The sequence below is a fragment of the Cyanobium gracile UHCC 0281 genome (assembly GCF_034931305.1).
Lineage (GTDB): Bacteria > Cyanobacteriota > Cyanobacteriia > PCC-6307 > Cyanobiaceae > Cyanobium > Cyanobium gracile_A.
The window spans coordinates 1-40,544 of sequence record NZ_JAYGHY010000023.1; the positions used below are offsets into that span (position 1 = coordinate 1).

The 40,544-nt window shown below is 68.2% G+C and carries 48 protein-coding genes and 2 tRNA genes; 40 read left to right on the top strand and 10 right to left on the bottom strand.

The features are described 5' to 3' along the window. The 3 genes from VB739_RS08600 to VB739_RS08610 form a co-directional block, all read right to left on the bottom strand. Nucleotides 1-661: LdpA C-terminal domain-containing domain (locus tag VB739_RS08600; RefSeq protein WP_416233314.1), on the bottom strand; the 661-nt coding region annotated here is incomplete at its 3' end. 53 nt (nucleotides 662-714) lie between these two features. Next, complete coding sequence (locus tag VB739_RS08605) at nucleotides 715-1,965, bottom strand: sodium:proton antiporter (protein WP_323356686.1); 1,251 nt, start codon at nucleotides 1,963-1,965, stop codon at nucleotides 715-717. Between the two features lie 48 nt (nucleotides 1,966-2,013). After that, nucleotides 2,014-2,475: an NAD(P)H-quinone oxidoreductase subunit N gene (locus tag VB739_RS08610; protein ID WP_323356713.1), complete on the bottom strand. Its 462-nt coding sequence runs from the start codon at nucleotides 2,473-2,475 to the stop codon at nucleotides 2,014-2,016. Between the two features lie 414 nt (nucleotides 2,476-2,889). Here VB739_RS08610 and rplC point away from each other — a divergent pair, with 414 nt between their 5' ends. The 30 genes from rplC (at nucleotide 2,890) to prfA (ending at nucleotide 19,615) form a co-directional block, all read left to right on the top strand. After that, nucleotides 2,890-3,537, top strand: coding sequence for a 50S ribosomal protein L3 (rplC, locus tag VB739_RS08615; RefSeq protein WP_323356687.1), 648 nt, complete (start codon nucleotides 2,890-2,892; stop codon nucleotides 3,535-3,537). A gap of 11 nt (nucleotides 3,538-3,548) precedes the next feature. Next, nucleotides 3,549-4,184 carry a 50S ribosomal protein L4 gene (rplD, locus tag VB739_RS08620; RefSeq protein WP_323356688.1) on the top strand — a complete coding sequence of 212 codons (636 nt, stop codon included), beginning with the start codon at nucleotides 3,549-3,551 and terminating at the stop codon, nucleotides 4,182-4,184. Continuing rightward, entirely contained in the window at nucleotides 4,177-4,479 is a 303-nt protein-coding gene (locus VB739_RS08625; RefSeq protein WP_094586023.1) for a 50S ribosomal protein L23, read from the top strand. The genes rplD and VB739_RS08625 overlap by 8 nt, the downstream gene beginning before the upstream one ends. Before the next feature lie 15 nt (nucleotides 4,480-4,494). Then, entirely contained in the window at nucleotides 4,495-5,358 is an 864-nt protein-coding gene (gene rplB, locus VB739_RS08630; protein WP_323356689.1) for a 50S ribosomal protein L2, read from the top strand. Nucleotides 5,359-5,393: 35 nt separating this feature from the next. Further along, complete coding sequence (rpsS, locus tag VB739_RS08635; RefSeq protein ID WP_015109404.1) at nucleotides 5,394-5,669, top strand: 30S ribosomal protein S19; 276 nt, start codon at nucleotides 5,394-5,396, stop codon at nucleotides 5,667-5,669. Between the two features lie 4 nt (nucleotides 5,670-5,673). Beyond that, the gene (gene rplV, locus VB739_RS08640; protein WP_259723514.1) at nucleotides 5,674-6,033 is read left to right on the top strand and encodes a 50S ribosomal protein L22; all 360 of its coding nucleotides are present in this window, start codon (nucleotides 5,674-5,676) and stop codon (nucleotides 6,031-6,033) included. Between the two features lie 19 nt (nucleotides 6,034-6,052). Then, a complete protein-coding gene (rpsC, locus tag VB739_RS08645; protein ID WP_015109406.1) occupies nucleotides 6,053-6,781 on the top strand; it encodes a 30S ribosomal protein S3 in 729 nt (242 codons plus the stop codon). 16 nt (nucleotides 6,782-6,797) lie between these two features. Then, the gene (gene rplP, locus VB739_RS08650) at nucleotides 6,798-7,256 is read left to right on the top strand and encodes a 50S ribosomal protein L16 (RefSeq protein WP_323356690.1); all 459 of its coding nucleotides are present in this window, start codon (nucleotides 6,798-6,800) and stop codon (nucleotides 7,254-7,256) included. Nucleotides 7,257-7,258: 2 nt separating this feature from the next. After that, nucleotides 7,259-7,471 carry a 50S ribosomal protein L29 gene (rpmC, locus tag VB739_RS08655; RefSeq protein WP_254965012.1) on the top strand — a complete coding sequence of 71 codons (213 nt, stop codon included), beginning with the start codon at nucleotides 7,259-7,261 and terminating at the stop codon, nucleotides 7,469-7,471. 17 nt (nucleotides 7,472-7,488) lie between these two features. Beyond that, nucleotides 7,489-7,740, top strand: a complete 252-nt coding sequence (rpsQ, locus tag VB739_RS08660; RefSeq protein WP_015109409.1) for a 30S ribosomal protein S17 — start codon at nucleotides 7,489-7,491, stop codon at nucleotides 7,738-7,740. Nucleotides 7,741-7,750: 10 nt separating this feature from the next. After that, nucleotides 7,751-8,116 (top strand): 50S ribosomal protein L14, encoded by a 366-nt coding sequence (gene rplN, locus VB739_RS08665; RefSeq protein WP_323356691.1) that lies wholly within the window; start codon nucleotides 7,751-7,753, stop codon nucleotides 8,114-8,116. A 1-nt stretch (nucleotide 8,117) separates the two neighbouring features. Beyond that, complete coding sequence (rplX, locus tag VB739_RS08670; RefSeq protein WP_323356692.1) at nucleotides 8,118-8,474, top strand: 50S ribosomal protein L24; 357 nt, start codon at nucleotides 8,118-8,120, stop codon at nucleotides 8,472-8,474. Between the two features lie 110 nt (nucleotides 8,475-8,584). Then, on the top strand, nucleotides 8,585-9,124 hold the full coding sequence (rplE, locus tag VB739_RS08675; protein WP_015109412.1) for a 50S ribosomal protein L5: 540 nt from the start codon (nucleotides 8,585-8,587) through the stop codon (nucleotides 9,122-9,124). Nucleotides 9,125-9,144: 20 nt separating this feature from the next. Continuing rightward, on the top strand, nucleotides 9,145-9,546 hold the full coding sequence (gene rpsH, locus VB739_RS08680; RefSeq protein ID WP_216910427.1) for a 30S ribosomal protein S8: 402 nt from the start codon (nucleotides 9,145-9,147) through the stop codon (nucleotides 9,544-9,546). 16 nt (nucleotides 9,547-9,562) lie between these two features. Further along, complete coding sequence (rplF, locus tag VB739_RS08685; protein ID WP_323356693.1) at nucleotides 9,563-10,102, top strand: 50S ribosomal protein L6; 540 nt, start codon at nucleotides 9,563-9,565, stop codon at nucleotides 10,100-10,102. 32 nt (nucleotides 10,103-10,134) lie between these two features. After that, nucleotides 10,135-10,500 (top strand): 50S ribosomal protein L18, encoded by a 366-nt coding sequence (gene rplR / locus VB739_RS08690; RefSeq protein ID WP_323356694.1) that lies wholly within the window; start codon nucleotides 10,135-10,137, stop codon nucleotides 10,498-10,500. 14 nt (nucleotides 10,501-10,514) lie between these two features. Further along, nucleotides 10,515-11,183, top strand: coding sequence for a 30S ribosomal protein S5 (gene rpsE / locus VB739_RS08695; protein ID WP_323356695.1), 669 nt, complete (start codon nucleotides 10,515-10,517; stop codon nucleotides 11,181-11,183). 8 nt (nucleotides 11,184-11,191) lie between these two features. After that, nucleotides 11,192-11,647 carry a 50S ribosomal protein L15 gene (gene rplO / locus VB739_RS08700; RefSeq protein WP_216910421.1) on the top strand — a complete coding sequence of 152 codons (456 nt, stop codon included), beginning with the start codon at nucleotides 11,192-11,194 and terminating at the stop codon, nucleotides 11,645-11,647. Between the two features lie 108 nt (nucleotides 11,648-11,755). After that, nucleotides 11,756-13,075, top strand: a complete 1,320-nt coding sequence (secY, locus tag VB739_RS08705) for a preprotein translocase subunit SecY (RefSeq protein ID WP_323356696.1) — start codon at nucleotides 11,756-11,758, stop codon at nucleotides 13,073-13,075. Between the two features lie 25 nt (nucleotides 13,076-13,100). Further along, on the top strand, nucleotides 13,101-13,652 hold the full coding sequence (locus tag VB739_RS08710) for an adenylate kinase (protein WP_323356697.1): 552 nt from the start codon (nucleotides 13,101-13,103) through the stop codon (nucleotides 13,650-13,652). 43 nt (nucleotides 13,653-13,695) lie between these two features. Then, nucleotides 13,696-13,809, top strand: coding sequence for a 50S ribosomal protein L36 (rpmJ, locus tag VB739_RS08715; RefSeq protein WP_006173336.1), 114 nt, complete (start codon nucleotides 13,696-13,698; stop codon nucleotides 13,807-13,809). Nucleotides 13,810-13,875: 66 nt separating this feature from the next. Next, nucleotides 13,876-14,241 carry a 30S ribosomal protein S13 gene (rpsM, locus tag VB739_RS08720; protein WP_094586010.1) on the top strand — a complete coding sequence of 122 codons (366 nt, stop codon included), beginning with the start codon at nucleotides 13,876-13,878 and terminating at the stop codon, nucleotides 14,239-14,241. 171 nt (nucleotides 14,242-14,412) lie between these two features. Then, nucleotides 14,413-14,805: a 30S ribosomal protein S11 gene (rpsK, locus tag VB739_RS08725; RefSeq protein ID WP_094586009.1), complete on the top strand. Its 393-nt coding sequence runs from the start codon at nucleotides 14,413-14,415 to the stop codon at nucleotides 14,803-14,805. 82 nt (nucleotides 14,806-14,887) lie between these two features. Further along, nucleotides 14,888-15,826 (top strand): DNA-directed RNA polymerase subunit alpha, encoded by a 939-nt coding sequence (locus tag VB739_RS08730; RefSeq protein ID WP_216910418.1) that lies wholly within the window; start codon nucleotides 14,888-14,890, stop codon nucleotides 15,824-15,826. A 46-nt stretch (nucleotides 15,827-15,872) separates the two neighbouring features. Next, on the top strand, nucleotides 15,873-16,223 hold the full coding sequence (gene rplQ, locus VB739_RS08735; RefSeq protein ID WP_015109423.1) for a 50S ribosomal protein L17: 351 nt from the start codon (nucleotides 15,873-15,875) through the stop codon (nucleotides 16,221-16,223). Then, a complete protein-coding gene (gene truA, locus VB739_RS08740; RefSeq protein WP_323356714.1) occupies nucleotides 16,220-17,065 on the top strand; it encodes a tRNA pseudouridine(38-40) synthase TruA in 846 nt (281 codons plus the stop codon). The genes rplQ and truA overlap by 4 nt, the downstream gene beginning before the upstream one ends. A gap of 148 nt (nucleotides 17,066-17,213) precedes the next feature. Further along, nucleotides 17,214-17,666 carry a 50S ribosomal protein L13 gene (rplM, locus tag VB739_RS08745; RefSeq protein ID WP_216910414.1) on the top strand — a complete coding sequence of 151 codons (453 nt, stop codon included), beginning with the start codon at nucleotides 17,214-17,216 and terminating at the stop codon, nucleotides 17,664-17,666. Beyond that, entirely contained in the window at nucleotides 17,663-18,070 is a 408-nt protein-coding gene (gene rpsI, locus VB739_RS08750) for a 30S ribosomal protein S9 (protein ID WP_015109426.1), read from the top strand. The genes rplM and rpsI overlap by 4 nt, the downstream gene beginning before the upstream one ends. Before the next feature lie 8 nt (nucleotides 18,071-18,078). Then, entirely contained in the window at nucleotides 18,079-18,378 is a 300-nt protein-coding gene (gene rpmE / locus VB739_RS08755; RefSeq protein ID WP_323356698.1) for a 50S ribosomal protein L31, read from the top strand. 121 nt (nucleotides 18,379-18,499) lie between these two features. Further along, nucleotides 18,500-19,615, top strand: coding sequence for a peptide chain release factor 1 (gene prfA, locus VB739_RS08760; RefSeq protein ID WP_323356699.1), 1,116 nt, complete (start codon nucleotides 18,500-18,502; stop codon nucleotides 19,613-19,615). A gap of 28 nt (nucleotides 19,616-19,643) precedes the next feature. On the opposite strand, the gene VB739_RS08765 is transcribed toward prfA, so the two are convergent. Then, nucleotides 19,644-20,144 carry an HNH endonuclease gene (locus tag VB739_RS08765; protein WP_323356700.1) on the bottom strand — a complete coding sequence of 167 codons (501 nt, stop codon included), beginning with the start codon at nucleotides 20,142-20,144 and terminating at the stop codon, nucleotides 19,644-19,646. 74 nt (nucleotides 20,145-20,218) lie between these two features. On the opposite strand from VB739_RS08765, the gene alr reads away from it, so the two are divergent. Both alr and VB739_RS08775 read left to right on the top strand, forming a co-directional pair. After that, complete coding sequence (alr, locus tag VB739_RS08770) at nucleotides 20,219-21,424, top strand: alanine racemase (protein ID WP_323356701.1); 1,206 nt, start codon at nucleotides 20,219-20,221, stop codon at nucleotides 21,422-21,424. Nucleotides 21,425-21,442: 18 nt separating this feature from the next. Further along, nucleotides 21,443-21,531: transfer RNA gene (locus VB739_RS08775), tRNA-Ser, on the top strand. Nucleotides 21,532-21,568: 37 nt separating this feature from the next. Here the strand turns inward: VB739_RS08775 and VB739_RS08780 are convergent. Both VB739_RS08780 and VB739_RS08785 read right to left on the bottom strand, forming a co-directional pair. Next, complete coding sequence (locus VB739_RS08780) at nucleotides 21,569-22,225, bottom strand: GAP family protein (protein WP_323356702.1); 657 nt, start codon at nucleotides 22,223-22,225, stop codon at nucleotides 21,569-21,571. A gap of 35 nt (nucleotides 22,226-22,260) precedes the next feature. After that, nucleotides 22,261-23,181: a serine hydrolase gene (locus VB739_RS08785; RefSeq protein WP_323356703.1), complete on the bottom strand. Its 921-nt coding sequence runs from the start codon at nucleotides 23,179-23,181 to the stop codon at nucleotides 22,261-22,263. An 18-nt stretch (nucleotides 23,182-23,199) separates the two neighbouring features. Here VB739_RS08785 and VB739_RS08790 point away from each other — a divergent pair, with 18 nt between their 5' ends. The 4 genes from VB739_RS08790 (at nucleotide 23,200) to VB739_RS08805 (ending at nucleotide 25,691) form a co-directional block, all read left to right on the top strand. Then, nucleotides 23,200-23,916: a C40 family peptidase gene (locus VB739_RS08790; protein WP_323356704.1), complete on the top strand. Its 717-nt coding sequence runs from the start codon at nucleotides 23,200-23,202 to the stop codon at nucleotides 23,914-23,916. Between the two features lie 55 nt (nucleotides 23,917-23,971). After that, entirely contained in the window at nucleotides 23,972-24,937 is a 966-nt protein-coding gene (locus VB739_RS08795; RefSeq protein ID WP_323356705.1) for a glycosyltransferase family 2 protein, read from the top strand. An 83-nt stretch (nucleotides 24,938-25,020) separates the two neighbouring features. Then, on the top strand, nucleotides 25,021-25,137 hold the full coding sequence (locus VB739_RS08800; RefSeq protein WP_015109434.1) for a photosystem I reaction center subunit VIII: 117 nt from the start codon (nucleotides 25,021-25,023) through the stop codon (nucleotides 25,135-25,137). A 62-nt stretch (nucleotides 25,138-25,199) separates the two neighbouring features. After that, nucleotides 25,200-25,691 carry a photosystem I reaction center subunit XI gene (locus VB739_RS08805; protein WP_323356706.1) on the top strand — a complete coding sequence of 164 codons (492 nt, stop codon included), beginning with the start codon at nucleotides 25,200-25,202 and terminating at the stop codon, nucleotides 25,689-25,691. Between the two features lie 475 nt (nucleotides 25,692-26,166). Here the strand turns inward: VB739_RS08805 and psaB are convergent, their stop codons facing one another. Together psaB and psaA are read right to left on the bottom strand one after the other, a co-directional pair. Then, a complete protein-coding gene (psaB, locus tag VB739_RS08810) occupies nucleotides 26,167-28,395 on the bottom strand; it encodes a photosystem I core protein PsaB (protein ID WP_323356707.1) in 2,229 nt (742 codons plus the stop codon). 20 nt (nucleotides 28,396-28,415) lie between these two features. Continuing rightward, nucleotides 28,416-30,719, bottom strand: coding sequence for a photosystem I core protein PsaA (psaA, locus tag VB739_RS08815; protein ID WP_323356708.1), 2,304 nt, complete (start codon nucleotides 30,717-30,719; stop codon nucleotides 28,416-28,418). A gap of 500 nt (nucleotides 30,720-31,219) precedes the next feature. Between psaA and VB739_RS08820 the strand changes: the two genes are divergently transcribed. Both VB739_RS08820 and cobJ read left to right on the top strand, forming a co-directional pair. Continuing rightward, nucleotides 31,220-32,362 carry a hypothetical protein gene (locus tag VB739_RS08820; RefSeq protein ID WP_323356709.1) on the top strand — a complete coding sequence of 381 codons (1,143 nt, stop codon included), beginning with the start codon at nucleotides 31,220-31,222 and terminating at the stop codon, nucleotides 32,360-32,362. 53 nt (nucleotides 32,363-32,415) lie between these two features. Next, nucleotides 32,416-34,137, top strand: coding sequence for a precorrin-3B C(17)-methyltransferase (cobJ, locus tag VB739_RS08825; RefSeq protein ID WP_323356715.1), 1,722 nt, complete (start codon nucleotides 32,416-32,418; stop codon nucleotides 34,135-34,137). A gap of 18 nt (nucleotides 34,138-34,155) precedes the next feature. On the opposite strand, the gene VB739_RS08830 is transcribed toward cobJ, so the two are convergent. Then, nucleotides 34,156-34,229, bottom strand: a tRNA-Pro gene (locus VB739_RS08830). Nucleotides 34,230-34,292: 63 nt separating this feature from the next. Between VB739_RS08830 and lipA the strand changes: the two genes are divergently transcribed. Beyond that, the gene (gene lipA, locus VB739_RS08835; protein ID WP_323356710.1) at nucleotides 34,293-35,195 is read left to right on the top strand and encodes a lipoyl synthase; all 903 of its coding nucleotides are present in this window, start codon (nucleotides 34,293-34,295) and stop codon (nucleotides 35,193-35,195) included. Between the two features lie 57 nt (nucleotides 35,196-35,252). Further along, complete coding sequence (locus VB739_RS08840; RefSeq protein ID WP_323356711.1) at nucleotides 35,253-35,594, top strand: hypothetical protein; 342 nt, start codon at nucleotides 35,253-35,255, stop codon at nucleotides 35,592-35,594. Nucleotides 35,595-35,614: 20 nt separating this feature from the next. On the opposite strand, the gene gltB is transcribed toward VB739_RS08840, so the two are convergent. Further along, nucleotides 35,615-40,219, bottom strand: coding sequence for a glutamate synthase large subunit (gene gltB / locus VB739_RS08845; protein ID WP_323356712.1), 4,605 nt, complete (start codon nucleotides 40,217-40,219; stop codon nucleotides 35,615-35,617). Nucleotides 40,220-40,544 lie beyond the last annotated feature (325 nt).

The following is a 40,544-nucleotide window of genomic DNA, read 5'->3' on the forward strand; positions in this document are numbered from 1 at the left end:
AACCGGCCCCGCGCAGCAGGCGGAACCGCTGCCACAGCTCCGCCGCCAGCCCTTCGGCCGTGGCGCCCCCCTCCAGACCGGCACTCACCGCCACCCGGCGCAGGGCCACGCCGCTGGCGGCCAGCTGCCGCACCCGTTCGGCGAAGGCCTCCAGGCGTCCGGGCCGGGTGTGCAACTCCACCGCGTCCGGGGCCAGCTGAGCCAGCAGGGCCGCCACGGCGTCCGGCTCCAGCACCTGGCTGCGCTCCTCGATCAGCCCCAGGGGGCAGGCAGGCAGGCAGCGGCCGCAGCCGTAGCAGCGCTGCTCCAGCACCCCCCGCGCGTCGATGGCCAGGGCGGGGCAGACCCGCTCGCAGGGCCTCGGACAGGACGGCGGACAACGCTGCGGATCGAACCAGGCCTTGCGGAAATGGGGGTCGAGACCATCGCTGAGGCTGACCATCAGCCAGGGGCGCGCTGCGCCATGGGACTCCGCCCAGGCCAGGCCGCGCCGGGTGGCGGCCACCACGGCCGGATCGGCCGCCACATCGATGCAGTGCACCCCGGCCAGGGCATGAATGCCGGCCAGATCCTCGATCGCGGCCAGATCCTGGTTGCTGGCCCCGCCGATCAGCTTCACCCAGCAGCCGCGGGCCAGGGCCTGCTCCGGGTCCCGGGCCATGGCCGCCATGGGGTGCGCAACGGGGTGGGCCGATCCTGCCACCAGCAGGGAGCTCAGCCGGCCTGGGGCAGCTCCGGCGTCGCCTCGGGCTGGGCGAGCCCCAGGCGGCTCACCAGCCAGGGGGCCGTGAACCCCTGCAGGCCCACGGTCATCAGGATCGTCAGGAACACCAGCCCCTTGAGGGCGCCGCCGCCGGGCACCTCGGCCCGGTCGAGTTCAAGGGCGAAGAGGCTCACCACCGCCGCAGTGACGATGCCGCGAGGAGCGATCCAGCTGAGCAGCGCCTTCTCCTTCCAGTCGAGGCTGGGCAGCCCCAGGCCCGTGAGCTGGATCAGCGGCCAGCGCACCAGCATCAGGGCCACGACGCAACCCACGCCACCCAGGCCCAGCGGACTCAGTTCCGCCCAGGAGACATCGGCCGCCAGCAGGGGGAACAGCACGGTGATGGCCAGCATGGCCAGCTGGCGGATCAGCTCATCGAGCTGGGTGGCGGCCGCATCGAGGCGCAGCCCCACCACCACCCCGGCACTCACGGCGGCCGGCAGGCCCGATTGCGGCAGCAGCGCCTCACAGCCGCTGAACATCAGGAAGAGCACCCCCAGGGTCAGTTGCAACTCGAGGCCATTGGGCGCGGTCTGCCCCTCCCCGCCCCTGGCCGCCGCCACGGTGCCCAGGCGGCGCAGGGCCTCCGAGAGCAGCAGGCCGGCCAGGGCGCCGAGGGCCACCCCGCCCCCCAGGCGCAGAAGCAGCCGGGTGGCCACCTCCTGCCAGCCGCCCAGGTCGCCCAGGGTCACCTGGAGCAGCACCAGGCCGAGGACGGCGCTGATCGGTTCGAGGATCAGCCCTTCGGCCTCCAGCAACTGGCCCAGCTTCGGGGCCAGCCGCAGCTGGCGCACCATCGGCGTCACCACCGTGGGGCCGGTGGCCAGGGCAATCGCGCCATAAACCAGCGACAGCGACCAGGGCAGACCCGCCAGGGCATGGGCCAGCAGGGCAGCCACGGGCAGCCCCAGCACCAGGCGCACCAGCACCAGCTGCAGCACAGAACGCTGCAGGTCGCGGCCGGCCAGGCGCAGGTTGAGCCCGCCATCGAAGAGCACCAGGCTCACCAGCAGGCCCACCAACGGCTCCAGGCCGGCGCCGAGGTTCTCGGGATGGACGATGTCGAAGCCGGCATGGCCCGCCAGCAGGCCTATCCCGAGCAGCAGCACCACCGCGGGCTGGCCGGAGACCCAGGCCGTCGCCTGGGCGAGGGAGCCGGCGAAGAAGGCCGAACCCCAGATCAGTGCCAGCCGCTCACTCAACGCCCATGGAGTCCGCGGGACCGGCCCAGGCTATGGGGTGGACCCGGCTCAGGCAGGAACGAGCTGTTCCAGGGGCTGCCAGCGCAGGGCGCGGGCGCCGCCCATCTCCACCACCAGCTTCAGCCGCGGTTCGCGGCGGCAGAGGTCGCACAGGGCGGCGAGCTCAGAGCTGCTGAGCACCTGGCCCTCCAGCAGCCACAGCAGCACCGGCCCGTCGCCGGCCAGCTGGGGGCCCAGCAGGGGCATCACCCGTTGCACCTCGCCCACGGCCGCCGCCCGACCGACGCAGTGGTGGCCCAGGTGGGGCGGACGGATGCCATGCAGTTGAAGGAGATAGGCCTCCGGATCCCCGAGCCCGCGGGCGGAGGTGAGGTGGGCCCGGTAGCCGGCCGCCCGCAGCCGCCGCAGCAGGCGCGTTTCGGCGCCGCCCTCCAGGGGAACGAACAGGGCGAGGGCACCGCAGCGCTCCAACTCGGTGCGGAAACCACGGCCGGTCATCAGCAGAGGCATCGGGAGCGGCAGACGAATCGCCGGCTGAGTCTGGCAGCCGGTGAGGGGCCCGGGGGTGGTGGTGCACACCATGGGGTACTGTTGATTCTTGTGCTGATGATCTGTGCCCGTCCGCTAGCCGGGCCTCCAGAGAACAGCACGGGGTCCGTCAGTGGTGACGAACCCTTCCTGGCCCGTACGACTCCTGCAACGCATCGTCGTTGCCGTGACCGTCGGGATACTGCCCGAGGCCTCACCGCTTCCGGCAAGTCCCAGCCCGCTGATTCGCCTCGCTAGCCCCTGACCCTCGGGTCAATCTGCGATTCCACGAATTCAGCCCCCCGCCGCCCAGCGGGTCCTCCACGGATTTCGGGCCTTGGCCCTCAATCCATGGCGGCACGCCGCGGCCGTCCAGCTGGTGTTGTTCTCCCTCCCATGTCCATCGGCATTCTCGGGAAGAAGCTGGGTATGTCCCAGTTCTTCGACGAAGAAGGCAAATCCATTCCGGTCACCTTGATCGAAGCGGGTCCCTGCCGCATCACCCAACTCAAGAGCGAAGCCACCGACGGTTACACCGCGGTGCAGCTCGGCTTCGGCGAAACCCGCGAGAAGCTCGTCAACAAGCCCGCCAAGGGCCACCTGGCCAAATCCGGCGAGGCGCCCCTGCGGCACCTCAAGGAGTACCGGCTGGAGGCCATCGACGGTCTCGAACTGGGGGCCCCCGTCACCGTCGGTGACTTCAGCCCCGGCCAGAAGGTTGACGTCAGCGGCGACACGATCGGTCGCGGCTTCTCAGGCTTGCAGAAGCGCCACGGCTTCAGCCGCGGCCCCATGAGCCACGGCTCCAAGAACCACCGCGAGCCAGGCTCCATCGGTGCCGGCACCACCCCCGGTCGGGTGTATCCGGGCAAGCGGATGGCCGGCCGTTACGGCGGCAAGCAGATCACCACCCGCGGACTCACCATCCTCAAGGTGGATGCGGAACGCAATCTGCTCGTCGTGAAGGGCTCGGTTCCCGGCAAGCCCGGCGCCCTGCTCGACATCCGCCCGGCCCGGCGGGTGGGCTTCCCCGCAGCGAACTGAGGAGAACACCCATGACTGACTGTGTGATCCGCGACTGGCAAGGCAAGGAGAGCGGCAAGGCTCCCCTCGACCTCAAGGTCGCCAAGGAAACATCCGCCAACGGCCTGCTGCACAGGGCCGTGGTGCGCCAGCTGGCCCATGCCCGTCAGGGCACCGCCAGCACCCTCACCCGGGCCGAAGTGGCCGGTGGCGGCCGCAAGCCCTACAAGCAGAAAGGCACCGGCCGGGCCCGCCAGGGCTCGATCCGCACCCCCCTGCGGCCCGGCGGTGGCGTGATCTTCGGACCCAAGCCGCGCAGCTATGAGGTGGCGATGAACCGCAAGGAGCGTCGCCTGGCCCTGCGCACCGCCCTGATGAGCCGCGTCGCGGACATCACCGTGGTGAAGGGCTTCGGGGCCGGGCTCGACACCCCCAAAACCAAGGAGATCACCGCCGCCCTGTCCCGCTTCGGCATCGAGGCCGGCGACAAGGTGCTGCTGATCCTCGATGGCGCTTCCGAGGCGGTGACCCGCTCGGTGCGCAACCTCGAAAAGGTGAAGCTGATCGCCGCTGATCAGCTCAACGTGTTCGATCTGCTCCATGCCAACAAGCTGGTGCTCAGCGAAGAGGCACTGGCGAAGATTCAGGAGGTCTACGGCGATGTCTGAGCGTTTTGCAGGCCGGCTGGCGGATGTGATCCGTCGCCCGCTGATCACCGAGAAGGCCACCCGGGCCATCGAGATCAACCAGTACACCTTCGAGGTGGACCATCGGGCCGCCAAGCCCGACATCAAGGCGGCCGTCGAGCATCTGTTCGACGTCAAGGTCGTCGGCGTCAGCACCATGAATCCCCCCCGCCGCTCCCGTCGGGTGGGTCGCTTCGCCGGCAAACGCGCCCAGGTGAAGAAAGCGGTGGTGCGCCTTGCCGAAGGCAACGCCATCCAGTTGTTCCCTGAGTCCTGAGGGATCTGAAACGTCATGGCAATCCGTAAGTACAGACCCAACACTCCCGGCACCCGCACGCTGGTCGTCACCGACTTCAGCGACATCACGGGCAAGAACCGGGAACGGGGCCTGGTGGTGTCCAAGCACCGCCACAAGGGCCGCAACAACCGCGGCGTGATCACCTGCCGCCACCGCGGCGGTGGCCACAAGCGCCTCTACCGCATCGTCGACTTCCGTCGCGATAAGCACGGGGTGAGCGCCAAAGTGGCCGCGATCCACTACGACCCGCACCGCAACGCCCGTCTGGCGCTGCTCTATTACACCGACGGCGAGAAGCGCTACATCCTGGCTCCCGCCAACGTGGCCGTGGGCCAGAGCGTCATCTCTGGTCCGGATGCCCCGATTGAGAACGGCAACGCCCTTCCCCTTTCGGCCATCCCCCTGGGTTCGAGCGTGCACAACGTCGAGCTCTACGCCGGTCGCGGCGGCCAGATGGTGCGCACCGCCGGGGCCAGCGCCCAGGTGATGGCCAAGGAAGGCGACTACGTCGCCCTCAAGCTGCCCTCCACCGAGGTGCGGCTGGTGCGCCGGGAGTGCTACGCCACCCTCGGTGAGGTGGGCAACGCCGAACAGCGCAACACCAGCCTGGGCAAGGCCGGCCGCAAGCGCTGGCTGGGCCGCCGTCCGCAAGTGCGCGGCAGCGTGATGAACCCCTGCGACCACCCCCACGGGGGCGGCGAAGGCCGGGCACCGATCGGCCGCTCCGGTCCTGTCACGCCCTGGGGCAAACCTGCCCTGGGCCTCAAGACCCGCAAACGCAACAAGCCGAGCAACCGGTTCGTGCTGCGGAAACGACGCCGCACCTCCAAACGGAGCCGTGGCGGACGCGACTCCTGATGACCCACACCGCTCTGCTGTTCGCCTGATCCGCCATGGGACGCTCACTCAAAAAAGGCCCGTTCGTCGCCGACCACCTGCTTCGCAAGGTCGAGAAGCAGAACGCTGCCGACGACAAGACCGTGATCAAGACCTGGTCACGGGCCTCCACCATCCTGCCGATGATGATCGGCCACACGATTGCCGTTCACAACGGCAAGGCCCACGTGCCCGTCTACGTGACGGAGCAGATGGTGGGCCACAAGCTGGGCGAATTCGCCCCAACCCGCACATTCCGCGGTCACATCAAAGACAAGAAGGGAGGCCGCTGATCCGATGGCAACCACCACACCCGACACCCAGGCCCTGGCACACGGCCGCTTCATCCGCGGTTCCGTGTCGAAGGTTCGCCGGGTTCTCGATCAGATCCGGGGTCGCACCTACCGCGACGCCCTGATCATGCTCGAGTTCATGCCCTACCGCTCCACCGGCCCGATCACCAAGGTGCTCCGCTCCGCGGTCGCCAATGCCGAGCACAACCTCGGCCTCGATCCGGCGACCCTGGTCATCAGCCAGGCCACCGCCGACATGGGACCCTCCCTGAAGCGGTTCCGGCCCCGAGCCCAGGGCCGCGCCTTCGCCATCAAGAAACAGACCTGCCACATCAGCATTGCTGTGGCAGCGCCCACCGCCTGACCCCCGAGGACACCGCCCGATGGGACACAAGATCCATCCAACCGGCCTGCGCCTGGGGATCACCCAGGATCACCGCTCCCGCTGGTACGCCCCAAGCAAGACCTATCCCGTCCTCCTTCAGGAGGACGACCGGATCCGGTCGTTCATCAACAAGAAGTACGCCGCCGCCGGCATCAGCGACGTGCTGATCGCCCGTAAGGCCGACCAGCTCGAAGTGGAACTCAAGACCGCCCGTCCGGGCGTTCTCGTGGGCCGCCAGGGCAGTGGCATCGAGGAGCTGCGCACAGGCATCCAGAAGACCCTCGGCGACGCCCACCGTCAGGTGCGCATCAACGTGGTCGAGGTGGAGCGGGTCGACGCCGACGCCTTTCTGCTGGCCGAGTACATCGCCCAGCAGCTGGAGAAGCGGGTGGCCTTCCGGCGCGTCATGCGCATGGCGGTGCAACGCGCCCAACGGGCCGGTGTGCTGGGTCTGAAGCTCCAGGTGAGCGGCCGCCTCAACGGCGCCGAAATCGCCCGGACGGAGTGGACCCGCGAGGGTCGCGTGCCCCTGCACACGCTCCGCGCCGACATCGACTACGCCACCAAGGTGGCCACCACCACCTATGGGGTCCTGGGCATCAAGGTCTGGGTGTTCAAAGGGGAGGTGCTTCCCGGTCAGCAAGACCAGCTGCCCGTGGGTGGAGCACCGAAACGCCGCGCCAACCGCCGGCCGCAACAGTTCGAAGACCGCTCCAACGAGGAGTGATCAGGAGGCCTGAACCATGCTGAGTCCAAAACGCGTCAAGTTCCGAAAACAGCAGCGAGGCCGCATGCGCGGCACCGCCACGCGCGGCAACACGATCGCCTTCGGCGATTTCGCCCTGCAGGCCCAGGAGTGCGGGTGGATCACCTCCCGTCAGATCGAGGCCAGCCGCCGTGCCATGACCCGCTACGTCAAGCGGGGGGGCAAGATCTGGATCCGGATCTTCCCCGACAAACCCGTCACCATGCGGCCTGCCGAAACCCGCATGGGTTCCGGTAAGGGCAACCCGGAATTCTGGGTGGCCGTGATCAAGCCGGGCCGCATTCTCTTCGAGATGGGTGGCCCCGAGATCACGCCCGAAATCGCCAAGGAAGCCATGCGTCTGGCCCAGTACAAACTGCCGGTCAAGACGAAGTTCCTCGCCCTGGCCGATCAGGTGGCAGCCGCCCCCGAACCCGCCCTCGCCGTCGAGTCCTGACCATGGCCCGTCCCACCATCACCGATGTGCGTTCGCTCAGCGACGCCCAGATCGGCGAACAGATCGACGGCGTCCGCCGCGAACTGTTCGACCTCCGCTTCCAGCAGGCCACCCGCCGTCTGGAGCACCCGCACCGCTTCAAGGAGGCCCGCATCAAGCTGGCCCACCTGCTGACGGTGCAGGAGGAGCGTCAACGCTCCACCGTCGCCTCCTGATTCCCCCCTCGATCCCCATGGCACTCAAGGAAAGGGTCGGCACCGTCGTCAGCGACAAGATGGACAAAACGGTGGTGGTGGCGGTGGAAAACCGCTTCCCTCACCCCATCTATCAGAAGACCGTCCGCCGCACCACCCGCTACAAAGCCCACGACGAAGCCAACAGCTGCCGCGTGGGTGACCGGGTCCGCATCACCGAGACCCGTCCCCTCAGCCGCACCAAACGTTGGGCCGTGGCCGAAGTTCTCTCCACCACCAGCGCCGGCTGAGGAACCCCCCATGATTCAGCAGGAAACCTTCCTCAACGTCGCTGACAACAGCGGCGCCAAGCGCATCCAGTGCATCCGGGTGCTCGGCACCAACCGTCGCTACGCCCACGTGGGTGATGTGATCGTCGCCGCCGTCAAGGACGCGATGCCCAACATGGGCGTCAAGAAATCGGATGTGGTCAAGGCCGTGGTGGTGCGCACCCGGGCCACGCTGCGCCGCGACACCGGCAACGCCATCCGCTTCGACGACAACGCCGCCGTGATCCTCGGGAGCGACAACAACCCCAAGGGCACCCGCGTCTTCGGCCCGGTCGCCCGGGAGCTGCGCGAGCGCAACTTCACCAAGATCGTGTCCCTCGCCCCGGAGGTGATCTGACATGGCCGCCGCAACCCCCAAAGCCAGGCCCGTCCAGCGCATCAAGATGCGCATCCGCAAAGGTGACACCGTCCAGGTGATCGCCGGCAAGGACCGGGGCAAGACCGGCGAGGTGCTGCGCACCCTGCCCAACGAGAACCGTGTCGTGGTGCAGGGCATCAACCTGCGCACCCGCCACGTCAAACCCACCCAGGAAGGCGAGACGGGCCGCATCGTCACCGAGGAAGCGTCCCTGCACGCCTCCAACGTGATGCTGTACTCCACCGCCAACAAGGTCGCCAGCCGGGTGGAGATCGTCGTCCAGGACGACGGCAGCAAGAAGCGCCGCCTCAAGAAGACCGGGGAGGTGCTCGACTGACCGCCCCCCACCGCGTCACACCCCGCGACGCCCCCCCCGCTCCGCTTCCCTGCTCCCCTCCCCCGTCCGCCTTCTGACCACGTCCAGAAGCGCCCCCCCATCCCCCCGTCATGTCACTCAAACAGCGCTACCGGGAGACGATCCAGCCCAAGCTGCTGAAGGATCTCAACCTCTCCAACGTCCACGAGGTTCCCAAGGTGGTCAAGGTCACCGTCAACCGGGGCCTCGGTGAAGCCGCCCAGAACGCCAAGGCCCTCGAGGCCTCGATCACCGAACTGGCGACCATCACCGGTCAGAAGGTGGTGGTGACCCGCGCCAAAAAGGCCATCGCCGGCTTCAAGATCCGCCAGGGCATGCCGATCGGCGTGGCCGTCACCCTGCGGGGCGAGCGGATGTATGCCTTCCTGGAGCGTCTCATCCACCTGGCGCTGCCACGCATCCGCGACTTCCGCGGCGTCAGCCCCAAGAGCTTCGACGGCCGGGGCAACTACACCCTGGGGATCCGGGAGCAGATCATCTTCCCCGAGATCTCCTTCGACAAGATCGATGCCATCCGGGGGATGGACGTCACGATCGTGACCAACGCCCGTAACGACGAAGAGGGCCGGGCCCTCCTCCGCGAAATGGGAATGCCGTTCCGCAATACCTGAGCCCCCTCCCGGACACGACCATGGCCAACCACGACCCGATCTCAGACATGCTCACTCGCCTTCGCAACGCGAGTGAAAAGCGCCACGAGCGCACCAGGATTCCCGCCTCACGGCTTTCCCGCAGCATCGCCAACGTGCTGCAGCAGGAAGGCTTCATCGCCGCCATCGCCGAAGAAGGCGAAGGCGTGCAGCGCCAGCTGGTGCTTGAGCTGAAATACAGCGGCAAACACCGCCAGCCCACCATCCGCTCCGTGCAGCGGGTGAGCAAGCCCGGCCTGCGCATCTACAAGAACACCCGCCAGCTGCCCAAAGTGCTGGGCGGCCTCGGCGTGGCGATCATCTCCACCTCCCGGGGTGTGATGAGCGACCGTGATGCCCGCAAGCAGGGCGTCGGCGGCGAAGTGCTCTGCTACGTCTACTGATCCCAGGAGTTGTTCCATGTCTCGTATCGGTAAAGCCCCGATCCCCATTCCCGACAAGGTCACCGTCAGCCTCAATGGCCTGGCGGTCACCGTGAAGGGTCCCAAAGGGGAACTCAGCCGCGTTCTCCCGGAGGGCGTCAGCGTCAGCCAGGACGGCGGCATGGTGGTGGTGAGCCCCACCAGCACCCACCGTCGCTCCCGTGAGCGCCACGGCCTCAGCCGCACCCTCGTCGCCAACATGGTGGAAGGGGTCAGCCAGGGCTTCACCCGCAAGCTCGAGATCGTCGGCGTCGGCTACCGCGCCCAGGTCCAGGGGCGCAAGCTCGTGGTCAGCGCCGGCTACAGCCACCCTGTGGAGATGGTTCCCCCTGAAGGGGTCACCTTCTCGGTCGAGAACAACACCTCGGTCTTCGTCTCCGGCCCCGACAAGGAGCTGGTGGGCAACGAGGCGGCCAAGATCCGCGGCATTCGTCCCCCCGAGCCCTACAAGGGCAAGGGCATCAAGTACGAAGGTGAGCGGATTCTGCGCAAGGCCGGCAAGACCGGCAAGAAATGAGGTCTGCTCGAGCGTCATCCGTCTGATCCCCCATGTCTACCCTCTCCCGCAAACAGCAGACCCAGAAGCGTCACCGCCGCCTGCGTCGTCTGCTCTCCGGCACCGCCGCCCGTCCCAGGCTGGCCGTGTTCCGCTCCAACAATCACATCTACGCCCAGGTCATCGACGACGACGCCCAGAGCACCCTCTGCGCCGCGTCCACCCTCGACAAGGACCTGCGCACCAGCGTCCAGGCCAGCGCCACCTGTGACGCTTCCGTCGCGGTGGGCCAGCTCGTCGCCCAGCGCGCCCTCGCCAAGGGCATCCAGCAGGTGGTCTTCGATCGCGGCGGCAACCTGTACCACGGCAGGGTCAAGGCCCTTGCTGACGCCGCCCGGGAAGCGGGCCTTCAGTTCTGATCCCTGCTCTCACCATGACCGAAACCAACGACCAGATCCAGACCGGCGCCGTGCCTGCGGCCTCCGACATCCCCGCCGCTGCTGAAGGCCAGCAGGAGCAGCGCCGGGGCGGCGGCGGCGGCGGTGGCCGTGGCGATGCCAAGGGCGACCGCCGGGGCGGCGGCGGCCGCGGCCGTGACAACCGTCGCGGCCAGGAACGTGATTCCGAATGGCAGGAGCGGGTGGTGCAGATCCGCCGTGTCTCCAAGACCGTCAAGGGCGGCAAGAAGATGAGCTTCCGGGCCATCGTCGTTGTCGGTAACGAGCGCGGCCAGGTGGGCGTGGGTGTCGGCAAAGCCGGCGATGTCATCGGCGCTGTCCGCAAGGGCGTGGCCGACGGCAAGAAGCATCTGGTCAAGGTGCCCCTCACCCGCACCAGCTCGATCCCCACCCTCAGCAACGGCCGCGACGGTGCCGCCAGCGTGCTGATCCGGCCGGCTGCCCCCGGTACCGGGGTGATCGCGGGCGGTTCGATCCGCACCGTGCTCGAACTGGCCGGCATCAAGAACGTGCTGGCGAAGCGGCTGGGCTCCAAGACCCCGCTCAACAACGCCCGCGCCGCCATGCAGGCCCTCGAAGGCCTGCGCACCCACAAGGAGACCGCCAAGGAGCGGGGCATCTCCCTCGAGCAGATTTACTCCTGAGGCCCGCCATGACGTCCTTCTCACTCAACAACCTCCAGCCCCAGAAGGGGTCCCGCAAGCGCAAGCTGCGCAAGGGTCGCGGCATCGCCGCCGGCCAGGGCGCCAGCTGCGGCTTCGGCATGCGCGGCCAGAAGTCCCGCTCCGGCAGCCCCACCCGCCCCGGCTTCGAGGGTGGCCAGATGCCCCTCTACCGCCGGATCCCGAAGCTCAAGCACTTCCCGGTCATCAACCCCACCCACTACACCGTGATCAACGTGTCACGGCTGGGTGAGCTGAAGGCGGGCAGCACCGTCAGCCTCGACTCCCTGGAGCAGGCGGGCCTGGTCACCAGCCCCCGCTACCCGCTCAAGGTGCTCGGCAACGGCGAACTCACGGTGAAACTGACGGTCCAGGCCGCCGCCTTCACCGCTTCCGCCCGCGCCAAGATCGAAGCCGCCGGCGGCAGCTGCGAGATCATCGACTGAGCCCGGGCCGTTGCCCTGCCTCCAGCCCGGAGCCGTCTGCCCGTAGCCTTGTGCTGCGGCAGGCGGCTCCGGTCGTATCGACCCGTTCCCCCCACTCCCGTCATCACCATGCTCCTCAGCAGGGGGCGCAATCCGAGCGCCGCTGAAATCCTCGTCCAGCTGGTCCAGTCGAAGGGCCTGAGGGATCGGGTGCTCACCACCCTGGGCCTGCTGCTGCTGGTGCGACTCGGCATCTACATCCCGGTGCCCGGCATCGACCGGGTCGCCTTCCAGGACTTCATCCGCCAGGGGGGCCAGCTGATCGGCTTCCTGGACATCTTCACCGGCGGCGGCCTGTCCACCCTGGGCGTGTTCGCCCTGGGCATCCTGCCCTTCATCAATGCCTCGATCATCATCCAGCTGATGACGGCGGCCCTGCCCCAGCTCGAGGAGCTGCAGAAGAACGAAGGCGAGGCCGGCCGGCGCAAGCTGGCCCAGATCACCCGCTACGTGGCCCTGGGCTGGGGCATCCTGCAAAGCATCGTCTTTGCCCTGATCCTGCGCCAGTACGCCCTGCCGGGCCTGCCTGACTGGCTGTTCGTCGTCCAGACGAGCCTGGCCCTGGTCACCGGTTCGATGGTGGTGATGTGGATCAGTGAAGTGATCACCGAACGGGGCATCGGCCAGGGGGCCTCCCTGGTGATCTTCATCAACATCGTGGCCACCCTGCCCAAGGCCCTGGGCTCCACCATTCAGCTGGCCCAGAGCGGTGACCGGGCCACGGTGGGTGGCATCGTCGTGCTGGTGCTCGTCTTCCTGGTGACGATCGTGGGGATCATCTTCCTGCAGGAAGGGAGCCGCCGCATCCCGATCGTGAGCGCCAAGCGCCAGGTGGGCGGCGCCAGCACCCTGGCGTCCCGCCAGAGCTACCTGCCCCTGAAGCTCAACGCCGGCGGCGTGATGCCGATCATCTTCGCCTCGGCGGTGGTCTTCCTGCCACTCACCATCGCCAACCTCACCAAGAGCCCCTGGCTGATCCGGGTGGCGGGCTACCTCAACCCCACCAGCAGCACCCCCTGGGTCTATGCCGTGGTCTATTTCGCCCTGATCTGCGGCTTCGCCTTCTTCTACGCCTCCCTGACCGTCAACCCGGTGGACATCGCCACCAACCTGAAGCGCTCCGGCGTCGCCATCCCCGGCGTGCGTCCCGGCTCTGCTACTGCCGACTACCTCTCGGGGGTGTCCAACCGGCTCACCCTGCTGGGGGGCCTGTTCCTGGGCGCCATCGCGATCATTCCCTCGGCCGTGGAAGGTGCCACCCAGGTGCGCACTTTCCAGGGCCTGGGGGCCACTTCCCTGCTGATCCTGGTGGGCGTGGCCATTGACACCGCCAAGCAGGTGCAGACCTACGTGATCTCCCAGCGCTACGAAGGGCTGGTCCGGCAGTAGGCCCCTTTCCCCCGTCTTCTCTCCCATGAAACAGCGACTCCTCTTCCTTGGCCCCCCCGGCGCCGGCAAGGGCACCCAGGCCGAACTCCTGGCCGAACGCCACCAGCTGCTGCATCTCTCCACCGGCGAGCTGTTGCGGGCGGAGGTCAAGGCCGGCAGCGCCCTGGGCCAGGAGGCGGAAGCGGTGATGGCCCGCGGCGAGCTGGTCAGCGATGCCCTGGTGCTGGCGATCGTGCGCCACCGTCTGGAAAGCCACCAGGGGGGCTGGCTGCTGGATGGGTTCCCCCGCAACCTGGCCCAGGCCGAGGCCCTCGACGGCCTGCTGGCCGAGCTTGACCAGCGCATCGAACGGGTGCTGCTGCTGGAGCTGGAGGACGGGGTGCTGATCCAGCGCCTGCTCTCCCGCGGCCGGGCCGACGACAACGAAGCGGTGATCCGCAACCGCCTGGTGGTGTACCAGGAGCAGACCGCCCCCCTGATCGACCACTACCGCAACCTGGGCCTGCTCCACAGCGTGGAGGCCTCCGGCACGGTGGCGGAGATCGGAGAAAGGGTCGTCGCCGCCCTTGTTGACTGATGTGATAAGGTAGCTGTTTGCAAATTCGGAGAGCACAACGCCCATGAAGGTGCGTGCCTCAGTCAAGAAAATGTGCGACAAATGCCGGGTGATCCGTCGCCACGGCAGGGTCATGGTGATCTGCACCAACCCGAAGCACAAGCAGCGTCAGGGTTGACCCCCCACGCTTTCACGGCGGCCGCCTTCGGCCGCCACCCCCATTGCCCTCTGATCGTTTCCTGACGTGGCTCGGATCGCCGGTGTCGATATCCCTCGTGACAAGAGGGTTGAGATCTCACTCACTTACGTGTACGGGATCGGGCTCACCAGGGCCCGCAAGATTCTCGCCAAATCGGGGGTCAGCCCCGACATCCGGGTGAAGGACCTCAGTGATGGCGACGTGCAGAAGCTGCGCGGCGCCGCCGATTCCTTCGTCCTCGAGGGCGACCTGCGCCGTGAAGAGGGCATGGCCCTCAAGCGCCTGCAGGACATCGGCTGCCTGCGGGGTCGCCGCCATCGCATGGGCCTGCCCGTGCGCGGTCAGCGCACCCGCACCAACGCCCGCACCCGCCGCGGCGCCCGCAAGACCGTGGCCGGCAAGAAGAAGTGAGGTCCGGGCCTCCGGGCCCGTTCCCCATTCCTTGCCTGCCCCATTCCCCGGCCGGTGGCCCCTCGCGGCAGCCACCGGGCCCCAGTCCCGCCGCCCTCCTCTCCCGGAGGTCGTCACCGGGGCTTCCCCCCAGTCCTTTGATCACCTCCCTGCTCCAGCAGGGCCACCGCCATGGCCAAACCAGCCAAGAAGACAGGCCCCAAGAAGGCCAAGCGCAATGTGCCCAACGGGGTCGCGCACATCCAGAGCACCTTCAACAACACGATCGTCTCCATCACCGATACCGCCGGTGAAGTGGTGAGCTGGTCGTCGGCCGGCGCCAGCGGCTTCAAGGGAGCCCGCAAGGGCACCCCCTTCGCCGCCCAGACCGCCGCCGAAGCGGCCGCCCGCCGGGCCCTCGAGCAGGGCATGCGCCAGATCGAAGTGCTGGTGCGCGGTCCCGGCTCCGGACGCGAAACCGCCATCCGGGCCCTGCAGGTGGCCGGTCTCGAGATCACCCTGATCCGCGACGTCACCCCCCTGCCCCATAACGGTTGCCGCCGGGCCAAGCGCCGCCGGGTCTGAGCCGTACGGACTCCTCCGGCCTCTCAGCCGACACCCCAGGGCCGCTGTTGCGGCCACCTTCCCTTTCTCACCTCCTCAGACCGTGTTGCACTACCAGATCGATCGGGTCGAGCACCAGGTCGCCGACGACCGTTCCCAGACGGGCGTCTTCCTGATCGGCCCCCTGGATCGGGGCCAGGCGACCACCCTCGGCAACGCCCTGCGGCGCGTGTTGATCGGTGGTCTCGAAGGAAGCGCCATCACGGCGGTGCGTCTCTCCGGGGTCAACCACGAATACGCCACGGTGCCCGGTGTGCGCGAGGACGTGCTCGACATCCTGCTCAACTGCAAGTCGGTTCCCGTCAACAGCCGCAGCCGTGATCTCGAGATCGGCCGCCTGATGGTCAACGGCCCGGCCCGGGTCACCGCTTCGGATCTTCAGTTCTCCCCCCAGGTGCAGGTCATCGACGGCGATCGGGAGATCGCCACCGTGGCCGAGGGCCACAGCCTGGAGATGGAGGTCCATGTGGAGCGCGGCATCGGCTACCGGCCGGTGGATCGCCACAACGAGGACACCGCCGCCATCGACCTGCTCCAGATCGACGCGGTCTTCATGCCTGTCCGTCGGGTCAACTACACCGTCGATGAAACCGCGGTCGGCGAAGGAGGCTCGGCCCACGAGCGCCTGCGCATCGAGATCGAGACCAACGGCAGCGTCACCCCTGACGACGCCATGGCCCAGGCGGCCAACCAGCTGATGGAGCTGTTCCAGCCCCTGGCCACCCTCACCATGACCGAGGAGCCCGGCCTGGAACCCGAGCCTTCGGCCGAGGCCCAGATCCCCCTGGAGGAGCTGAACCTCTCCGTCCGCGCCTACAACTGCCTGAAGCGCGCCCAGGTCAACTCCGTCTCCGACCTCATGGGCTTCAGCTACGAAGACCTCCTGGAGATCAAGAACTTCGGATCCAAGTCCGCCGACGAGGTGATCGAGGCCCTCGAGAGGATCGGCATCTCCCTGCCCCAGAGCCGCACCAGCGGCTGAAAGGCGGTTACCCCTTCCCCGTTACGCCACCCGCCCCGTCCCCACCATGCGACACCAGTGCCGAGTCCCCCTGCTGGGACGCCCCGCCGACCAACGCAAAGCCATGCTGCGTGGTCTGACCACCCAGCTCATCCGTGAAGGCCGCGTCACCACCACCAAGGCCAGGGCCAAGGCCCTGCGTGACGAAGCCGAGCGCATGATCACCCTGGCCAAGGACGGCACCCTCGCCGCCCGCCGCCGCGCCATCGGCTACATCTACGACAAGCAGCTCGTTCACGCCCTGTTCGACAAGGCCCAGGACCGCTACGGCGATCGCCAGGGTGGCTACACCCGCATCATCCGTACGGTGCGCCGCCGTGGCGACAACGCCGAGATGGCCATCATCGAGCTGGTCTGAAAAGGATCGCCCTTTCGCTGCAGTACGAGGGCTCCTCGTTCCACGGCTGGCAGCGTCAGGCCAGCCACAGCAGCGTTCAGGAAACCCTGGAAGGGGCGATCGCTGCGCTCGATCCGCACCGGCCCGCCCAGACGGTGGCCGCGGGTCGCACCGACAGCGGCGTCCATGCCGCGGCCCAGGTGGTGCATTTCGATGCCTCTGGCCCCATCCCTGTGTCCCGTTGGGCGAAAGCCCTCAACGGCCGCCTGCCGCCCACGATCCGGGTGAGGGCCGCCGCCGAGGTCGCCTCCGACTGGCACGCCTGCTTCACCGCCACCTACCGGCGCTACCGCTACACGATCTTCAACGGCCGCACCCCCAACCTGTTCCTGGCCCCCTGGAGCTGGCATCGCTACCAGTGGCGCCTCGACGAGGCCCGCATGGCCCGCTGTCTGGAGGCTCTGCAGGGGGAACACGACTTCTCCGCCTTCCAGCGGGCGGGCAGCCGCCGCGCCCATGCCCGCACCACCGTTCAGGAGGTGCACATCGATCGCCAGGGAGATCTGCTGGTCGCCGAAGTGCAGGCCAGCGGCTTTCTATACGGAATGGTGCGCCTGCTGATGGGCCAGCTGGTGGCCGTGGGGGAGGGCCGCCTTGAGGCCGAGGAGTTCCTGCACCGCTGGCGCAGCGGCGCCCGCCATGCGGTCAAGGAGGCCGCCCCACCCCAGGGCCTTTGCCTGCTGCGGGTGGGCTACCCGACGGACATCTTCCCTGAGGCCGCCTGGTATGATTGTCAACCGCGATTTCTGTTGGAATCGCGCGATCCTCCCGCCGATCCGTTCATCGGCGTTCCGATCGGTTGAGCAGCTCTGCAGGGTGCCCCGTCCGGTGGTCCCACACAGAAAGCGTCTCGCCGAAATTCGCCGGATCCGGCGACACGGTAGGGTCGAATCTCCCTGTCCCGACCCATCCGGCTGCGATGGGCTCACCCCAAACCGGCCCGCCGGCGCGATGAACAAGACAACCCCACCCTCCATCGATTCGCTTGAGCGCCAGTGGTACCTGGTTGACGCAGCGGACCAGACCCTCGGCCGTCTCGCCAGTGAAGTGGCCCAGGTGCTGCGCGGCAAGAACAAGCCCACCTTCACGCCTCACCTCGACACCGGTGATTTCGTGGTGGTCATCAACGCCGACAAGGTGCGCGTCAGCGGCAACAAGGCCACCCAGAAGATTTACCGGCGCCATTCCGGCCGTCCCGGCGGCATGAAGACCGAAACCTTCGAGCATCTCCAGGCCCGTCTGCCGGAGCGCATCATCGAGAAGGCGATCAAGGGCATGCTTCCCCACAACGCCCTTGGCCGCCAGCTGTTCCGCAAGCTGAAGGTCTACAAGGGCGCCGAGCATCCCCACGCCGCCCAGCAGCCCCAGCCCCTCGCCCTCGATCCCGCCACCGCCGCCCAATGACCAGCACCTCCAACCGCGTCGTCTACTGGGGCACCGGCCGTCGCAAGACCGCCGTCGCCCGTGTGCGGGTCGTCCCCGGCAGCGGCAGCGTCACCATCAATGGCCGCCCCGGCGACAACTACCTCAACTACAACCCCGTCTACCTGGCGGCAGTGAAGGCCCCTCTGCAGACGCTCGGCCTGGAAGCCCAGTACGACCTGCTGGTCAACGTGCGCGGCGGTGGCCTCACCGGCCAGGCTGATGCCATCAAGCAGGGCGCGGCCCGCGCCCTCTGCGATCTGTCGCCTGACAACCGCAAGCCGCTCAAGATTGAAGGCCACCTGAGCCGCGACCCCCGGGCCAAGGAGCGCCGCAAGTACGGCCTCAAGAAAGCCCGCAAAGCTCCCCAGTTCTCCAAGCGCTGATTTCCGTCATGCCGAAAGCCGACATTCATCCCACCTGGTATCCGGACGCCAAGGTGATCTGCAACGGGGAGGTGGTCATGACCACCGGCTCCACCCATCCCGAACTCACCGTCGACGTGTGGAGCGGCAACCACCCCTTCTACACGGGCACCCAGAAGATCCTCGACACCGAAGGCCGGGTGGATCGCTTCATGCGCAAGTACGGCATGGGCAGCACCGATTCCGCCTCGGGTGCCAAGAAGGCCGCCAAGCCTGCCGAGGCGCCCGCCGCCGTCGACGCCGAGACCCCGGCAGCCACCGAAGCCTGACTCCGTCAGCCTGAGATCCTCAGACTCACACCGGCCGCCCGAATCGGACAGCTGATTCGGCCCGGTTGTTCCCCGGCCGGGTGCCTCCAGCACCCGGCTTTTTCCGTTTTGGGTGCCGCCCATGGATTCCGAGCTGCTGCAATCCCGGCTGGACACCGCCTGCCGCACCTTCCAGACCCTGGAGCGCCAGCTGGCCGACCCGGCGGTGGCCTCCGATCCGGCCCGCCTGCAGGCGATCGCCCGGGAGCGGGCGCGGTTGGAGCCCCTGGTCAACGATTACCAACGCCTGCGCAAGCTGGAGCAGGAGCGCGACGAGGCCCGCTCCCTGCTGAAGGCCCACCGTGATGATCCCGCCGCCGAGGAGCTGGTGACCATGGCCGCCGAGGAGCTGATCAGCCTGGAGGTCCTGATCACCGCCCTCAACGAACGGCTCACCCTCAGCCTGTTGCCCTCGGATCCCCGCGACGAGCGCAGCGTCATGCTGGAGATCCGTGCCGGTGCCGGCGGCGACGAGGCCAGCCTCTGGGCGGGCGACCTGGCCCGCATGTACGAACGCTATGCCCAGAGCCAGGGCTGGCAGGTTCAGCCCGTCAGCGCTTCAGAGGCCGACCTGGGCGGCTACAAGGAACTGATCCTCGCCATCCGCGGCGATGGGGTCTACAGCCAGCTGAAGTTCGAGGCGGGCGTGCACCGCGTGCAACGGGTCCCGGCCACCGAATCCCAGGGCCGGGTGCACACCTCCACCGCCACCGTGGCGGTGATGCCCGAGGCCGATCCGGTGGAGGTGCAGATCGATCCAGGGGATCTGGACATCAGCACGGCCCGCTCGGGCGGCGCCGGCGGCCAGAACGTCAACAAGGTGGAAACAGCTGTCGACCTGCTGCACAAACCCACCGGCATCCGGGTGTTCTGCACCCAGGAGCGCTCCCAGATGCAGAACCGGGAGCGGGCGATGGAGATCCTGCGGGCCAAGCTCTACGAGCGCCAGCTGGCGGAAGCGAATGCCGAGGAGCGCTCCGTGCGCCGTGCCCAGGTGGGCAGCGGCGACCGCAGCGAGAAGATCCGCACCTACAACGCCAAGGACAACCGGGTGACCGACCATCGGCTGGGACGCAACTTCTCCCTCGAGCCCGTGCTGGCCGGCCAGATCGAGGACCTGATCGGCGCCTGCATTGCCGAGGAGCAGCGCCAGGGTCTTGAGGCGCTTGCCCTCGAGGCCACCGGCACCGGTGGATGAGCCTCGGTGGATGAGCGCGGGGGGCGGATCAGGCGCCGATGACGTACTTGGCCCACTCCTGATGCTGGCCGGAGCGAATGCGCCGGTTGGCCTCGAAGCTCAGGCTGCCCAGGGGCCGGCGGGGCTCCCGGGCCAGGGGCATGCCCGCCTCCCTCGGTGTGCGGTTGCCCTTGCGCACGTTGCAGGGCAGGCAGGCGGTGGTGACGTTCTCCCAGACGTCGGTGCCGCCCCGGCTGCGGGGCACGACGTGGTCGATGGAGAGCGGCTCGCCACTGAAGCCGCAGTACTGGCAGGCGTGGCCATCGCGGTGGAAGACGTTGCGGCGCGTGAGCGGGAGCGGCTTGTAGGGCACCCGCACGAACTGACGCAGCCGGATCACCGTGGGCAGGAAATGGTCGGGGCGAATCGTCTTTTCAGGGTCGTGCTCCAACCCTTCGGCTTTCCCCTTGAGCAGCATCACCATGGCCCGGCGCCAGGTGGTGATGTTCAGCGGTTCGTAGGACGCATTCAGAACGAGTACGTGGCCCATTCCAGTCCGCTGGATACGCGGCATGCTAACGGGATTCCCATGAATTCCATGGTCCACCCCCTGCACCGGCGTCCATGACCAGCGCCTCGCTCGCCCCCACCAGCGCGACGGAGGAGACCCGGCAGTCGCGGCAGCGAGCCTGGGTGGAGGTGAATACCGCGGCCATCCAGGCCAACGTTCGCGCCCTGCAACGCCACATCGGACCGGCGACCCAGCTGATGGCCGTGGTCAAGGCCGACGCCTACGGCCACGGAGCCCTGCCGGTGGCCCGGGCCGTCCTGGAGGCGGGGGCGGCCTGTTTCGGCGTCGCCACCCTGGCGGAAGGGGTGCAGCTGCGTCGCGCCGGCATCTCCTCCCCGGTGCTGGTGCTGGGCAACCTCACCCAGCCGGAGGAGCTGCGCAGCTGCCTGCGCTGGCAGCTGATGCCGACGCTCAGCAGCATGCGGGAGGCCCTGCTCTGCCAGAACCTGGCCAGCGGCAGCGGCCGCACGATGGCCGTCCAGCTCAAGCTGGACACCGGCATGGCCCGCCTCGGCGCCGACTGGCAGGAAGGCCCCAGGCTGGTGGCGGCCCTGCGGGGCATGGAAGCCCTCGACCTGGCGGGGATCTATTCCCATCTGGCCTGCGCCGATGCCGCCCCGGAGGAAGACGACGGCCTCAGCGACCTGCAGCAACGGCGCTTCGAGAGCGTCCTCTCCAGCCTGAACGAACAGGGGCTGACGGCCGGCTGCCGGCACCTTGCCAACTCCGCCGGCACCCTGCGGGGGCACCGGCAGCATTTCGACCTGGTCCGGGTCGGCCTGGCCCTCTACGGCCAGCCGCCGGCGCCCCACCTGGCCGGCGTGGTGTCCCTGCGGCCAGCCCTGCAGATCCACGCCCGCGTCACCCTGCTGCGCCAAGTGGGGGCGGGGGTCGGCGTCAGCTACGGCCACCGCTTCCGCACCAGCCGGCCCAGCCTCCTGGCGGTGGTGTCGATCGGTTACGCCGACGGGGTGCCCCGCCAGCTCTCCAACCGCATGGACGTGCTCTTCGACGGCCGGCGCCTGCCCCAGGTGGGCGCCATCACCATGGACCAGCTGGTGATTGACGCCACCGAGGCCCCCCGGATCGAAGTGGGCAGCCTGGTCACCCTGCTGGGCGACCAGGGGGGGGAAAGCATCAGCCCCCTCGACTGGAGCGAGCGCTGCGGCACGATCCCCTGGGAGATCCTCTGCGGCTTCAAGCACCGCCTGCCGCGCCTGGCCGTGCCCCCGGAGTCCGAGGCCGCGACCGAGCCCTGATAAGCTCTCGTGGCCACTGGAGAGGTGGCTGAGTGGTTGAAAGCGGCTCCCTGCTAAGGAGTTACAGAGGGCAACTTCTGTCGAGGGTTCGAATCCCTCCCTCTCCGTTTCAGGCCCTTCCAGGGCCGTCCACGCCAGGTCCGCTCAGAGCCTGGCGAGGCCGCTCCGGCCGAGATAGGCCGCGAACACAAAGCAGAGGCCCGAATTGATCTGGCCCTGGTGGGCCAGGGTCCAGTGGCAGAGCCATTGGAGACGCGCCCGCCCCCAGGCCCCCGTGAGCACGAGCAACACGGGGGGCAGCAGGGAGGGCGCCAGGGTGATCAGGCTCACCAGCACCACGAGGGCCGCCAGGGGGCCGGTCGCCAGGTCGGAACGGGCCAGGTCCTGCAGGGCCGGCAGGTAGAGCACCAGGGACGTGAGGTTCCCCGCCATCAGGGCCACTCCCAGGGTGAAGGAGCGGGCCAGGGAGGCCCCGGCGGGGGCGGGAGCAGGGGACAGCGTGCCGCCATCGCGGTGCAGCGACCGGAAGCCGATGGCGAGCAGCACGGCCGCCAGGACCAGATGGACACCGGCGGACACCGGATCGGCGCCGGCCGCGGGGCGGTCCGGCAGGGATCCCCCCGACCCCAGTCCCACCGCCGCCCAGCCAGCCACCACCAGGGCATTGCCGGCGGCATAGGCCCAGCTCAGCTTCACGCCGGATCCCGGGGTGGTGAGGGTGCGCAACTGTCCCACCAGCAGCAACGGGCTCACCGCCGCCCCGAGGGCGAGCGGCAACACGTCGAACGGCGGGGCGGTCAAGGGGGCCTGAGCGCGAGGGCCGATCGTAGGCAGGCTCAGGCGTCCAGCAGGGCGGCGGCAATGGCCGGCAGCAGGGTGGCATCGGCGGCCCGGGCCCGTCCCTCACTGAACACCACCAGCAGCATCGGGGCCTTGCCCTCCACCTCCACGTAGGCGGCGTCATGGCGGGCCTGGCTCATCCAGCCGGCCTTGCTCCACAGCCGGGCCCCATCGGGCAGGCCGGCCCCGAGGAAGCCATCCACCTGGTTCTCGGGATCGGCGGCCCGCTCCTGGGGATCCAGCGAGCGTCGCAGCAGCGCCATCATGCGGCGGCAGGCCGGCGGGGACACCGCGGCTCCGGCCATCACTGCGTGCAGCAGGCGAGCCGTGAAATCGGTGCTGAGGCGGTTGCGGTTCTCCAGCTGGGAGCCGTAGAAGTCCCGCTCCCGGCCATAGGGGCCCTCCGCCCAGGTTTTCTGGCAGGCGTTCACCCCTACCACCTCGCTCCAGCCGAGGCGCGCCAGCCAGTCGTTGACCACCTGGCGCTGGCGGCACCAGGCCGCTGCCCGTCCGGGGGGCAGGGACGGGCCGCTGGTGGTGCCGGTGAGCAGATCCACCACCAGGCTGGTGGCGTCGTTGCCGGAGTCGCGCACCATGTCGGCCAGGGCCCGGCGCAGCTCCGGCCCCTCCTCGATCAGCTGGCGTTGCAGCCAGGCTTCGGCGGCCACCAGATACACCAGCTTCACCACGCTGGCGGGGTAACGCGGCCTCTCCCCCTCCCAACCGGCACCGGTCACGGCCTGGCCCCAGAAGGCCTCCTGGCCCAGGCCCTCGGCGGCGCCCACCAGGGAAGCCCCGTAACGGAGCCAGGTGATCGAAAGCTGCTCCCCCAGCCCCGGGCGCCCCTCCGCCTCCAGATGGCCAATGAGCTGGCGCAGGGTCTGGCCCATGGCCTGATCCGGGCTGTAGAACGCCATCAGCGACGGCACCTTGCGATGGCGACCTTAGGCACCCTGCCGGCGCCGGGCCGTACCTGGACCCTGAGCCGGCCGCTGCCGGCCTACAGCCGGTCGCAGGGCCCGGGCCTGGCCACCGAGATCCAGGCGGGCCGGCATCTGCGGGTGCTCGACAGCGCCGAGACCCGCCTGCGGGTGCGGCTGCACGAGGACGGCTACCCCTGCTGGGTGGAGGCGCTCGCCCTCGAGAGCCACGGCCACCCCGCCCCGCCGCCGCCGCTGCCCCGCCTCGACCGCGCCAGGATCGCCGCCCGCCTGGAGGCGGTGCTCGCCTTCGCCGAGGCTGCCCGTCACCAACCCAACCGCTACCTCTGGGGGGGCACCCTGGGCCCCGATTTCGACTGCTCGGGGCTGGTGCAGACCGCCTTCGCCCAGGCCGGCATCTGGCTGCCCCGGGATGCCTATCTGCAGGAGCGCTTCTGCCGTCCGGTGGCGGTGGCCAGCGGCGTCACCAGCCTGCTGCTGCCGGGGGATCTGCTCTTCTTCGGCACCCCGCGGCGCTGCACCCACGTGGCCCTGCACCTGGGCGGCGGCCGCTACCTGCACAGCTCCGGTCGCCAGCACGGCCGTGACGGCATCGGCATCGACGACCTCAATCCCCGCAACCGGGATCCGGTGGCCTGCCATTACCGGGCCGAACTGCGGGGCGCGGGGCGGGTGATGCACAGCCACGACGGCAGTCCCCTGCCTCCCTGAGCACAGGGGCCCGGGACCCGGGGCGGGTACCGTGCAGCCTGAGCTGGGAGGGGCCATGGCGGAGACCGCCAGCCTGTCGGTGGTGGTGCCCCTCTACAACGAGGAGGCCAGCGTGCCCCTGCTGGTGGAGAAGCTGCTGGCGTCCCTGAGGCCCCTGGGCCGGCCATTCGAGCTGGTGCTGGTGGATGACGGATCCAAGGACGGTACCCAGGCCGTGCTGCGGCACCTGGCCGGCCAGGTGCCGGAACTGGTGGCCGTGTTGTTGCGGCGTAACTACGGGCAGACGGCCGCCATGGCGGCCGGCTTCGATGCCAGCGGCGGTGGGGTGATCGTCACCCTCGACGGCGACCTCCAGAACGATCCCGCCGACATCCCGCTGCTGCTGGCCCGGCTGGAGCAGGACGACCTCGACCTGGTGAGCGGTTGGCGGCAGCAGCGCCAGGACGGGGCCCTCAACCGGCTGCTGCCCTCCCTGGTGGCCAACCGTCTGATCGCCCGGGTCACCGGGGTGCAGCTGCACGACTACGGCTGCTCCCTGAAGGCGTACCGGCGGGAGGTGGTCAGCGACATGAACCTGTACGGGGAACTGCACCGCTTCCTGCCGGCCCTGGCCTTCATCGAGGGCGCCCGTATCGGCGAGGTGAGGGTGTCCCACCAGGCCCGTCTCTACGGGCGCAGCAACTACGGCATCGACCGCACCTTCCGGGTGTTGATGGACCTGCTGACGGTGTGGTTCATGAAGCGGTTCCTGACGCGGCCGATGCATGTGTTCGGCTTCGCCGGCCTGCTGGCCCTGGGGGCGGGCCTGGCCATCGCCTTATGGCTGGTGGGCGAGAAGCTGCTGCTGGGGGCCGACATCGGCAACCGTCCCCTGTTGCTGATGGCCGTGCTGGCGATCCTCAGCGGGGTGCAGCTGTTCAGTTTCGGGTTGCTGGCGGAACTGCAGATGCGCACCTACCACGAGAGCCAGGGCCGACCGATCTACCGGGTGCGGGCCACGCTGCGCGGCAGCGCCGGCTGAACTTTTATGTCGCCCCCCGCTCCCCTGAGAAGCCAGACAGGAAGGGGTCCTTACAGTACCGGCGGTTCCTATTGGCCCAAGCCATGACTGGTGAATTTGCCGTTGCCTGGATGCCGTCCGTGATGGTTCCCCTGGTGGGAATCCTCGGCGCAGCGGTGGCCATGGCCCTGCTGTTCAACGTGATCGAGGCGACCGACTGACGACCGGCCCAGGCCGCAGCGTCACTCGCCTCCCCTTCCGACGACCCCCTGATCCGCCCCCCATGACCGTGACCCCCGTCGCCGACCCAACCGTCGGCAATCTGGCCACCCCCGTTAACAGCAGCTATTTCACCAAGGCCTTTCTGAACGCCCTGCCGGCGTATCGGCCCTCCCTCTCCCCCAACCGTCGTGGTCTTGAGGTGGGCATGGCCCACGGCTACTTCCTCTACGGGCCCTTCGCCTACACCGGCCCCCTGCGTGCCACCGAGTTCGCCAGCACCGCCGGCCTGCTCGCCGCCATCGGCCTGGTGTCGATCCTGACCATCTGTCTGTCGATTTACGGCACCGCCGGCAGCGGCCCCAGCGTCCAGCCCGCTGACGCCACCATCGACAACCCTCCCGCCGACCTGTTCACCAAAGCCGGCTGGGCGGAATTCGCCAGCGGCTTCTGGTTGGGTGGCTGCGGTGGCGCCGCCTTCGCCTGGTTCCTCTGCAGCACCGCCATCCAATCGCCGCTGGCCAACATCGCCGGTGGCGTCTGGAGCGTCGGCTGATCCAGCCCTGCCCCACCGGATGCCTTCAAAACCCTGCCTCGGCAGGGTTTTTTATTGGCCCTGAAGTGGAGAGTTCAGGCTCTTCGGAGAGTCATTCCGACTGAATGTCGCCTCTGGAGCCAGCGCCACGACTGGAAGAATGACCGGCACGCGGACGTGGCTGATGCCGCAATCGACGTGAGGCGGATTCCATTGTCAACGGCCTGAGAACCATGCCGAACTGCATAGGCGGTTGAGCACGCAGAACTTGTTGGAGAGCGTGATTTGCAACCACAACGACCATGCCGGTGGTCCCAGAGAGCTGCTTGGATGCAGCAACCAACCCCCATCAACCGACCGCACCAGTGACCTGAATCATCGGACCTGATCCATCAACGACAAGCCAAGACAAGAAAAAACCCCCGGTGGTCACCGGGGGTATGGAGGTCCCTCGAAGATTCGAGAAGGGGCAAAGAACAGGTCCGGGAGCCGAGGCTCAGCCGAACTTGCCTGACGTGGACGCGATCAGGAAGGCCGCGTACGTAAGGATGTAGCCGATCGTGAAGTGGGCGAGACCCACCACACGGGCCTGAACGATCGAGAGAGCGACGGGCTTGTCGCGCCAGCCCACCAGGTTGGCGAGGGGCGTGCGCTGATGCGCCCAGACGATGGTTTCGATCAGCTCCTGCCAGTAACCCCGCCAGGAGATCAGGAACATGAAGCCGGTGGCCCACACCAGGTGACCGAAGAGGAACATCCAGGCCCAGACGGCCAGGTTGTTGGATCCCATCGGGTTGTACCCGTTGATCAGCTGGGAGCTGTTGAGCCACAGATAGTCCCGGAACCAGCCCATGAGATAGGTGCTGGATTCGTTGAACTGGGCCACGTTGCCCTGCCAGATGGCGAGGTGCTTCCAGTGCCAGTAGAAGGTGACCCAACCCACGGTGTTCAGGGCCCAGAAGACGGCCAGATAGAAGGCGTCCCAGGCCGAGATGTCGCAGGTGCCGCCACGGCCGGGGCCGTCGCAGGGGAAGGAGTAGCCGAAGTCCTTCTTGTCGGGCATCAGCTTGGAACCCCGGGCATCCAGGGCCCCCTTCACCAGGATCAGGGTGGTGGTGTGCAGACCCAGGGCGATGGCGTGGTGGACCAGGAAGTCACCAGGGCCGATCTGCAGGAACAGGGAGTTGTTGCCTGCATTGATGGCATCCAGCCAACCCGGCAGCCAGACGGCGCCGTTGTTGGGCCACGCCGTCGAGGCGATGCTGTCCGAGTTGGCCAGCAGGATATCCATGCCGTAGAGGGCTTTGCCGCTCGAGGCCTGGACGAACTGGGCGAACACCGGCTCGATCAGGATCTGCTTCTCGGGGGTGCCGAAGGCGACCACCACGTCGTTGTGGACGTAGAGACCCAGGGTGTGGAAGCCGAGAAACAGGGAGACCCAGCTGAGATGGCTGATGATGGCTTCCTTGTGCTCGAGCATCCGGGCAAGAACGTTGTCCTTGTTGGCTTCCGGGTCGTAGTCGCGGATGAAGAAGATCGCACCGTGGGCGAAGGCCCCGCACATCAGGAAGATGGCGATGTACTGGTGGTGGGTGTAGAGGGCCGCCTGGGTGGTGTAGTCCTTGGCGATGAACGCATAGGACGGCAGCGCGTACATGTGCTGCGCCACCAGGCTGGTCACAACTCCCAAGGCCGCCAGGGCCAGGCCCAGCTGGAAGTGCAGGGAGTTGTTGACGGTGTCGTAGAGGCCCTTGTGGCCTGCGCCCAGGGCTCCACCAAAGGGAGTGCCCTTCGGCGGGTTGTGGGCTTCGAGGATCTCGCGGATCGAGTGGCCGATACCGAAGTTGGTCCGGTACATGTGGCCGGCGATCACGAAGATGCAGCCGATGGCCAGGTGGTGGTGGGCGATGTCCGTGAGCCACAGCGCTTCGGTCTGGGGGTGGAAACCACCCAGGAAGGTGAGGATCGCGGTGCCTGCTCCATCCGAGGTACCGAACACCTGATTGGCGGTGTCGGGGTTCTGGGCATAGACGCCCCAGTTGCCGGTGAAGAACGGAGCCAGACCGGCGGGGTGAGGCGAGACCGAGAGGAAGTTGTCCCACCCGACGTGCTGTCCCCTGGATTCGGGGATGGCGACGTGGACCAGGTGACCGGTCCAGGCGATGGAACTGAAGCCGAACAGCACAGCCAGGTGATGGTTGAGCCGCGATTCAGCGTTCTTGAACCAGGCCAGGGAAGGCAGGAACTTGGGCTGGAGATGGAGCCAGCCGGCGAACAGGGCCCATGCCGACAGGATCAGCATGAAGATGGAACCCTGATAGAGCTCCATGTTGGTCGTCATGCCGATCGTGTACCACCAGTGGTACAGACCGGAATAGGCGATGTTCACCGGGGAGGAAGCGCCCGCCTGGGTGAAGGCGTCAATGGCGCCCTGCCCGAAGTGGGGATCCCAGATCGCATGAGCGATGGGACGTACATGCAGCGGATCGGCGACCCACTGCTCGAAGTTGCCCTGCCAGGCGATATGGAACAGGTTTCCCGAAACCCAGAGGCCGATGATCGCCAGGTGACCGAAGTGGGTGGAGAACAGCTTTTGGTAAAGCCGCTCCTCCGTCATTCCGTCATGGCTCTCGAAGTCGTGAGCCGTGGCGATGCCGTACCAGATACGGCGGGTTGTCGGGTCCTGTGCCAGACCCCGGCTGAACGAAGGAAATTTCGTTGCCATTGGGAAAGGTCAGGTGGAGGTCAGCCGACCGCGATGAGTCGGGACAGGAAGAAGGCCCAGGTTGTCGCGATACCGCCCAGCAGATAGTGGGCGACACCGACGGCACGGCCTTGGGTGATGGAAAGCGCCCGCGGTTGGATGGCGGGAGCCACCTTCAGCTTGTTGTGAGCCCAGACGATGGACTCGATCAGTTCCTGCCAGTAGCCGCGGCCACTGAAGAGGAACATGAGGCTGAAGGCCCAGACGAAGTGGGCACCCAGGAACATCAGACCGTAGGCACTGGAGGACGAGCCGTAGCTGTTCAGCACCTGAGCGGCCTGGGCCCACAGGAAGTCCCGGAGCCAACCATTGATGGTGATGGCGCCTTGGGCGAAGTTGCCGTTGGTGATGTGCTGGACGGTGCCGTCGGCATTGACGGTGCCCCACACGTCGCTCTGCATCTTCCAGCTGAAGTGGAAGATGACGATCGACAGGGAGTTGTACATCCAGAACAGGCCGAGGAACACGTGGTCCCAGGCCGACACCTGACAGGTACCGCCACGGCCGGGGCCGTCGCAGGGGAAGCGGAAGCCCAGGTTCGCCTTGTCGGGGACGAGGCGGGAGCTGCGCGCATACAACACACCCTTCAGAAGGATCAGCACGGTGACGTGGATCGTGAAGGCATGGATGTGGTGGACCATGAAGTCGGCCGTTCCCAGGGGGATCGGCGCGGCGGCCACCTTGCCGCCAACGGCCACGATGGTGCCGTTGAACACTTCGCTCACACCGGCCAGCGCGTTGGGAGCGGTGGTGCCGGCGGCAGCGGCGTGCAGACCCTGGATCCATTGCGCGAAGACGGGCTTCAGCTGGATCGCGGTGTCACTAAACATGTCCTGGGGACGTCCCAGGGCACTCATGGTGTCGTTGTGGATGTAGAGGCCGAAGCTGTGGAAGCCCAGGAAAATGCACACCCAGTTGAGGTGGCTGATCAGGGCGTCACGGGCTTTCAGCACCCGATCCAGCACGTTGTCGATGTTCTTGGCCGGGTCATAGTCGCGGATGAGTGCGATGGCCGAGTGGGCACCGGCTCCGACGATGAAGAAGCCGCCGATCCACATGTGGTGAGTGAACAGCGACAGCTGGGTCGGGTAGTCGATACCGATGTAGGGATACGGCGGCATCGCATACATGTGGTGCGCCACGATGATCGTGAGCGAACCCAAGAGTGCGAGGTTCAGACCCAGCTGGGCGTGCCAGGAGGTGGTCAGGAATTCGTAGAGCCCATCGTGACCTTTGGGCGCGGGGAACAGCAGGGGATCGCCCTTCTGGCCCTCGAGAATTTCCTTGATGCTGTGGCCGATGCCCCAGTTGGTGCGATACATGTGGCCAGCCACGATGAACAGCACCGCGATCGCCAGATGGTGATGGGCGATGTCGGTCATCCAGAGGCTGCCGGTCACAGGATTCAGACCACCCTTGAAGGTGAGGAAATCGCTGTAGGCGGCCCAGTTGCCGGTGAAGAAGGCGGAGATCCCCGCGCCGAAGCCGGGGAACAACTGGGTCAGCAGATCCTGGTTGAGAAACTCGTGGGGGAGCGGGATGTCGGCCACCGAAGCGATGGTCTTGCCGTTCAACACCAGCGGGCTGCCGGCGTCGATGGCATCCATCAACTGGGTGGTGGGCAGCGACACGTGCAGCAGGTGGCCTGTCCAGGACAGGGACCCGAGCCCGAGCAGGCCGGCCAGGTGGTGGTTGAGCATGGACTCAACGTTCTGGAACCATTCCAGCTTCGGCGCTGCCTTGTGGTAGTGGAAGACACCGGCGTTGAGCATCAGGCCGGCCATCACCAGGGCACCGATGGCGGTGCACAGGAGCTGGAACTCACTGGTGAAACCCCAGGCTCTCCACACGTGGAAGAGGCCGGAGGTGATCTGGATGCCGTGGAAGCCGGCACCCACATCGCCATTGAGAATTTCCTGGCCGAAGATCGGCCAGACCACCTGGGCACTGGGTTTGACGTGCAGGGGGTCGGCCAGCCAGCCGGTGTAGTTGGAGAAGCGGGCTCCGTGATAGAAGGCGCCGCTCAACCAGATGAAAATGACGGCCAGATGGCCGAAGTGAGCGCTGAAGATCTTCCGGGAGACCTCTTCAAGATCGCTCGTGTGGCTGTCGAAATCGTGAGCGTTGGCGTGGAGGTTCCAAACCCAGGTGGTGGTTTTGGGACCTTTGGCGAGGGAGCGATCGAAGTGCCCGGGCTTGCCGAGAACATCGAAGTCGACAGGAACGGGGTTCCGGTCAACCATGTCCTTCGCCGTTTTCCCACGCTCTGGTGGGCTGATGGTCATCGAGACGTTCCTCGAGGGACGGGGTCGAGGTGGAGGTCCACCCCTTCGACGGACGCCGGAGACAGGTCATGCGACCGTCCCGGCCCCATCGGTGGGCCCCATGACCGGGAAGACCCGACCATGGGCACCAGTCGTGAGGTGAGGGAAATCCCTTGCCACGACTGGGGCTTTGGGCCCCGAAAGGGGACCGCTGGCGGAAGTATAGGGGTCGAAAACAAGGCGAATCGGCCGCCAGTTACAAAGGTTTAATCCCAGCGGTTCCAAGGCTGCGACAGCGGTCTGACCGCATGTTGTCAACAACGTAACAATCAGAAAATCCGTGGGTTTTTATAACCGCTTGCTGCATTGTTCGGCCATTTCGACAGCTGATCTGCCCCGTTCGGGCCCCGAAGCAGAATGGCGCCACGGTTGAGGCAGCCCGCGTGAGCGACAGGGGTCAGAGGCAAGGAAACGCAGGGCGAGGGGCCGGGAGGTCCTGTCTCTGGGCCGGCCTGCTGACGATGGTTCTGCTGCTGGCGCTGAGCGTGGCACCGCCGGCCGCCCTGGCGTTCAACCTGCCGGGCCGCCGCACGCCGGCTACGGACACCACTCCCCTGGCGGTGGGGCGTTCCAGCCAGCAGGAGGTGGCGCCACCCCTGGCGGTGCAGCAGCTGCAGGAGGCCCTGGACGGGCGGCGGCCCCGGCTGGAGATCCTCTCCCCCGCCGACGGTGCCCTGCTGCCGGCCGGTCCCTGGACCCTGCGGTTGAAGGTGGAGGACTGGCCCCTGGTGGACGCCGGCCGCCTCGGCCTCGGCCCGCACGTGGTGGTGCAGCTGGATGGGGATCCCCCCCTGCCGCTCACAGACACCAGCACCACCATGCGGCCTCTGGAGCCGGGCAGCCATCGGCTCACCGTCTATGCCGCCAGGCCCTGGGGCGAGGCGGTGAAGGGCCCCGGGGCCCAGCGCCAGATCCGGCTTCACAGGGTCGCGGCCAACCCCTTGAGCCAACCTGCCCCTGGCAGTCCCCAGCTGATCGCCGTCAGCCCCCGGGGGACGGCGTCCGGCACGCCCCTGCTGCTCGACTGGCTGTTGTTGGACGCCCCCCTGCAGAACCTGCGCAGCGGTGACGCCAGCTGGCGGCTGCGCGTCAGCCTCAACGGCGACAGCGTCCTGCTGGATCAACAGACGCCCCTGTGGCTGGAGGGCTGGCGCAGCGGCAGCAATGCGATTCAGCTCGACCTGCTCGATGGGCTCGGCGAGCCGCTCAACCCACCGTTCAACAGCCTGGTATCGGAAGTGATCCTGGAGGCCGGCGCCGAAGCCCCCCGCTGGCAAGGGGGCCGACTGCAGCCCGCTGAGCTGGCCATCCTGCTGGGCGAGGCCCCACCGCCTGCCGCGCCGGATCCGGAGCCGGAGACCGAGCCCATGCCCGAACCAGAGCCAGAACCAGAGACGACGCAGGAATCAGCCCCCGACGTGGAGACCGAGGCCCTGACCGATGCTGGGCAAGATGCCGCAACCGGGCTGGGAACCGAGGTCCAGACGGAGGGCGAGAACCCGGCCGAGATCGAGACTGCGCCTGCGGACCGTCCCAACCCATCGGTGCCCTCAGCCAGTGCTGAGCTGGCCGAGCCCCCCCTGGATGGGAGCGTGGAGCCGTGACCGTCAGCCAACGCGCCATCATCGGCCTCGGCTTCGGGCCGACGGCCACACCGATGCTGCAACAGCTCACCCAGGCCGGCCTGCTGCAGACCGTGCGCGGCCCGGAGGATGCGGCGGCGGCCGTCTGGCTGGCGGAGCACTGGGGGACCGCCGAAGCGGTGGTGGCTGTCGGGGCCTGCGGCTTGGTGACCCGGCTGATCGCCCCCCTGATTGCTGACAAAGACAGCGATCCGGCCGTGCTGGTGGTGGATCCCCAGGGCCGTTTCGTCGTGCCGCTGCTGGGGGGCCATGCCGCCGGTGGCGATCGGCTCAGCCAGGCGATCGCCGCCCTGATCGGCGGCGAGGCCGTGCTCACCGGCGCCAGCGCCGCCCGAGGCCGGCTGCCCCTGGATGCCTTCGGCCAGGCCTGGGGATGGCGCCGGGGCGAGGGCGACTGGCGCGGCCTGATGGTGGGGGCGGCCCGCGGCGACCAGATCAGCCTGCGGCAGGAGAGCGGCAATACCCTCTGGCAGTCGCTGGAGGCCGCCGGCAGCGCAGAGGCGGCCGGCCCGGCGGCTCTGGTGATCAGCCCCCACGGTGGCGACGGCTGCCGCTGGCATCCCCCCGGCCTGTGGCTGGGCGTCGGCTGCGAGCGGAACACGAGCCTGGCGGTGCTGGAACGCCTCGTGGCAGAGGGGCTGGCGCAGCAGGGGCTGGCCCCCGAGGCCGTGGCCGGCCTGGCCAGCATCGATCGCAAGGGGGATGAGCCGGCTCTGCTGGCCCTGGCAGAGCAGCGGGGCTGGCCCCTGCGCCTCTACGACGCCCCCACCCTGGCGGGGGTGACCGTCCCCCATCCCTCCGAGGCGGTGGCCAGGGAGATGGGCACGCCGAGCGTGGCCGAGGCCGCCGCCCTCCAGGCGGCGGCCCAGGCGGGGGGGCCGGCCCGCCTGCTGGTGGAGAAGCGGATCGGACGCGCCGGGGCCGGGGAGCGGGGTGCCGCCACCCTGGCGGTGGCCCTGGCCGGACGCCAATGGGCGCCGCAGCGGGGAAGTCTGCAGTTGGTGGGAAGTGGTCCGGGTGCGATCGCCCTGCTCAGTGGCGAAGCCCGCCAGGCGTTGGCCACCACGACGGTGTGGGTGGGCTACGGGCTCTACCTCGACCTGCTTGAACCGCTCAGGCGACCCGACCAGCTGCGCCGCGAGGGCCGCCTGACCGAAGAGACGGCCCGTTGCGCCGAGGCCCTCGACCTGGCCCGACAGGGCCTCGACGTGGCGCTGATCTCCTCAGGAGACAGCGGCATCTACGGCATGGCAGGACTGGCCCTGGAGCTCTGGCTGCAGCTTCCGGTCCTCGACCGCCCCGCCTTCACGGTGCACCCGGGACTGTCGGCCCTGCAGCTGGCCGCCGCCCGGGCCGGCGCGCCGCTGATGCACGATTTCTGCACGATCAGCCTCAGCGACCGCCTCACCCCCTGGGAGGTGATCGAACGGAGGTTGAAGGGCGCCGCCAGCGGCGATTTCGTGGTGGCCCTCTACAACCCCCGTTCCCTGGGCAGGCCCTGGCAGCTGGGCCGGGCCATCGAACTGCTGGGCGAGGGCCGACCGGCCACCACGCCGGTGCTGCTGGCCCGTCAGCTGGGGCGGGCCGAAGAGACGCTCAGCCTGCACACCCTGGGTTCTCTGCCCCAGGACCAGGTGGACATGCTCACCCTGGTCCTGATCGGCAACAGCTCCACCCGTGTCCAGGACGGCCGCATGGTCACCCCCCGGGGCTACCCGGGGGCGGCTCTGGCCTGAGGGGAGGCGTCAAAAAAATCGGGATGACAGGATTCGAACCTGCGGCCCCTTCGTCCCGAACGAAGTGCGCTACCAAGCTGCGCCACATCCCGATAGCGAGACTTTAAGGGATGGAGCGCAGCGACAGCCCTGCCTACAGTCCGCCCAGCCCAGCGATGCCCGTGACCATCAGCGACCCCCGGCCCGCCCCGGCCAAGCCCCCCTGGTTGCGGGTCAAGGCGCCGCAGCGGGAGCGGATCGGGGCGGTGGCGGACCTGCTGGTCGACCTCAAGCTCAACACGGTCTGCCAGGAGGCCAGCTGCCCGAACATCGGCGAGTGCTTCGCCGGCGGCACCGCCACCTTCCTGATCATGGGGCCGGGCTGCACCCGGGCCTGTCCCTACTGCGACATCGACTTCGACCGCAGCGTGCGGTCGCTGGATCCCACCGAGCCCGAGCGACTGGGGGAAGCGGTGCGGCGCCTGGGCCTGAGCCATGTGGTGATCACCTCGGTCAACCGGGACGACCTGGCCGATGGCGGCGCCAGCCAGTTCGTCGCCTGCATCGAGGCCGTGCGCCGCAACGCGCCCCTGACCACGATCGAGGTGCTGCTGCCGGATCTCTGCGGCACCTGGGAGGCTCTGGCGGTGGTGATGGCGGCGGCACCGGAGGTGCTCAACCACAACATCGAAACCGTGCCCCGGCTCTACCGGCAGGTGCGGCCCCAGGGGGTGTACGAACGCTCGCTGGAGCTGCTGCGCCGGGTGCGGGACGGCTGGCCGCGCACTTACACCAAATCAGGGTTGATGGTGGGCCTGGGGGAAAACGATGCCGAGGTGCAGGGGGTGATGGCCGATCTGCGCGCCCACGCCGTCGACATCGTCACGATCGGCCAGTACCTCTCCCCCGGTCCCAAACACCTGCCGGTGCAGCGCTTCGTCTCCCCTGACGTGTTCGAAGACTTCCGCCGCCATGGCGAAACCGACCTCGGCTTCCTGCAGGTGGTGAGCAGTCCGCTCACCAGAAGCAGCTACCACGCCGGCGAGGTACGGCGCCTGATGCGCGAGCACCCCCGCTGATCAGAACAGAACCGGACACGATGCAGGATTGGGACGTCGCAGCCCCCTGGTCCGGTCATGAGCAAACTCGCCTCCCTCGGCCTGCTGATGGGCCTGCTCGCACCAGGGGAGCCTGCCCTGGCCGTGCCGCACGTCTATTCGGATGTGGTGCTGGGGGTGAACGACCTGATGGCCTGCGTGGACAACGCCAAGAGGGTGGCCAGCAAGAACGGCTTCAGCGACGATGTCCAGGTGCTCGGCACCGGTGAGAACCGCTCCGTGTACGCCGACCACACCAGCCTTCCGATGGCCCTCTCGATCAGCTGCAGCACAAAGCTGAGTGCCGCGTCGATCGCCGTCGCCGGCATGAACAACGACGACACCTTCGCCGCGTTCAAGAAGGTCTACGACGACTTCTGAGCCTGACCTGCAGGCCCGACTCAGGCCGCCACCGCTTGCCGTTGGGCCAGACCCACGGCGGCCTTCTCGCTGGGGGGCACCAGCACCTGGAAGCGCCCCTTCCAGGTGGGCCAGTCGGCCAGGATCGCCGCCGCCCTGGTGCTGCCGGTGGCCTGCAGGTGGTCCTCCAGCAGGGGCCGCAGCAGCGCTTCCTGCTCGGGGGTGGTGAGGGGCACCAGCTCCACCGACTCCGGATTGAGGCGGGCCGCCAGGCCACCGCTCTCATCGAGCAGGAAGGCCACGCCGCCGGTCATGCCGGCGGCCACGTTGCGGCCGGTGCCGCCCAGGACCACCACCACGCCGCCTGTCATGTACTCGCAGCAGTGGTCGCCAACCCCCTCCACCACGGTGCGTGCACCGCTGTTGCGCACGGCAAAGCGTTCACCGGCCCGGCCGAGGGCGAACAGCTCGCCGCCCGTGGCGCCGTACAGACAGGTGTTGCCGAGGATCACCTGGTCACCGGGATCGGTGACACCGGCCGGAGGCACCACCGTGATGCGGCCGCCGTTGATGCCTTTGCCCACGTAATCGTTGGCCTCCCCCACCAGGCGCAGGTCCATGCCCTGGAGCACGAAGGCACCGAAGCTCTGCCCGGCCGCGCCGTGGAAGGTGAGGGCCAGGCCCCCCTGGAACCCGGTGTTGCCGTGCAGGGCAGCAATCTCGCCGCTCAGGCGGGCGCCCACGCTGCGGTCGGTGTTGACGATCGGCAGCTGACGCACCACATGGCCGTGGGCGTCGATCGCCGCGCGCACCTCCGGATCGGCGAGCAAGGCATCCTCAAGCACCGGGCCGTTGTCGTGGGCGACGTCGTCGTGGCGCAGCCAGGAGCGGTCGGCGGCCGCAGGAATCGGATCGAGCAGGCAGGAGAGATCCAGGGCACCGGTCTTGGTGAGGTGGACGTCGCGATGCGCCAGCAGATCGGTGCGGCCAATCAGGTCCTCAAGGCGAGCCACGCCGAGCACGCTGAGCAGCTGGCGCACTTCCTCGGCCACGAAGACGAAGAAATTGACGACGTGCTCAGGCAGGCCGGTGAAGCGCTTGCGCAGGGCTTCCTTCTGGGTGGCGACCCCCACCGGGCAATTGTTGGTGTGGCAGACGCGGGCCATGATGCAGCCCTCGGCGATCATGGCCACGGAGCCGAAGCCGTACTCCTCGGCCCCCAGCAGGGCGGCGATCAGCACGTCCCAGCCGCTCTTGAGACCCCCATCGGCCCGCAGCAGCACCCGGTCCCGCAGGCCGTTCTCCAGCAGGCTGCGGTGCACTTCCGTCAGACCCAGCTCCCAGGGGCTGCCGGCATGCTTGATCGAACTCAGCGGCGAGGCTCCGGTGCCACCGTCGTGGCCGGAGATCTGGATCACGTCGGCGTTGGCCTTGGCCACCCCGGCGGCGATCGTGCCGATGCCGATCTCGGCCACCAGCTTCACCGAGACCCGGGCGGCGGGATTCACCTGGTGCAGGTCGTGGATCAGCTGGGCCAGATCCTCGATCGAATAGATGTCGTGGTGGGGCGGCGGTGAGATCAGCGCCACGCCCGGCTTGCTGTTGCGCAGCCAGGCGATGTAGGCGTCCACCTTGGGGCCAGGCAGCTGCCCGCCTTCGCCGGGCTTGGCGCCCTGGGCCACCTTGATCTCCAGCTGGCGGCCGCTGCGCAGGTAGGCCGGGGTGACGCCGAAACGCCCTGAGGCGATCTGCTTGATGGCGGAGCAGGCGCTGTCGCCGTTCTGCAGTCCGCGCAAGCTGGGGAGGGTGGGCGAATGGCCCTCGCCGTCGACGTCGTGGAGGGGGTGGTAGCGGGCCGGATCCTCGCCGCCTTCGCCGCAGTTGCTCTTGCCGCCGATGCGGTTCATCGCCACCGCCAGTACCTCGTGGGCCTCCCGGGAGAGGGCCCCCAGGCTCATGCCACCGGTGCAGAAGCGGCTGCAGATGCTCTCGACACTCTCCACCTGCTCGATCGGCAGAGGCACCGCAGCCGGCCTGAGCTCGAGCAGGTCCCGCAGGGCCGTCACCGGCCGGTTTTCCAGCAGGGTGCGGTAGGTGGAGAAATGGTCGTAGCCGGGGCCCGCCGCCACAGCGGCGTGCAGGGCCTTGGACATGTCCGGATTGTTGAGGTGGAACTCCCCACCGGTGCGGTACTGCACAAAGCCCATGAACTCCAGCTTGGTGCGGTGCAGCTCCGGGTAGGCCTTGGCATGGAACGCCAGGGTCTCGCTGGCCAGGTCGTGCAGGCTGAGGCCGGCCACCCGGCTGGTGGTGCCGGTGAAGGCCAGATCGATGAGATCGGCGCCGATGCCGATGGCCTCGAAGATCTGGGCGCCGTGGTAGCTGGCGAGCAGGGAGATGCCGATCTTGGAGAGGATCTTGCGCAACCCCTCCTCGAGGGCCTTGCGCACATTGGCCTGGGCCTTATCGGCGTCGAGGGGAGGCAGTTTGCCCCGTTCGATCATCGACTGGGTGCGGGGGTGGGCCAGCCAGTGGCGGGTGGTCTCCCAGGTGAGCCACGGGCAGACGGCACTGGCGCCATAGCCGATCAGGCAGGCCAGGTGGTGGGTGCTCCAGCACTGGGCGGTGTCCACCACCAGGGAGCACTGCAGGCGCAGGCCGAGCCGCAGCAGGTGGTGGTGCACAGCGCCAACCCCCAGCAAGGGAGGAATGGCCGTGGTGCCGGCGGTGATGCCGCCGCCTGTGCGGTCGGAGAGCACCAGGATCTGGGTACCGCTGCGCACAGCCGCCTCCGCCTCGAAGCAGAGACGGTGCAGGGCCTGCTCCAGTCCGTCGGGGCCGCTGGCCAGCGACAGGAGCGTGGAGAGGGTCGTGAGCCCGAGGCCGAAGGAGCCGAGGTCCTGCAGTTCGGCTTCGTTGAGCACCGGGGACGTGAGGTGCAGCACGGCGGCGCCGGAGGCGTCCGGCCGCAGGGCTGAACCGCGCCGGCCGAGGTGCATCTCCAGGCTCATGACCAGCTTCTCGCGCAGCGGGTCGATGGGGGGGTTGGTGACCTGGGCGAAGCGCTGCTTGAAGTAGTCGTAGAGGAGGTGGGGCTTCGAGGAGAGCACCGCTAGGGGGATGTCATCCCCCATGCAATAGGTGGGTTCCTTGCCCTGGCCGGCCATGTCCTCGATCACCAGATCCAGGTCCTCGGCCGTGAAGCCATGGGCGGTCTGCTGCTGCAGGAGCTCCAGGTCGCCCAGGGAGTGTTGCGTCTGCCAGACGCCGGGGGGGAGGCTGCGGCGATGGTCGAGCAGCCAGCCGGCGTAGGGCAGCCGCGCCGCGGTCTCCTCTTTCACATCCCAGTTGCGCAGCAGCCGGTGCTGCTCCAGATCCACGGCCAGCATCTGACCGGGGCCGAGGCGCCCTTTCTCGATGATGCGGGATTCTTCCAGCTCCACCACGCCCGTCTCCGAGCCCATCACCACGTAGCCGTCGCTGGTGATGCAATAGCGGGCTGGACGCAGGCCGTTGCGATCGAGGGTGGCCCCCACCATGCGGCCGTCACTGAACACCAGCAGGGCGGGGCCGTCCCAGGGCTCCTGCAGGCAGGCGCTGTATTCGTAGAACGCCTTGATCGCCGGCCGCTCATCGAGCTCGGGCTGGTCGCGAAAGGCTTCCGGCACCAGGGTGAGCAGGCTGTCGGTGATCGGCCGACCGCTGCGCACCATCAGTTCGAGGGTGGCGTCGAGGTTGGCCGAATCGCTGAAGGCAGCGTTGACCAGGGGCCGCAGGTCACGGGCGGCGTCGCCCCACACGGCCTCGAGATGGGATTCAGCAGCCCTGGCCCAGTTGATGTTGCCCAGCAGCGTGTTGATCTCGCCGTTGTGGCCCAGCAGGCGCATCGGCTGGGCCAGGGGCCAGCGGGGCAGCGTGTTGGTGCTGAAGCGACGGTGGTACACCGCGAAGGCGACGCTGAAGCGTTCGTCCCGCAGGTCGGCGTAGAAGGCATCGAGCACCTCCGAACGCACCATGCCCTTGTAAACGACAGTGCGGCCGCTGATCGAGGCGAAATAGAGGTCGGTGGTGTCGGCGCCCCACACCTCCCGCACCCGATCGACGGCGCGGCGCCGCAGGCGGAACAGCAGCGATTCGAGCGCATCCACATCAGCCATGACGCCGGGCACGGCATCGGGGGCGGCCAGCAGCCACTGCTCGATGGCGGGGGCGTTCTCCCGGGCCAGGGGCCCGAGCACCTCGGGGACGATGGGGACCTCCCGCCAGCCGAGGCTCAGCAGTCCGAGGCGCTCAGCCTCCTCGTCGCAGATCCGGCGGGCCTGGTCGCGCCGTTCTTCGTCGGCGGGCAGGAACAGCATCCCCAGTCCCCGCACCATTGCGGTGGAGGCGGCGGCCGCCGGCCAGACGGCCTCCAGATAGCTCCAGGGGATCGCGGTGAGCAGCCCGGCTCCATCACCGGAATCACCATCCCCGCCGCAGCCGCCCCGGTGCTCCATGCAACGCAGGCCGCGCAGGGCCTGCTGCAGCACCCAGTGGTTGGGCACCCCATCGAGGTGGGCCAGGAAGCCGACACCGCACGCGTCCGTTTCTCCAGGGCCTGGGGACGAGCTGTCGCGATGGGGCCAGAGCGGAGCGGAGGAGGACATAGGCCGGGTTGGTGCTGCTGAAACGGAGCTGGAGATGGCTTGAAAGCAACAAGCCTAAAGAGGCCGGTCAGGAAGGGCCCGCCGGGGAGCTGCCGTGTCACCCGTGCAGCAGCCGTGTCCGCGACGACAGGGCGAGCTGCGAATCCTAGGCAGCCGCCCCTGCCCCAAAGCAGCGGGACTAACTTTTTCTATGCAGCGGCAGGACCCCAATCCATGGCCAGGACCCTTCCGATCACCCTGGCGCTGCTGTCCCTGCTCGGAGCCCCACCGGTCACCAGGGCCGCCGCGCCACCGATGCCGCCGGCCCTGCCGGACGTCGCACCCC

Excerpts from the sequence above, each read along its gene's own strand:
- VB739_RS08610 (WP_323356713.1), bottom strand. The coding sequence starts at position 2,475 with ATGCCTCTGCTGATGACCGGCCGTGGTTTCCGCACCGAGTTGGAGCGC.
- rplC (WP_323356687.1), top strand. The coding sequence starts at position 2,890 with ATGTCCATCGGCATTCTCGGGAAGAAGCTGGGTATGTCCCAGTTCTTC.
- rplD (WP_323356688.1), top strand. The coding sequence starts at position 3,549 with ATGACTGACTGTGTGATCCGCGACTGGCAAGGCAAGGAGAGCGGCAAG.
- VB739_RS08625 (WP_094586023.1), top strand. The coding sequence starts at position 4,177 with ATGTCTGAGCGTTTTGCAGGCCGGCTGGCGGATGTGATCCGTCGCCCG.
- rplB (WP_323356689.1), top strand. The coding sequence starts at position 4,495 with ATGGCAATCCGTAAGTACAGACCCAACACTCCCGGCACCCGCACGCTG.
- rpsS (WP_015109404.1), top strand. The coding sequence starts at position 5,394 with ATGGGACGCTCACTCAAAAAAGGCCCGTTCGTCGCCGACCACCTGCTT.
- rplV (WP_259723514.1), top strand. The coding sequence starts at position 5,674 with ATGGCAACCACCACACCCGACACCCAGGCCCTGGCACACGGCCGCTTC.
- rpsC (WP_015109406.1), top strand. The coding sequence starts at position 6,053 with ATGGGACACAAGATCCATCCAACCGGCCTGCGCCTGGGGATCACCCAG.
- rplP (WP_323356690.1), top strand. The coding sequence starts at position 6,798 with ATGCTGAGTCCAAAACGCGTCAAGTTCCGAAAACAGCAGCGAGGCCGC.
- rpmC (WP_254965012.1), top strand. The coding sequence starts at position 7,259 with ATGGCCCGTCCCACCATCACCGATGTGCGTTCGCTCAGCGACGCCCAG.
- rpsQ (WP_015109409.1), top strand. The coding sequence starts at position 7,489 with ATGGCACTCAAGGAAAGGGTCGGCACCGTCGTCAGCGACAAGATGGAC.
- rplN (WP_323356691.1), top strand. The coding sequence starts at position 7,751 with ATGATTCAGCAGGAAACCTTCCTCAACGTCGCTGACAACAGCGGCGCC.
- rplX (WP_323356692.1), top strand. The coding sequence starts at position 8,118 with ATGGCCGCCGCAACCCCCAAAGCCAGGCCCGTCCAGCGCATCAAGATG.
- rplE (WP_015109412.1), top strand. The coding sequence starts at position 8,585 with ATGTCACTCAAACAGCGCTACCGGGAGACGATCCAGCCCAAGCTGCTG.
- rpsH (WP_216910427.1), top strand. The coding sequence starts at position 9,145 with ATGGCCAACCACGACCCGATCTCAGACATGCTCACTCGCCTTCGCAAC.
- rplF (WP_323356693.1), top strand. The coding sequence starts at position 9,563 with ATGTCTCGTATCGGTAAAGCCCCGATCCCCATTCCCGACAAGGTCACC.
- rplR (WP_323356694.1), top strand. The coding sequence starts at position 10,135 with ATGTCTACCCTCTCCCGCAAACAGCAGACCCAGAAGCGTCACCGCCGC.
- rpsE (WP_323356695.1), top strand. The coding sequence starts at position 10,515 with ATGACCGAAACCAACGACCAGATCCAGACCGGCGCCGTGCCTGCGGCC.
- rplO (WP_216910421.1), top strand. The coding sequence starts at position 11,192 with ATGACGTCCTTCTCACTCAACAACCTCCAGCCCCAGAAGGGGTCCCGC.
- secY (WP_323356696.1), top strand. The coding sequence starts at position 11,756 with ATGCTCCTCAGCAGGGGGCGCAATCCGAGCGCCGCTGAAATCCTCGTC.
- VB739_RS08710 (WP_323356697.1), top strand. The coding sequence starts at position 13,101 with ATGAAACAGCGACTCCTCTTCCTTGGCCCCCCCGGCGCCGGCAAGGGC.
- rpmJ (WP_006173336.1), top strand. The coding sequence starts at position 13,696 with ATGAAGGTGCGTGCCTCAGTCAAGAAAATGTGCGACAAATGCCGGGTG.
- rpsK (WP_094586009.1), top strand. The coding sequence starts at position 14,413 with ATGGCCAAACCAGCCAAGAAGACAGGCCCCAAGAAGGCCAAGCGCAAT.
- rplQ (WP_015109423.1), top strand. The coding sequence starts at position 15,873 with ATGCGACACCAGTGCCGAGTCCCCCTGCTGGGACGCCCCGCCGACCAA.
- rplM (WP_216910414.1), top strand. The coding sequence starts at position 17,214 with ATGAACAAGACAACCCCACCCTCCATCGATTCGCTTGAGCGCCAGTGG.
- rpsI (WP_015109426.1), top strand. The coding sequence starts at position 17,663 with ATGACCAGCACCTCCAACCGCGTCGTCTACTGGGGCACCGGCCGTCGC.
- rpmE (WP_323356698.1), top strand. The coding sequence starts at position 18,079 with ATGCCGAAAGCCGACATTCATCCCACCTGGTATCCGGACGCCAAGGTG.
- prfA (WP_323356699.1), top strand. The coding sequence starts at position 18,500 with ATGGATTCCGAGCTGCTGCAATCCCGGCTGGACACCGCCTGCCGCACC.
- VB739_RS08765 (WP_323356700.1), bottom strand. The coding sequence starts at position 20,144 with ATGGGCCACGTACTCGTTCTGAATGCGTCCTACGAACCGCTGAACATC.
- alr (WP_323356701.1), top strand. The coding sequence starts at position 20,219 with ATGACCAGCGCCTCGCTCGCCCCCACCAGCGCGACGGAGGAGACCCGG.
- VB739_RS08785 (WP_323356703.1), bottom strand. The coding sequence starts at position 23,181 with ATGGCGTTCTACAGCCCGGATCAGGCCATGGGCCAGACCCTGCGCCAG.
- VB739_RS08790 (WP_323356704.1), top strand. The coding sequence starts at position 23,200 with ATGGCGACCTTAGGCACCCTGCCGGCGCCGGGCCGTACCTGGACCCTG.
- VB739_RS08795 (WP_323356705.1), top strand. The coding sequence starts at position 23,972 with ATGGCGGAGACCGCCAGCCTGTCGGTGGTGGTGCCCCTCTACAACGAG.
- VB739_RS08800 (WP_015109434.1), top strand. The coding sequence starts at position 25,021 with ATGACTGGTGAATTTGCCGTTGCCTGGATGCCGTCCGTGATGGTTCCC.
- VB739_RS08805 (WP_323356706.1), top strand. The coding sequence starts at position 25,200 with ATGACCGTGACCCCCGTCGCCGACCCAACCGTCGGCAATCTGGCCACC.
- psaB (WP_323356707.1), bottom strand. The coding sequence starts at position 28,395 with ATGGCAACGAAATTTCCTTCGTTCAGCCGGGGTCTGGCACAGGACCCG.
- psaA (WP_323356708.1), bottom strand. The coding sequence starts at position 30,719 with ATGACCATCAGCCCACCAGAGCGTGGGAAAACGGCGAAGGACATGGTT.
- VB739_RS08820 (WP_323356709.1), top strand. The coding sequence starts at position 31,220 with ATGGTTCTGCTGCTGGCGCTGAGCGTGGCACCGCCGGCCGCCCTGGCG.
- cobJ (WP_323356715.1), top strand. The coding sequence starts at position 32,416 with ATGCTGCAACAGCTCACCCAGGCCGGCCTGCTGCAGACCGTGCGCGGC.
- lipA (WP_323356710.1), top strand. The coding sequence starts at position 34,293 with ATGCCCGTGACCATCAGCGACCCCCGGCCCGCCCCGGCCAAGCCCCCC.
- VB739_RS08840 (WP_323356711.1), top strand. The coding sequence starts at position 35,253 with ATGAGCAAACTCGCCTCCCTCGGCCTGCTGATGGGCCTGCTCGCACCA.
- gltB (WP_323356712.1), bottom strand. The coding sequence starts at position 40,219 with ATGTCCTCCTCCGCTCCGCTCTGGCCCCATCGCGACAGCTCGTCCCCA.